47 protein-coding genes, 1 pseudogene and 1 riboswitch (2 of these 49 cut by a window edge) are annotated in these 57671 nt (G+C 49.7%); of the genes and pseudogenes, 1 reads left to right on the plus strand and 47 read right to left on the minus strand.

What is annotated here, in order from left to right; translation table 11 throughout:
* The 39 genes and pseudogenes from DCMF_RS13075 to DCMF_RS13260 all read right to left on the minus strand — a co-directional run.
* Positions 1-221: the 5' end (the start) of a 5-formyltetrahydrofolate cyclo-ligase gene (locus DCMF_RS13075; protein WP_148134820.1), read on the minus strand. The gene continues 352 nt to the left of window position 1, outside the view; 221 of the gene's 573 nt are visible here — the first part of the coding sequence; its start codon is at positions 219-221; its stop codon lies beyond the left edge, outside the window.
* A 119-nt stretch (positions 222-340) separates the two neighbouring features.
* A complete protein-coding gene (locus tag DCMF_RS13080; RefSeq protein ID WP_214659319.1) occupies positions 341-1531 on the minus strand; it encodes a DUF512 domain-containing protein in 1191 nt (396 codons plus the stop codon).
* Positions 1516-1683, minus strand: a complete 168-nt coding sequence (locus tag DCMF_RS29245) for a hypothetical protein (protein WP_214659320.1) — start codon at positions 1681-1683, stop codon at positions 1516-1518. The genes DCMF_RS13080 and DCMF_RS29245 overlap by 16 nt, the downstream gene beginning before the upstream one ends.
* A 144-nt stretch (positions 1684-1827) precedes the next feature.
* Positions 1828-2064: pseudogene (locus DCMF_RS13085) on the minus strand (TlpA family protein disulfide reductase); the annotation flags it as partial.
* 551 nt (positions 2065-2615) lie between these two features.
* Positions 2616-3638 carry a tRNA (adenosine(37)-N6)-threonylcarbamoyltransferase complex transferase subunit TsaD gene (gene tsaD / locus DCMF_RS13090; RefSeq protein ID WP_148134823.1) on the minus strand — a complete coding sequence of 341 codons (1023 nt, stop codon included), beginning with the start codon at positions 3636-3638 and terminating at the stop codon, positions 2616-2618.
* 41 nt (positions 3639-3679) lie between these two features.
* On the minus strand, positions 3680-4156 hold the full coding sequence (gene rimI, locus DCMF_RS13095) for a ribosomal protein S18-alanine N-acetyltransferase (RefSeq protein WP_148134824.1): 477 nt from the start codon (positions 4154-4156) through the stop codon (positions 3680-3682).
* Positions 4153-4866: a tRNA (adenosine(37)-N6)-threonylcarbamoyltransferase complex dimerization subunit type 1 TsaB gene (gene tsaB, locus DCMF_RS13100; protein WP_148134825.1), complete on the minus strand. Its 714-nt coding sequence runs from the start codon at positions 4864-4866 to the stop codon at positions 4153-4155. Before tsaB ends, rimI begins: the two co-directional genes overlap by 4 nt.
* Positions 4847-5323 (minus strand): tRNA (adenosine(37)-N6)-threonylcarbamoyltransferase complex ATPase subunit type 1 TsaE, encoded by a 477-nt coding sequence (gene tsaE, locus DCMF_RS13105; RefSeq protein ID WP_236860330.1) that lies wholly within the window; start codon positions 5321-5323, stop codon positions 4847-4849. The genes tsaB and tsaE overlap by 20 nt, the downstream gene beginning before the upstream one ends.
* 76 nt (positions 5324-5399) lie before the next feature.
* Entirely contained in the window at positions 5400-5957 is a 558-nt protein-coding gene (locus DCMF_RS13110) for a uracil-DNA glycosylase (RefSeq protein WP_148137897.1), read from the minus strand.
* Between the two features lie 280 nt (positions 5958-6237).
* Positions 6238-7380: an amidohydrolase gene (locus tag DCMF_RS13115; protein WP_418219635.1), complete on the minus strand. Its 1143-nt coding sequence runs from the start codon at positions 7378-7380 to the stop codon at positions 6238-6240.
* 233 nt (positions 7381-7613) lie between these two features.
* Positions 7614-8327 carry a gamma-glutamyl-gamma-aminobutyrate hydrolase family protein gene (locus DCMF_RS13120; RefSeq protein WP_148134827.1) on the minus strand — a complete coding sequence of 238 codons (714 nt, stop codon included), beginning with the start codon at positions 8325-8327 and terminating at the stop codon, positions 7614-7616.
* 59 nt (positions 8328-8386) lie between these two features.
* Entirely contained in the window at positions 8387-8737 is a 351-nt protein-coding gene (locus tag DCMF_RS13125; protein ID WP_148134828.1) for a type II toxin-antitoxin system PemK/MazF family toxin, read from the minus strand.
* Entirely contained in the window at positions 8734-8991 is a 258-nt protein-coding gene (locus DCMF_RS13130) for a CopG family ribbon-helix-helix protein (RefSeq protein WP_418219652.1), read from the minus strand. The genes DCMF_RS13125 and DCMF_RS13130 overlap by 4 nt, the downstream gene beginning before the upstream one ends.
* Before the next feature lie 102 nt (positions 8992-9093).
* The gene (gene alr / locus DCMF_RS13135) at positions 9094-10260 is read right to left on the minus strand and encodes an alanine racemase (RefSeq protein WP_148134830.1); all 1167 of its coding nucleotides are present in this window, start codon (positions 10258-10260) and stop codon (positions 9094-9096) included.
* Entirely contained in the window at positions 10257-11813 is a 1557-nt protein-coding gene (locus DCMF_RS13140; RefSeq protein ID WP_148134831.1) for an NAD(P)H-hydrate dehydratase, read from the minus strand. Before DCMF_RS13140 ends, alr begins: the two co-directional genes overlap by 4 nt.
* On the minus strand, positions 11761-12195 hold the full coding sequence (acpS, locus tag DCMF_RS13145) for a holo-ACP synthase (RefSeq protein ID WP_148134832.1): 435 nt from the start codon (positions 12193-12195) through the stop codon (positions 11761-11763). The genes DCMF_RS13140 and acpS overlap by 53 nt, the downstream gene beginning before the upstream one ends.
* A 229-nt stretch (positions 12196-12424) precedes the next feature.
* Positions 12425-12748, minus strand: a complete 324-nt coding sequence (locus tag DCMF_RS13150) for a hypothetical protein (RefSeq protein WP_148134833.1) — start codon at positions 12746-12748, stop codon at positions 12425-12427.
* 23 nt (positions 12749-12771) lie between these two features.
* Positions 12772-12897, minus strand: a complete 126-nt coding sequence (locus tag DCMF_RS30095; protein ID WP_257790960.1) for a hypothetical protein — start codon at positions 12895-12897, stop codon at positions 12772-12774.
* 168 nt (positions 12898-13065) lie between these two features.
* Positions 13066-14499 (minus strand): sensor histidine kinase, encoded by a 1434-nt coding sequence (locus tag DCMF_RS13155; RefSeq protein ID WP_148134834.1) that lies wholly within the window; start codon positions 14497-14499, stop codon positions 13066-13068.
* Positions 14496-15179 carry a response regulator transcription factor gene (locus DCMF_RS13160; protein ID WP_148137899.1) on the minus strand — a complete coding sequence of 228 codons (684 nt, stop codon included), beginning with the start codon at positions 15177-15179 and terminating at the stop codon, positions 14496-14498. The genes DCMF_RS13155 and DCMF_RS13160 overlap by 4 nt, the downstream gene beginning before the upstream one ends.
* 200 nt (positions 15180-15379) lie before the next feature.
* Positions 15380-15967, minus strand: coding sequence for a hypothetical protein (locus tag DCMF_RS13165; RefSeq protein ID WP_148134835.1), 588 nt, complete (start codon positions 15965-15967; stop codon positions 15380-15382).
* A 408-nt stretch (positions 15968-16375) separates the two neighbouring features.
* Positions 16376-17188 carry a group II intron maturase-specific domain-containing protein gene (locus DCMF_RS13170; RefSeq protein ID WP_148134836.1) on the minus strand — a complete coding sequence of 271 codons (813 nt, stop codon included), beginning with the start codon at positions 17186-17188 and terminating at the stop codon, positions 16376-16378.
* Between the two features lie 132 nt (positions 17189-17320).
* Positions 17321-18610, minus strand: coding sequence for a group II intron reverse transcriptase/maturase (gene ltrA, locus DCMF_RS13175; protein ID WP_148134837.1), 1290 nt, complete (start codon positions 18608-18610; stop codon positions 17321-17323).
* A gap of 483 nt (positions 18611-19093) precedes the next feature.
* Positions 19094-19693: a reverse transcriptase domain-containing protein gene (locus tag DCMF_RS13180; protein ID WP_148134838.1), complete on the minus strand. Its 600-nt coding sequence runs from the start codon at positions 19691-19693 to the stop codon at positions 19094-19096.
* 517 nt (positions 19694-20210) lie between these two features.
* Entirely contained in the window at positions 20211-21059 is an 849-nt protein-coding gene (gene modD / locus DCMF_RS13190; protein ID WP_148134839.1) for a ModD protein, read from the minus strand.
* A 16-nt stretch (positions 21060-21075) separates the two neighbouring features.
* Positions 21076-21303, minus strand: coding sequence for a heavy-metal-associated domain-containing protein (locus tag DCMF_RS13195; RefSeq protein WP_214659322.1), 228 nt, complete (start codon positions 21301-21303; stop codon positions 21076-21078).
* Between the two features lie 31 nt (positions 21304-21334).
* Positions 21335-22984 (minus strand): S-layer homology domain-containing protein, encoded by a 1650-nt coding sequence (locus tag DCMF_RS13200; protein WP_148134841.1) that lies wholly within the window; start codon positions 22982-22984, stop codon positions 21335-21337.
* Between the two features lie 69 nt (positions 22985-23053).
* The gene (locus DCMF_RS13205; protein ID WP_148134842.1) at positions 23054-25411 is read right to left on the minus strand and encodes a hypothetical protein; all 2358 of its coding nucleotides are present in this window, start codon (positions 25409-25411) and stop codon (positions 23054-23056) included.
* A complete protein-coding gene (locus DCMF_RS13210; protein WP_148134843.1) occupies positions 25389-26285 on the minus strand; it encodes an ABC transporter ATP-binding protein in 897 nt (298 codons plus the stop codon). The genes DCMF_RS13205 and DCMF_RS13210 overlap by 23 nt, the downstream gene beginning before the upstream one ends.
* A 43-nt stretch (positions 26286-26328) precedes the next feature.
* Positions 26329-27663 carry an Ig-like domain-containing protein gene (locus tag DCMF_RS13215; RefSeq protein WP_148134844.1) on the minus strand — a complete coding sequence of 445 codons (1335 nt, stop codon included), beginning with the start codon at positions 27661-27663 and terminating at the stop codon, positions 26329-26331.
* Positions 27660-29684 carry an S-layer homology domain-containing protein gene (locus tag DCMF_RS13220; RefSeq protein ID WP_148134845.1) on the minus strand — a complete coding sequence of 675 codons (2025 nt, stop codon included), beginning with the start codon at positions 29682-29684 and terminating at the stop codon, positions 27660-27662. The genes DCMF_RS13215 and DCMF_RS13220 overlap by 4 nt, the downstream gene beginning before the upstream one ends.
* Positions 29685-29780: 96 nt before the next feature.
* Positions 29781-33110: an S-layer homology domain-containing protein gene (locus tag DCMF_RS13225; RefSeq protein WP_148134846.1), complete on the minus strand. Its 3330-nt coding sequence runs from the start codon at positions 33108-33110 to the stop codon at positions 29781-29783.
* A 313-nt stretch (positions 33111-33423) separates the two neighbouring features.
* Entirely contained in the window at positions 33424-34215 is a 792-nt protein-coding gene (locus DCMF_RS13230; RefSeq protein ID WP_335582412.1) for an ABC transporter ATP-binding protein, read from the minus strand.
* Between the two features lie 17 nt (positions 34216-34232).
* Positions 34233-35300, minus strand: coding sequence for an ABC transporter substrate-binding protein (locus tag DCMF_RS13235; protein WP_214659323.1), 1068 nt, complete (start codon positions 35298-35300; stop codon positions 34233-34235).
* A gap of 17 nt (positions 35301-35317) precedes the next feature.
* The gene (locus DCMF_RS13240) at positions 35318-35743 is read right to left on the minus strand and encodes a hypothetical protein (protein WP_148134848.1); all 426 of its coding nucleotides are present in this window, start codon (positions 35741-35743) and stop codon (positions 35318-35320) included.
* A gap of 96 nt (positions 35744-35839) precedes the next feature.
* Positions 35840-36724 (minus strand): sulfite exporter TauE/SafE family protein, encoded by an 885-nt coding sequence (locus DCMF_RS13245; RefSeq protein ID WP_148134849.1) that lies wholly within the window; start codon positions 36722-36724, stop codon positions 35840-35842.
* 52 nt (positions 36725-36776) lie between these two features.
* The gene (locus tag DCMF_RS13250) at positions 36777-39050 is read right to left on the minus strand and encodes a heavy metal translocating P-type ATPase (RefSeq protein WP_148134850.1); all 2274 of its coding nucleotides are present in this window, start codon (positions 39048-39050) and stop codon (positions 36777-36779) included.
* Between the two features lie 12 nt (positions 39051-39062).
* Positions 39063-39386, minus strand: coding sequence for a hypothetical protein (locus DCMF_RS13255; protein WP_148134851.1), 324 nt, complete (start codon positions 39384-39386; stop codon positions 39063-39065).
* Positions 39387-39917: 531 nt separating this feature from the next.
* Positions 39918-46556 carry a fibronectin type III domain-containing protein gene (locus DCMF_RS13260; RefSeq protein ID WP_214659324.1) on the minus strand — a complete coding sequence of 2213 codons (6639 nt, stop codon included), beginning with the start codon at positions 46554-46556 and terminating at the stop codon, positions 39918-39920.
* 495 nt (positions 46557-47051) lie between these two features.
* Positions 47052-47189: riboswitch (molybdenum cofactor riboswitch) on the plus strand.
* 221 nt (positions 47190-47410) lie between these two features.
* Between DCMF_RS13260 and DCMF_RS13265 the strand changes: the two genes are divergently transcribed.
* The gene (locus tag DCMF_RS13265) at positions 47411-48382 is read left to right on the plus strand and encodes a hypothetical protein (protein WP_148134853.1); all 972 of its coding nucleotides are present in this window, start codon (positions 47411-47413) and stop codon (positions 48380-48382) included.
* Between the two features lie 302 nt (positions 48383-48684).
* Here DCMF_RS13265 and DCMF_RS13270 read toward each other — a convergent pair whose 3' ends face one another.
* The 8 genes from DCMF_RS13270 to DCMF_RS13305 form a co-directional block, all read right to left on the minus strand.
* Positions 48685-49728: a FecCD family ABC transporter permease gene (locus DCMF_RS13270; protein ID WP_148134854.1), complete on the minus strand. Its 1044-nt coding sequence runs from the start codon at positions 49726-49728 to the stop codon at positions 48685-48687.
* Positions 49729-49755: 27 nt separating this feature from the next.
* Positions 49756-50568 (minus strand): hypothetical protein, encoded by an 813-nt coding sequence (locus DCMF_RS13275; protein WP_148134855.1) that lies wholly within the window; start codon positions 50566-50568, stop codon positions 49756-49758.
* A gap of 20 nt (positions 50569-50588) precedes the next feature.
* On the minus strand, positions 50589-51560 hold the full coding sequence (locus tag DCMF_RS13280; RefSeq protein WP_148134856.1) for a substrate-binding domain-containing protein: 972 nt from the start codon (positions 51558-51560) through the stop codon (positions 50589-50591).
* A gap of 260 nt (positions 51561-51820) precedes the next feature.
* Positions 51821-52789 (minus strand): sugar-binding transcriptional regulator, encoded by a 969-nt coding sequence (locus tag DCMF_RS13285; RefSeq protein WP_148134857.1) that lies wholly within the window; start codon positions 52787-52789, stop codon positions 51821-51823.
* A gap of 19 nt (positions 52790-52808) precedes the next feature.
* Positions 52809-54212 (minus strand): sodium:solute symporter family protein, encoded by a 1404-nt coding sequence (locus DCMF_RS13290; RefSeq protein WP_214659325.1) that lies wholly within the window; start codon positions 54210-54212, stop codon positions 52809-52811.
* Positions 54213-54548: 336 nt separating this feature from the next.
* A complete protein-coding gene (locus tag DCMF_RS13295; RefSeq protein WP_148134859.1) occupies positions 54549-56102 on the minus strand; it encodes an ABC transporter substrate-binding protein in 1554 nt (517 codons plus the stop codon).
* A 42-nt stretch (positions 56103-56144) separates the two neighbouring features.
* On the minus strand, positions 56145-57098 hold the full coding sequence (locus DCMF_RS13300; protein WP_148134860.1) for an ABC transporter ATP-binding protein: 954 nt from the start codon (positions 57096-57098) through the stop codon (positions 56145-56147).
* A 3-nt stretch (positions 57099-57101) separates the two neighbouring features.
* A protein-coding gene (locus DCMF_RS13305; protein WP_148134861.1) for an ABC transporter ATP-binding protein crosses the window boundary here: on the minus strand, positions 57102-57671 show its 3' portion. 408 nt of this gene lie beyond the right edge of the window; 570 of the gene's 978 nt are visible here — the last part of the coding sequence; the start codon falls outside the window, past its right edge; its stop codon occupies positions 57102-57104.

The raw sequence follows: 57671 nt of genomic DNA on the forward strand, positions 1-57671 counted from the left end.
ACAGGAATGATTACTCTTTTCCCCTCTGCCCAGAAAGCACCGAACAGAGATACCATACTTACCTCTTTACGAAAAGGAAGATACGCCATCACCGTCCGGGCCTTGGCGATGTCCGGAAGTCCAAGAATTTTCTCACAAACGATTTTGCTTTTTTTCTCGACCTCTTCATTGCTTAAGGCTAGTCTGGCCTGCAGAATCTTCCTCCGAATTTCTTTTTTCATGTTCTCTCCCCACTTTATTTAAGTTCCTTTTAAATTCGACCTTTTCATCCCAAATCCTCTCGGGCAGGATGAATCCCTCTTCTGTCCCGATCCCCTGGGCTAGGGAAGGTCCTGACGCTTTACCCCACGGTCACCTGAATGCCGGTCCTTTCTTCCAGTTCCCAAAAAGGCCGGCCCATCAGGTCATATCCCTGGTAATCAAAAGCTTCCCGGGGGACCATAATCAAGTGCGGCCTGCCCTGCCCGGCATGATACTCTTGATAGGCAGCGAACAAATCCTCCACCGTAAGCAGTCCCGCCGCGCCGATGGATCCCCCGAATAAACGATTTTTTACGGGCTGGATCCTTATTTGGCGATCCGGGAAATTCATAAACTGTAAAACGGCGCGCACAATATCGATGCCTAATTCGGAAGATAATAACAGTACAGTCCCCGAACCTGAGCCGATGATCCGGTACATCGCTTCCATGCGGTCCATATCAAAGTCATATTCCATGACCACGCCGGATTTTTCCCCCCGCTCATTCTGCCAGTGTACAGGCATCAGCGATCCCTGCCTATTGATCAGGGCATGGATTGGCCCCGGTTGTTGCAAACAGTGCCACGCCTCCACCCGGGACCGGGGCACCAGATCATTTGCTTTACACACCAAATCCCCGCGCCTGATCCCTGCCCCGGCCGCCTTGGATCCTTTGATGACACCGGCCACAACCGGTGTTAAATCACTTATTCCCGGAGGCTCCAGCAGGAGGGGACAGGATATTTTCCCTGCCATCTCTGCTCTGAAACTTGCTAATTGGCGGTACATCCCTGAGGGATCAAAGCGAAGTTCCGGGCTGGCCTTTTGGGAATAGCCCGCCATAAAGGCCCTGATCGTCAAGGCCCCGTTTTCCGCCAAATAACGGATCGTCCCGGCCATGTCCTCCCATCCTACAAGATGGGGCATGGCTACGATACTGCCATGGAAAGGGATCTGGTAAGAGTGGAGTAGTTTTACGCCGTGGATGGTCTGCTCCGCCGTACAGCGGTCATCTCCCATTAGGGCCGCCCTCCCCTCCATGCTCGCGCTGTTTAAGGACAAATTGATTTCTAGCGGCGCCATCTCTTTCAGGAAACCCGCCATCCGGTAATCAAGTCTATGCCCATTGGTGGTCACAGAAATGAGGGTACGGGGAAATTTCTGCCGTACCAGACGGATAATTTCCCCAAATTCCGGATGGGACAAGGGTTCTCCTTCAATAATTTTCGTTGCGGATTCTCCTACAGTAATTTTTTTCCGACCGTCCAAAAAACTTAAGGTACGCGCCACCTCGACCAGGGTCCGGGGGGGATGGATACCACGCCGATGCCGGAAGGATTATGATGATGGCTGCAAAAAACACAGGCGGCATCACAACAGGAAGTAAGGGGTAATATGTTGAATTCCTGGGCGGAATGTAAAATCAATTGTTCTTTTTCCAACGGCAGAACTCCCTTCCTTTTCGCTTTTGAACATATTTTTAGGGTCCCTGGTCTGTGCAGGCCGGTTGCAGGCGGCGGGTGAGCGGTTTCAGGTTAAAGTCGTCGGGGGGACGGTTGAACCGTCCCCCCGACAACTCCACGCCCTTATTTTGTCAGATCCTTAATTTCTTTTTCTAAGACCTCTTGTTTTACTAGCCCCACGTGCTGTTTGACAATCTGACCCTGTTTGTCGATCAAATAAATAACGGGAATATATGTCACATCAAAGATCTGGAACAATTCCTCCAGGGTGGGATCATTTTGGTTTTCCACATCTACGATGATAAAACGGACTTCTTCCTGATACTTTTGTGAGAGAGCCGAAATCACGGGCTCCATAGTGCGGCAGTCCGGTCAGTACCGTCCAAAAAACTCCAGAAAAACCGGAACCCGGTCCTCTTTGGCCTCCTGATAGGCCGTGAGATAATTTATTGCCCCTGGTTCAGGTGACCGCAACTTCCCCGAAGGTCTAAACAGAATACCCGCTACTAATATTAATATGCATAAAACCAAGATATATTTTGCATATTTATGCATTTCGTTCTCCTTATATTTTCCACCTTTTATCGAGAAAATGTAAAAACCAGCTTTTTTTTGTTAATAATAATCTTAATCTACATTTTGTCAATATAAAATTAAAAATTAACACAATCTTAATTTATCCACAAGACCGTCTCTTATTACCGCCAGTATTTAGCTGGCCTTTTATCTTCTTATGCACAAAAAAAGTTTTTTGTATCTTTTTTCGACAAAAATTTTTTCCACATGTCTTTTCCACACCGCTCTAAGTTATTAACAAACTTATCCACATTATCCACAGATTATTCATCCACAAAACGTATGTTCCATCACTACTACTTTTTATAGTTGATTAATAAAAAACTTAATGTTTTTTAATTTTTTTGCATGAATAAAGATAAATTTGGCACGGCATTTAATGTTAAAGGGGCAAAATCTCCTTGCATATATTTATAGTAGGCTGCACATCCGATCATCGCCCCATTGTCCGTACATAACAAGGGAGACGGCCAGACCACATGGATACCTTCTTGCTCAGCCCGGGCCTTGAGTACTTCTCTCAGCCTCAGGTTGGCGGCAACCCCACCGGCTAAGAGGATGGTAGAGCACTGTTTCAATTTGGCGGCCCTAACCGCTTTTTCCGACAATACCTCTACAATTGCTTCCTGCAGGCCGGCGGCAATATCAGGAACATGATAAGCTTCCCCTTTCATTTTGCACCTGTTCAGATAGCTTAAAACAGACGATTTTAATCCGCTGAAACTGAAGTCCAAACTCCCCTCTTCCAGCCATGCTTTGGGGAAATCCAAATGATCCTTGTTTCCTTGAAGGGCCGCCTTTTGAATTTGCGGTCCCCCGGGATATCCCAGGCCTAAATGACGGGCCACTTTATCAAAGGCCTCTCCTGCAGCATCATCCCTGGTTTGCCCCAACAAAACATATTCCCCCCGCCGGGGCAAGTACACCAAACTGGTATGCCCCCCGGATACCACCAAAGCCACAAGAGGAAAGGCCAAGTCGGGGTGCTCTAAAAAACCGGCATGAATATGCCCTTCCAAATGATGTACGCCGATTAAAGGCTTGTTGAGAGCAAATGCGGCGGCTTTGGCGTAAGATAGTCCTACCAAAAGAGCACCTACCAAACCGGGTCCGTATGTGACCGCCACGGCATCCAGGTCCTTAAAAGCGGTGCCGGCTTCATCGAGTGCTTCCTGAACCACCAAAGAGATTGCTTCCAGATGCTTCCGGGAAGCAATCTCCGGTACCACCCCGCCGAATTTTTTATGTACATCAATTTGGGAAGAGATAATATTCGATTTGATTTCCCGTCCATCGGCGACAATTGCCGCGGAAGATTCATCACAACTGGTCTCAATGGCCAAAATATTTACCGCCATAATGATCTCCTTTTGCTTCGTTGATTATCCTTTGTTCATGGTCAATAGGACTCCGATTGTCCCTGATCAATCAGGTCCTTCCACATGATGATGGCGTCCTCTTTTGTGTCAGTATAATAACCCTTGCGCCGGCCCACGGCATTAAATCCCAACCTGAGGTAGAGCTTTTGCGCCGAGATGTTGGAGGGTCTTACTTCCAGGGTCATTTTATAGGCCCCTTTGGCCATGGCCTGAGCCATTAAATGAAAGATTACTGCCTCTCCCACCCTTTTTCCCCGATAATACGGGTGTACGGCAATATTCGTAATATGGGCCTCATCAATAATGACCCACATTCCCCCATAACCGATCAGCTTGCCGTCCAGAAAGCAGCCACAGTAATAGGCCAGGGCGTTCTCCAGCAGCTCACTGGTAAAAGACTGCTTACTCCACGGTGTCGGAAAGGACACCTGCTCAATTTCTAAAACCTGATCTAAATGTTCACTTTTCAGGGGATAAAATACTATCTCATCTATCATATACAGCACCCTCCGTGATTTTGGGCCCATTTCACTTCAGCTTCAGAGGGCCTTAGGTAAAAGGGCTTCACATCATGAATATTTGTCTTTTCCCCTTGCTGCAACTTGTTCAGGCCCAGAAAAGCAACCTCTGACGCCCTGAGCAAATTTCTGGTGGGGGGAGCAAAAAAAGCCTTATTCGGTAAAGATTTTTCAATTAAATCCCGGTATACGGCAACAGCATCTCCCAGAAAGGTTACCCGTTCATTGAGGCGGGACAATTCTTCCAGCAAAAGATGGGGAGCTACCGCCCGGTAGGGCGACAAACGGAGGATACTGCCGGCATCATCCCGGTACAGGGCGGTATAAACTTCATTTTTCCGGGCATCAAGCATGGGACAGATCAGACCCGGGACCATCGTTATATTGTGGGCCAAAGCATCTAAAGAAACAATGCCGACAAAAGGTTTGTCCAGTACCTGGGCCAACCCTTTTACCGTAGCCAGGCCAATGCGTAAACCGGTAAAGGAGCCCGGACCCACCGTAACAGCAAAACCGTGTATCTCCTCCCAGGATATGTCGGCATTGCTCAGCATCCCCTCCAACATGGGGAGAAGCCGTTGGGAATGGGTTTTTCCGGTATTTAACCAGCTTTCGGCCAGAACCCCATTTTCATCTACAATGGCTATTCCTGCCACTTTCGTTGCGGTATCAATCGCTAATATTTTCATTTTTCTCGAACTCTCCAATCACCCGATCCAATCCGTTACCGATGGAAGAAAATTTAATCAACCGATATTCATGACCGTCCTCTTCCCACCCTTTATCCAGGTTGATTTGAATAAAGGATTCAGGCAGACAGTCTTGGATGCGTTCGGGCCATTCAATCAAGGTAATCCCTGAGGAGTAAAAATATTCTTCCAGTCCTAACTCGCTGATCTCACTGTCATCTTCTAAACGGTATGCATCCATGTGATAGAAAGGGCACCGGCCTTGATATTCATTGATGATGGTGAAAGTAGGGCTGGTAACATGGTCTTCTACCTTCAGCCCCTTGGCAAGTCCTTTCGCAAACAGTGTTTTTCCCGCGCCCAGTTCTCCGGTCAACCCAATCACGGTCCCCGGAGGCAGGTAAGAAGCAAAGCGCTCCCCCAAGGCCCTTGTCTCTTCCGGCTCATTTGTTCTCACGATATACAAGGCAAATCCTCCAAAACATCTGATAAATTAAATTATAACCAAATAATTGAATAATAGGCATTTCTCTCTAATTTTCCCTCATGCGGTGAAATTCGTCCCGGACTTTTTTCATGTCTTCCCAAACCAGCCGCTTTTTGGCTGGGTCTCTTAAAAGAGCAGCCGGGTGAAAGGTGGGCATGATCTTGAAATTACCCTTTTGCACCCAAGCCCCCCTGTCCCTGGTAATCCTCACGTCCGGATTGATCAAAGTCTGAGCCGCTAAAGCCCCTAAGCAGACAATGATCCTGGGCCGGATCGATCTTATCTGTTCCCGCAGAAATGGTTTACAGGCTTCTACTTCCACAGGATTGGGCAGCCTGTTGCCGGGAGGACGACATTTCACAACATTGCAGATGTATACTTGATTTTCCGAAAAGCCGGCGGCAGCAATAATTTTATCAAGCAGTTGCCCTGCTTTTCCTACAAAAGGTTGACCCTGGATATCCTCTTGTTCTCCCGGGCCTTCACCAATAAACATCACCGGGGCCGTAAGGCTGCCTTTCCCAAAAACCAGCTTGATCCGTCTCCTGCCCAGATCGCACCGATGACATTTTTGCAGTTGCTGTTCCAAAACAAGCAAATCCATAAAAACGCTCCTATTCATTTTACCCATAGAAAAGGCGCTGAAAGCGCCTGAGCTTGTTGATAAACCCCCATCTACGTTGTTGCAGCTGCGCATTTTTGCATCGACGTACGCCCGGTACGCCTTCGCTGCAAATACTTGCTGCACCTAGAATTAGTTGGGGACATTCCCCGCACAATTATTTCTCATGCATTGGGGTGTGTCCCCTGACCTTAGCCGGTTTCTGAACAAGCTCTCTCAACAACCTGAGGCGCCGAAAGCGCCTTGACTGGCAAAAAAATGGCTAGGCCGGTTCTCCCTGATGCTGGTAAACCACCCTTCCATTGATGATGACTGTTTCCACGGTTGACTCCATGGAAAGAATGCTGCCGCTGCTGATGATCATATCGGCATCTTTCCCTTCGGAAAGACTTCCTACCCGATGAGAAATCCCCATCATTTCCGCCGGATTGATCGTAATGGACCTTAAGGCATTTTCTTCCGACATGCCGGCCCGGTGGGCCAAAAAGGCACAAAGGGAAAGATACTGAATGGGGATCACCGGATGGTCTGTCATCAATGCTACCTTCACCCCAGCCTGGGCTAATAAAGCCGGGGTTTTCCAGGTTTTATCCTTCATCTCCACCTTCGCCCGATTGACCAGGTGGGGCCCGGAAACCACCGGTATGCTCCGGGCGGCAAGTTCTTCTGCTACTTTATGGCCTTCCGTCCCGTGAATGATTATTAAAGGCATATCAAATTCCTGAGAAATTCTCAGGGCAGTCATAATATCATCGGCGCGATGGGCATGAGCATGGAGAGGCATTTCCTTTTTCAACACCTGAACGATCGGTTCCAGCACTAAATCTCTTTCTTTTGGGGTGGAAGCATAGTTTTGAGCTTTGACAAAAAATTCCCGGAGTAGACCGGCAGTAGCCATCCGGGTGGAGGGCATTTTCTTTTGGTCTCCGTAACTCCGTTTGGGATTTTCTCCCAAAGCAATTTTCAACCCGGCCGGCTCTTTTAAGATCATGCGGTCCACAACATGGCCCTGGGTCTTTAATATCACGACTTGTCCACCGATCACATTGGCGCTTCCCGGAGCAATGGCCACTGTCGTGACCCCGCCCTGGACTGCATCATCAAAAGCAAGATCTTCCGGATTAATACCGTCCAAAGCGCGCAGGTGGGGAGTAACCGGATTTGTGGTCTCATTCAGGTCATCTCCTTCCACCTGATAAATCTCTTCCGCAATTCCTAGATGGCAGTGGGCGTCAATCAAACCGGGCATGACCACTTTTCCGCAGGCATTAATGACATCCACCCCTTTGGGAATCAGGACATGATCCCCTACAGCCACAATTTTCCCCTGATCTATCAAGATAGAACCTTTTTGATAGGTTCTTCCCTCCATGGTAAGAATTCTTCCATTTGCAACGGCCAGCACCGAAACGTCCACCTTTCCTAAACACTTCAGAACTAAAATTCGCTAAAAAATCCCAAAAACCTGCAAGATATTAGAAAACTTGGCTTGCGCCAAGCCTCTGGCGACGGCGGAAGCCTTAGTCGCACTTATACTTTCAACCTTTTAAAATTTATAAATTCTGAAAGTACAAAAAAGCCCGGCGGGCTTTTTTTCGGGATCAGCATAGGGGAGGGGGAAAATATCCAGCTCCTGGACTAAAAATGCCGCCCCGCTCTGCAGGCGGAAATAAATGTCTCAAACAGGCGAAAACTGCCTGCATCCTGTTGCCAGTTGCATTCGGGATGCCATTGAACGCCAAGGGCAAAAGGATGCTTCTGCCCTTCAATAGCTTCAATAATTCCATCCGGGGCTAGAGCAGAAACAACCAATCCGGGAGCAAGACCATTTACGGCTTGATGATGAAAACTGTTCACCCGCCATTGCTCTTCCGGCAGGATGGCGCTTAGTTTCGTGTCCGGGACAACATTTACGGAATGGGTGGGATGCGGTCTGGGCGCCCGTTGAAAGTGCTTGAGGATGTTAGGAACCTGGGCATCAATGTCCTGGAAAATAGTCCCTCCTAGAGAAACATTCAATACCTGAACTCCCCGGCACACTGCTAGAATCGGTCTATTCAGGGGGAAAAATTCTTTGACAAAAAAAATCTCAAACTGGTCCCGGAAAGGAGTGATTTCTCCCATTCCTTTTACAGGTTCTTCTCCGAAAAAAAACGGATCCACATCCACGCCACCGGAAAGAATGAGCCCATCCAACACTTCTAAAAATTTTCCCCAGGATGACCTTCTCTGTACAGAGGGCAGAAACACAGGTGCCCCGCCCAGTGCTTCTACTGCTTGGGCATAAAACCTCCTGACAAAAAAATTGAGATCATCTTCCCCGCAGGTAATACCGATCAAAGGATAAAACATGTCTCCTCCCCCCAAAATAAAGTAGTCAGGCTGATTTTCGCCTGACCTACTCGTTTTATTTATATTTCCACTAATCCTAAACTGATCTCCAATGCCCGGTCTACCCGATTCATAATCTCTTCCCCCAGCATGGCAACCTTATGCTGAAGGCGGCTTTTGTCAATGGTGCGTACCTGTTCGGCTAAAATTACCGAATCTTTATCAAGCCCTGTTTTTTCTTTAGGCAGTTCTACATGCGTAGGCAATTTTGCTTTGTTAATCTGAGAGGTAATGGCAACAACAATAGTAGTTGGGCTGTATTGGTTGCCGACATCATTTTGTACTACCAAAACAGGCCTGGTGCCTCCCTGCTCTGAACCTTGGACAGGATTTAGCTCGGCAAAAAACACTTCCCCGCGCCGTACAATCATTTGCGACACTCCGCTATTTTTTCTCCGGGGTCTTCAAAGGCCTCATGTTCCATACTGAAACATTCCCGGGCAATAGATAAATTAATATTTGCCATCTCCTGATATCCCTTTTTCATCTGTTCATGCAGGATGCGCCGGCGACGTTCGGCAATATAAAACTTCATCGCTTCCCGGATAAACTCGCTCCTGTTCTTATTTTCATGATTCACCAATCCATCAAACTCTTGCAGCAGCTGATCCGGGATACTAATCATAATTCGCTTTAAATTCGGCACAGGGCACACCTCCAACGACATATATACCTCGAGCTATAACTATTATATCCTTGATGCTATATCATTTGCAACTAAAGCTCCCTAGTTTTTTCCAGGAAAATGTTGGTAAGAAGATTCGTTGATGTAGACCCGGGGAACCCTTTCACTTAACATACACACTATTTCGTAATTAATTGTATTTAACCTTTCGGCAATTTCTTCCACCGGAATATTTTCCGCCCCTTGGGCACCGATGAGAACAGCCTCATCCCCAATTTTTACTCCGGGAACCTGTGAAGCGTCAACCATAAACTGGTCCATACAAATGGTTCCCACTATAGGAACCCTTTTCCCCCCTAGCAATAGTTCTCCTTTGTTTGACAGCATCCGGCTATACCCGTCCGCATATCCCAGGGGCAGGGAGGCAATGACCGTCTCCTTGGGTGCAATAAATTTCCGCCCATAACTGATACTGGTCCCTGGTGACACCTTTTTGACAAATGATACTTCCGCTTTCAACTCCAAGGCAGGCCTTAAATGGATCCTGCTTTTGTCCACCTGATCTGATGGATAAAGACCGTAGATGATAATACCCGCCCGCACCATATCAAGATGCGTCTCGGGCAGATCGATGATAGCTGCGCTGTTTGCCGCATGCTTGACGGGAATCTCAATGTTTTCTTTTTGCAACTCCCCTAAAAACTCGGTAAACTGGTGAAACTGGTATTGGCTAAAGCTTTTGTCGGTTTCATCCGCCACGGCAAAGTGGGTAAATATTCCTTCCACAAATAAACCATCCAGACGGACAATGCTTTTAATTGTTTGCACTGTATCCTGATTCGGTAAAAAGCCGATTCTGCCCATCCCGGTATCAATTTTGAGGTGGATCACAGACAGGCGGTTTTTTTCCTGCGCCTTTCGGGAAAGAGCCTCTGCCATTTCCCGGGTAAATACCGTTTGGGTAATCCGGTAATCTATAATATCTCCCGCCTGGTCCGCCGGGGTATATCCCAGCACCAGTATGGGACCGCTGATTCCTGCCTCTCTTAGCTGTTTAGCCTCACCAAAAGTTGCTACCGCAAGCATCTCCGCCCCACAGTCCAGTACCGTCCGGGCGATCTTTTCCGCCCCATGGCCATATCCGTCTGCCTTCACCACAGCCATGATCTTGGTCTGGGGTGGAACAATCCTTCTGATCTCCTTAATATTATGGGCAACCGCTTCTAAATTGATTTCTGCCCAAACCGGTCGAAAAACTCCCTTTTTCATAGTCGCTCCTCAAGTCTTTGGAAAATTAGAGGTAAATAATCGATGATGTCCCCTGCAGTCAGGCTGGCCTGACTGCCCCGGCGGGCCCCTTCATCCCCTGCTGCTCCGTGAAGATATACTGCCACTGCCGCAGCATGCTCTGCTTTCATGCCTTGAGCCAGCAATGCTCCGATCATCCCGGCCAGCACATCTCCGCTGCCACCTGTTGCCATGCCTGGATTTCCCGTAGGATTTACATATAGATTTCCCTCCGGCGTGGCCACTACGGTCTTTGCCCCTTTTAAGACCAAAACCGCCTGCCACTCCCGGGCTGCTTTCTCCACGATTTCTCTCCTGTTTGCCTGAATCTCCCCGCTGGATACCCCCAAAAGGCGGGCCATTTCTCCCGGATGAGGAGTCAATACCACCGGGTAAGAGCTGTTTTTGATAAAATCTTGGCAGCCGGACAAGGCAAATAACCCATCTGCATCCAGGACCACGGGGCACGGTATATTGGCCAGAAAGGATCTTACCAGGTCCTGGGTTTCCTGCTGCCGAGACAATCCCGGCCCCAATACGATTACTTTGTTTCCGGCAGCTTTTTCTATCACACCTAAGGCGGATAAGGAAAGGGTACCTGACCCTGTTTCCGGCAAAGACAAGGACATCGCTTCCGTCAGCTTCATGGCCATCACGGAACTGAGACCGGCAGGTACTGCTGCAGTAACCAGGCCGGCCCCTGATCTTACCGCGGCAGTAGCTGCCAAGGTTACTGCTCCCGTCATACCGGGAGCCCCTCCAATGACCAGCACATGCCCGAAGCTTCCTTTATGGCTGTCGATGGCCCGGACAGGCAATAATTGGCGGCAAAAGTCCTGATCCAGTAAAAAGCGGCGCAAGGGCTGTTTCACCACCAATTCCTGGGGCAGGGAAATATCCGCGACCAGCATTTTCCCGACAAAGCTTGCCCCAGGCTCCAATACCAAACCGATCTTGGGCAGGCCAAAGGTCACCGTACACCGGGCTTTGATGCATGCTCCGTTCACGCGGCCCGTATCGGCTTCCATGCCGGAGGGAAGATCTATGGAAATCACCGGTTTTCCCGCCTCATTCACCAGCTCAATTAATTTGGCAATGGTACCCTGGGCAGCTCCTTGAAAACCGGTGCCAAAGATGCCGTCCACCACCAGTTCGGTATACATAAGAGCGACTTTTACCACATTCAAATCCCGCTCTGTTAAAATCAACTGATACCGGATATTCATTTTTCTTGCTATTTTCCAGTTTAGTGCAGCGTCCCCGTGCAGTTCCTCCGGTTTGCACAACAAAAATAGTTTCACATCACATCCGGCATTGGCCAGGTGCCTGGCCACCACAAAACCGTCCCCACCGTTATTTCCTTTGCCGGCAATAACCATCACTCTTTTCCGGGCAAGAGGCCCGGAAAAATAATCCTTGATGGCATGTACCACCGCCAATCCGGCATTTTCCATCAAGAGCACACCCGGAATGCCATATTCGTTAATTGCTGTCTGGTCCAGCAAGCGCATTTCTTCCGCTGTTGCAAGCTTCATCCGTTTCCTCTCCTCCTTCCGCTACGCAGAATGCTACCGCATTTTCTCGGCTGTGTGACATCGATACCAAAATGCTCGTGATGCCACGACCCGCTGCAATATCTTTCGCCCCCCCATAAAGCAGCACAAAGGGCTGGCCGGTAGAAGAGGACAGCACCTCAATATCTTGCCATGTGCACCCTCTAAGACCAGTCCCTAAAGCTTTCACCACTGCTTCTTTGGCGGCAAACCTGATCGCCAAGGCTGCATAAAAATCAGGCTTTTGCCGGCAGAGAGAGATCTCTTTTTCCGTAAATACTTTTGAAACAAATGATGCCCGGCCCGCTGCCTTTTTTATTCTCTCTATTTCAATAATGTCCGTACCAACACCCACGATCGCCATACAAAATCTCCCTCGTCAAGAAGGGTCCTTCCTCTTAAATATTACCTAAAATGCCAAAAGTTTTGCTTACTTAAAGTCTAAACTCTTTTATCTTAAAAATCAAATATTACTGTCCGGCTTCAACTGATACTTTCCACTTTTGAAACTGATAGATTCTGAAAGCAGCACAAAAAAACACCTTCCGTCTAATTGATTGAGAAAGGTGTTCTCTCTTTATTTATGAAACTCATTATTCAAGAGGGAAAATCCCTAACAGAGTATTAATAAAATCTTCTATGGAAGGGGGTTCGGCCTGCGTGGTCCGGCTCTTTAAGGACCCGACCAAAACAATTTGAACCAATTGTTCTGTGTCCACTAAAATTGAAGAAACCTCCAAAACACCTCCTAAAATGCCCGCTACAACTAAAATTCCACTCGGAGAGGGCCTTGGTCCGCCGGATTCCTGGGTTGTACCTCCGTCGGTACCCTCACTCTGGGTTTTCCCATTACGTCCTAGATTCAATTGTTCCAGGGTATCCCTGAGCAAATCGTTTAGATCATTAGAAAAGACCATGGGGATTCCCCCTAAATTTTTTATTAAGAAACAATTACCGTTGGTGCACGAAATTCAGGCTGTACTGCTATCCCTGTACTCAAACGGAAAAAAATGATATACGTGATCACATAAAGCAGAAGCTGGTCACAATCTTCCGACTTTGCCATTTTCTTCACCCCTCTCTATTAGATATCATATTCAAAAGCACCTCAATCGGAAACATGGCATGGGAAAAAAGCAAGAATTCCATGGGAAAGCTCCGGCCGGCAAAAAAATATTTTATCTATTTTTATTTCATATTTAGTATATGCAAGGGAAAATAGGAGAGGTGACGACTATGCCGGAAGCCATACCTCAAAAATGCTTCCTTTTCCCTCTTCACTGGCAACATGAATGGTTCCGCCATGCGCCTCAATGATGGATTTGGTGATGGACAATCCCAGGCCCGCCCCCCCATATTTACGTGTCCTTGCGGAATCGCTGCGATAAAATCGATCAAATATGTAGGGTAAATGGGCCTTACTGATCCCCGGTCCGTTATCTTGAATGGCTAACAGCACCCCATTGTTCTTTCCGGTTAAGGAAATCTTGATCTGGCCCCGCTCAGGGTCTGTATGCTGTACCGCATTATGGAAAAGGTTTAAGATGACCTGTTTTATTTTATCAATATCATATTTACATGCCATATTGGGTTCCATGGACAGGCTCAGTTTTCTCTTCCCGGATAAAATCATCAGCTGGGGCTCCATCTCCCGGATAACGGCATCCAGCATCCCCTGGGCCAGCTCTATATGGGGTGTCCGTTCCAGCCGGGCCAGGATAATCAGGTCCTGTACCAGTTTGTTGAGCCGTTCCGATTCGCTCTGCATGCTTTTTAGCGATTTATTGAGCTGATCCGGTTGGTGAGCGGCCCCCCGCAGCAGGACGTCCAAGAATCCCCGGATGGAAGTGAGGGGTGTTCGAAGTTCATGAGAGGCGTCGGCGATAAAACGCCGCATCTGTTCCTTTGTTTCTCTTTCCGTTTCAAAGGAGCCTTCCAAACGCTCCAGCATGCTGTTGAAAGACTCCGATAAACGGTCGATTTCCAGTTGCCCCTGACGGGCCGGGAACCGCTTGTCCAGATTTCCCGCATCAATTTGTTCCGCCGTTTTAATCATATTAAATAAGGGGACCAGCGTCCTTTTCAGTACGGGTAAAAAGGCAAGCAGGCCAAAGAGCAGGGCACTTAAGGAGAGCAGCAAAAATGTGAGCAACTGGCGAAAAAGCAGTTCCTTTAGCTGGATGGTAGGAGTGCCTACTTGGACAATGCCCAGAAATTGACCCGGACCGGAAGAGATCGGCTGTAGGACCAATAATTGTTGCACACCCCCGTCGGTAACAACTTTATAGTTCAGCCCGGGTTTTTTCAGGAATAGGGCTAAATAGTCCCGGGTATTCAACCTGGGCGGGTTTAGGCCGTCAGGACCACTAGACAATACTGAATAATTTCCCTTCACGTCGACAAAGGCCAGATTTGAGCCGGGAATAAAAAAAACCGGTTGACCGCCCGTGCCAAGCTCAAACCAGGTCCCGGAGGAAATAGAAAGGATCTGGCTCTGAATGCTGGCCGCTTTATTTTTATAAACAACATCCCGCATAAAAACATATTGCAGCAAACCCACCAGCATTAACAATAGGGCAAGAATAAGCAGTGACCGGTATAACAGCTGACTCCTAAGCGAGTTGGGAAAAAACAAAGACCTGAATCCCCTGTTTTCATGCCGGCTCATAGCAGATCAACCCGGTATCCGGAGCCACGGATGGTTCTGATTAATTGATGCTCTTTGTCGTGTAATTTATCCCGCAGCATGCGAACATACACCTCTACAATGTTTTCATCTCCTACGAAATCGTATCCCCAAACCTGATCCAAAATCATGGTTTTACTTAAAACCAAGCCTTGATTCAGAACCAGGTATTTCAGAAGCTCATACTCGGTACGGGACAACTCTAAAACCCTCTCTTTAAATCTGATCTCTTTCCGGCGGTCATCAATATAGAATGACCCCAGCACCACTTCCCCAAATAGGTTGGGAAACTGGTTTCGGATTCTGGCATAGATTCTGGCCAGCAATTCCTCAAAACTAAAGGGCTTTGCCATATAATCGTCGGCACCAAGCATGAGGCCCTTGACCCTGTCGTCCACCTCTTCTCGTGCAGTAAGCATGATTACCGCCACATGATCAATCTTTTTAAGCATGCGGCACACTTCAAATCCGTCCATTCCGGGCATCATAACGTCCAGGATCGCCACATGGGGCTTAAATTCTTTGGCCAGTCTAATTGCAGCGGGACCGTCCTGAGCCGTCTGCACTTCAAATCCTTCATTTTCTAGCCCTAGTTCCAAGAATTCCAGAATATTCGGTTCGTCGTCAACGACCAATATTTTAATCCCTTTCAAGTGATCCATATGATCCATATCTCATCTACCGCCTTCTTCCCTCTTGGCCAACCATATTTTTTATAGTATCCCCCTTAGCTTAATTTGTACTGAAGGAAAACCAGAAATTTGTTGAAATCCCCCGGCAGCCATCCCTCATGATTGGTTTAAAAAGCCCCGCTCCAAAAGGAGCAGGGCGGGACTTATTAGCTAGGTGGGCGCAGTTTAATTTATTTGCAGTTTTTTCCTAAAACAGGTTTTCTGTTCTGATCATTGTTGGCATTTGTATCCGCAAGGATTTTTTGAATCTTATTTGCTTGATCCTGGGTAATGATCCGTGCTTTTACCAGATCATTTAAGAGATTCTTTTCCACTTTGACCGGTGTAGAAATTTTGTGTTGTTTTACAAATTCATTGATCTGATTGACTTGTTTTTGGGAGAGAATTCCCTTGCTGACAAAAATGTCGAAGGGATTTTGGGACTGATTCAATTTTCCCTTATCGCAGGAGAAAGAAGGACTCTTTTTCTCATCGTAATAGGAAGTCTTTTTCTTATCAACTGTGTTTTTAGTTTTGTTATCTTGGTATTCTTTCCCATCCGTCTGTCTTTTATCTTTGCCGTCAAATTGACCGGCATTGTTTTGAGGAGTAACCTCTCTACTGTTTTGCCAGTTCCCCGTGTTTCCCCCGGTTCCATAAGAGGCTGTTCCCGGTGTTGAGCAGTTTTGCGGTGCTGTAGCGGCAAAAGCTGCCCCGCCGAAGGATGAAATCAACCCGCCGATGAGTATGGTACTTAAAATCATTTTTGCTTTTTTCATTTTGCATCTCCTTTTTTGTCCGCCTAACTAGCTAATAAATTTTTTTGTTTGGAAAAGCCGCATGCAATATGTGATACAACATGGATGACAGATCAGATCAAAACACCGCCGGTCCCGTAGCCTCATCCCACCTCCGTTCCTATCTCATCTAGGTGCCTTTGATTTGATCCTTTTCATGTCATCATCATAACCCCTTCAACTGAATTGCCCCTTAACTGGAACTGTGTATTTGCTGATTAATCGCTGAATATTTGCTGAATACCGTCCCAAAGGCCTAAAGGAAATACCAAAAAAGAACCTTCCTCTGCCAAAAACTTTTCCATAATCGAGTAGGAGGCTACCCATTATTTGAGTAGCCGACCTCTCACACCACCACTCAAGCGGTTCCGCAAGTGGCGGTTCCCAAGTTTACACCTGGACAGATTTTAAGTAATCCGAGAAAAATACGTAACCTGCCTGTCTGAGGCGGGCATCGGTTACGGTGACATTTAGAATGTGGCTATTGGCGATCCGCCAGTAGCCTTTTCTTGTGCACGCAAACTTAATGGCATTGTCATGGTTGAGTCCGAGTTTCTTCAGCATTGCATATCTGGTGCGGATTTTCTTCCACTGTTTCCAGATATACATGCGAATTCTCCTTCTCAGCCATTTATCGGTTGCCCCAAGCATCTTCTTCATATCCGCGAGTTTGAAATAATTTACCCACCCCGTTATGAATTGTTTTAATTTAAGTTTCAGTAGTTCGTATCCGAGTCCGTTACTTCTAGACGTGATCTCTTTTACTTTTGCTTTCATCTTACTGATGCTCTTAGCATGGACACGAAGTTTGATTCCATCTTTTGATGGATAGAATCCGTATCCTAGGAATTTAACTTTGCCGATATAGGCAACCACCGTTTTCTCTCTGTTCACCCTTAGAAGCAGTTTGTCCTCAATGAAAGGTAGGATGTGCTCCAGCATCCTTTGCGCTGACCTTTTCGTCTTTGCAAAGAGTTGCACATCATCCGCATATCTGACAAATCTGATTCCTCTACGTTCCAGTTCATGGTCAAGTCCATTCAGCATGATGTTACTACATAAGGGACTGACGTTTCCGCCCTGAACGAGACCAAGTTCTGTCTCCTCGAATCTCCCTCTGTTTACTGCTCCTGCCGTGAGATACTTATGTATTAGGGATATGACTCTACCATCTCTGATTGTCCTTGACAGTATCTCAATCATTTTCGATTGGTTTACCGTATGGTTGGTAGAAGGCAGCCTTGGTTTTATCCTTGTACTGCCAGCCCCAATCAGAACCCGGCGTGCAGTTTTCCCGCACCGGGCTCCCCAAAATGATTCACAGTTATTCTCGTGTTAGACATCTGCATGTATCAACCCAGGGTAAGGAAGCTTGAACCACTCCCGGTTTGTTAAGTATGACCAGTATAATTTATGTCTTTGGCTCCTCCTCCTGAGTGACCTAATCCATTGCTTGACAACTTCTTCTCGGATATACATTAGTTTGTTCCTGCAATGATACAAAGAAAAGTATTGATAGAAACCTTTTAGCATACTTGTTAGTTGCTTCTGCTGATCTCTTCTTTTCCAATGGCTGTGCCCTTTTAACCATTTGTGTACTTTGTCCAGGAATTTCCTGCAACTTTTGACTGTGGGCTTTCGTATTAATGCAAATTGCCCATTTATACCAAACCCACTTATATGCCTAAATCCCAGAAAATCAAAGGATTCCGGCTTCTCTCTGTGTCCTTCTATCCTTTCCCATACATATCGGCCAAAAGGTATTAACCTCGTCTTTTCCTCCGCAAGCTCCAAACCAAATTTGTTCATCCGATATTCCGAGTATCTTGCAAACTTTTCCGCATCTCTCTTGTATTGAAAGCATGCCACATAATCGTCGGCAAACCTTATCAGGTAAGCTTCTCCTTGGGTATAGGTTTTGAACTTCTTTTCAAACCATAAATCCAGAGCATAATGAAGGTATATGTTCGCAAGTATTGGACTAATCGGTCCCCCTTGAGGTGTTCCTTCTTCATTACGGGTAATTACTCCGTTAGTCATTACTCCCGCTCTTAACCATTTACCTATCATTCCTACTATTATTGGATCTGCAATCTTCAGTTTTATCATTCTGATTAGCCATCTGTGGTTTATGTTGTTGAAGTACCCACGAATATCTGCTTCGAATATGTGTCTTACCTTCTGCTTCACAATGCAGTTTCTGAGCGCTTTTAATGCCTGATGTGGATTTCTCTTAGGCCTAAATCCATATGAGAAGTCCAGAAATTCCGGCTCGTATATGACTTCCAGAATTCTAGCAATAGCACGTTGAACTAGTCTATCTTCAACTGTTGGTATCCCCAAAGGCCTCGTTTTACCGTTGCCTTTTGGTATCTCAACACGTCTGACTGGCGGTGCTTTATATCGTTTTGCTTTCATCCTTTCCCATATATCCTTCACTCGCTCGTCAAGATTTGCTTCAAACTCTTTAGTTGTCTCTCCATCTACACCGCTAGCTCCTTTCTTATTCATCATCTTCCAGGTTTCTTTCAGAAAATCTGGTGTTATGATGTGCGCCAGTGATGTAAATATGACTTTCTTGTCTTTACGTGCCTTAACTGCTATCTCGTCCAATTTCGTTAACATAAATACCTACCTCTGTTTGTGTAGTTTATGTTTCTTTGTCGAGAGCTCACTTTGCCCTGTCGCTTCCCCCTGTACATGGCTTTCCCATGCTCCGAGTACTACCAACAGGTCCGACTCCCGTCACAGCTTCCGCTTGCTTGTGGATGGTCCTTTCGGCTTGCGTACTCTGCTTTCACAAAGACCGTGACGGGTCTCCCGGGTTCCGTTACACTTCCTTTTCCATCATGCCATGCTCTTAGACCCCGCCGGAGTCTCTGATTTTCTTGCCATTATCGAAAATCTACTATAGCCTTCCAAGTTTTCGACCTTGTCGGCCTCCGGACGTACTCACGAGGCTCAATCGCTTCACTTACGTTACGGCCTGATTTCGCTCTGTCTACGCTTAGTATGTGTCGTTACCTTCACACACCCAAGACTCGATTTCAGGTGGAGCGGCTCCACTCCTTTCCTAAGTTGGAATTTCACCAACTGAAAGTGTCCGGCTTAGCCCGGCGCACCGAAAAACTTCTCTAGGTCCATATCTACAACGTAGGTATACCCTTCGTTCGCGTATTCCTTACACTTCCTCAGCGCGTCATGAGCACTTCTCTTCGGCCTGAAGCCGTAGCTAGTTTCTGCAAATTGGGGTTCGAAGATGGGTAACAGTACTTGTGCGATTGCCTGCTGCAGCACTCTGTCTACTGCTGTTGGTATCCCCAACGTCCGCATTTTTCCCTTGTCCTTGGGTATTTCTACTCTTCGGACTGGATTAGGACGATATTTTCCGTCCAGAACCAACTTTACGAGTTCCTCTCCATTGTCTTTGAGATATTGCGAAATATGCTCCACTTCCATCCCATCGACTCCGTGTGCGCCTTTGTTTCTCTTAACCTGCTTGTATGCTTTGTTGAGGTTGTCTCGGTTTAAAATTCTCTCTAAAAGTCCGTTCTCTTCACTGTCGGCATTGGTGTTGTTGTTTTCAGTTATCCTCCTGTCGGTGAGCGCTCCCGCATACCCTTCGTGTTCCGCACTATCTCTTTGCGAGCAGCCCTTGCCACAGCAAGGTATTCTGCTTTCTTTTATCCCGACCTTGGTAACATTCATTGACTAACACCTCCTTAGGTTCAACCCTTCATAACGCCGTCGACTGCGTTACTACTATGGTATCTGCTGACTTCTCACGGTAAATCTTGTTTCAACCGCATTTCGCTAACTCGTTCCATGCGTCCGTGAGACCTCCCACGGTAAGACACGTAACTTTCATCCCATGTACCCGCCGTATTTACATCCCCGTGTCCGTGCAGTTTATTGGATTTGTCTTGTCATGCAGACTCATCCCACTTCGGATGCCTGATACGATTCGTGTTCCTCGGGTCGGAACTTTGCCGTAGGCTTCCTTCAGATTCCTCCTCGCGAAGGACACCCTTGCCATTGGCTAATGGTTGGCAACTGCCAGCCCCCATAGCGGACTTTCACCGCCTAGTTACGCGTCATGCGTGGCGCACATGAAAAAAAGACCCAATATTTTAAAAAAATATCAGGTCTTTTTTGGTCTCATCTGCTTTTCTTCCAGCACTGGTTATGATGTTTTGTCACTCCATCTCCCGGGCAATGGGGCAGCCTATTCCAAAGCTGTGATCTTGACGCCGATATCAATGGGCTTGGCACTGTATAGGCTTGTTGTCACCAACCCATCCACACCGGTTTGGGCATATTCTGCCAAATTTTTTTCTGTGATCCCGCCCGCCGCCAAAAGGACCAGCTGGGGATTGATAGCCTTTAACTGGGGTACGGCAGCACACAATACCTCGGGAGAAAGCTTGTCGAATTGCAGGCCGTCCACGCCTGCCCGGCAAAGCTTGATGCCATCTTCTACAGAATTGGCCTCAACAATTAGCTTTTTCTCACAGACATGATGCTTGATTTTCGGCAGCGCTGCAATAAAGCCCTCCAGGCCTCCCATAAAATTCAGATGCTGCTGGAATACCAAAACAGTTTCGGACAACCCCAGACGGTGCGGGAAAGCCCCGCCCACCATCACCGCTTTGATGGATAAAGCCTTTGTGCCCGGAAAGCCTTTCCGCGTCGTCACAATGGCGATGCGGGGATTGACCTCTTGGGCCAGTTGGATCATTTGCCTGGTTTTCGTAGCGATCCCGGAGCAATGGTCGAAAATATTCTGGCACACCTTCCAGGCCATGTGCAGGTCTTCCGCCCGGCCCCGGGCCCGCAAAAAGACTTCGCCGGCCTTGATATCGCTGCCGGAAGGCAAGGACAGGCCGACATCCAGATGAAGACGCGCCATGATGCGCAGCACCTCCTCGGTTCCGCACAGCACCGCGTCCTCCCGCGTGAAATAGGCAATTTCACCCCTGCATAGGCCAATCCCCAGCACCCAGGTAGTCAAATCGATATAGGGCACGTCCTCCGCCAGGAGCTTGTCGATGACCTCATCCGGAATATACATCATATTGAATCACCCTTTTCTAATCGGCTTTCAGGACAACAAATTCTTTGCCCGGTATAGTCTCAATGATCTGCTTCACCGCGTCCAGGCTGAGCACATCGGTATCGTATTTAATTTTCACGGTCTTCAGATCCTCTTCCACATCGGCATCACAAATTCCTTGCACACCGCTGGCCGTTTCTTTCAGCTTTTTCACACAGTTGGGGCAATGAATCCCTTCTACCTGCATTGTCGTCAAGGTTATCATCCTCATACCTCCTAGTTTATGCGTACCGTTTTTACCCCAAAAGCCCCATCAATACAGAAATCATCTTGGCAACCTCCGCTCTCGTAGCAGGATGAGCGGGCAAAAAGGCTCCCGTTTCATTGCCGCCGATGATACCGGCCTTCTGCATCATGCCTACGGCATCTTTGGCATAAGCGCCGATCGCCGCGTCATCGGTGAAGGTCACGGCAGCATTCTTTTCGGGCAATGTCTTCTGGGCCACATCCTGGATATAACGGGCCAGCATGGTGGCCAGATCCTGGCGGCTGATCCGGGCATTGGGATCGAATTTACCCTCCGCACCCTTGGCGATGCCGGCTTCCCCCGCCCAGGCCACATAAGGCGCATACCAGGCATCAGGAACCACATCGCTGAAGGTGGATACCGTTACCGCCGGCACATCGGTTCCGGACACACCGGCTACACCGGCCAGGATTTTGACGAATTCCGCCCGGGTGATGGTATCATTGGGGGCAAAGGTGGTGGCAGTCTTACCGCCTACGATCCCCTTATTGGCCAGATCCAGGATATAGCTTGCCGCCCAATGGGTATCGGGCACATCCGTAAAGCTGACCGGCACCTTGTACCCGATCGCGTAACGGGACAAGTGATTCGTGGTAAATACCACTGCTTTTGCCGCAGCGTCGTAATGAGCGCTGCTTACTTCCGTTGCCTTGCCATCGGCATCGATATAGTAAAGAATAATCTGTTCCGCCTTTTCTTCTGCTCCTAAAGTATAAGGAATAGAAATCTGCACCTTGCCCGGACTCAGTTCGGTAACGGCTTGGCCGCCGGAGGTAATATTAATGTCAATAACAGGGCGGTTGCCGATTTCTTGCTGTAAATCCGCAGAGAGGGTCTTGTTGTCAACTCTGAGGGCGGAAACCACCAGCTCTTTTTCCACACCAATGGCTTTTACGGCGTCGGCATCCAAAACCAGTTCCACCGTACCGGTAACTTTTATTTCAGTAGCTTTCTTTAGGGAAGCTGTGCTAATGGTGACGCTCCCGCTTTCATTATAGGAAACCGTTAAGGCCTCTTTCTCGGTATCAGAGCTGCCGCCACCACCACCACCGCCGTGGTTGGAGTCGTGATCGTCTTCGGAACCGGGATCGTCACCTGAACCGGAATCATCGCCGGAACCGTCATCGCCGTCATCCCCCTCTGACGCTACCGTGACAGCGATCTGTGCTCTATCTTTCTTCCACTCCCGCAGGGTGCCCGTCACCGTAATGGTCGCCGTTCCTTCCCCAACGCCTTTAATTTCTACCTCCTGATCGTTGTAGCTAGCCGTGGCAACACCGGGGTCGGAAGAAGAAACAGTGATCTCCGTTTCATAGGTTTCCCAGTCCATACCGGCACACTTACAGTTGAGGCCGTCTTCCGTCAGACAATCTTTTTCACCACAGGTCTCGGGGCACTCCGCCATCTCACACCCGGGCAACTGCTCATCTTCCCATGGCTCGGCGTCTATTGCAACAGTAACGCTTTCATCCACTCCCACCGTAACATCGGTCTCATCTGCCGTGAGTTCCAAATCCCCCCGGTCAATATTGGACCCTACGCCCGGCTCATAATCTCCCCAGGCTGTTATGGCGCAAACAGTCAATAGCAACAGGACAAAGGCAGCCAGGCAGAATCCTTTCCTCCAATTTTTTCTCATAAACTACTCTCCCTTCTTTTAATTAATTATCTATTTTCAACCGCTTTCCCGCGGTAATAAAGCCCCTTGCTAATCCATCTGCTTACCGCCCACATAGGGAGGCGCCAGGACCGCAGGCAGATATTTATAAACATAGACATCTTTACCCGCCAGTTTCACCGCGGTCAAGTACCCGCCGTCATTCATAAAATAGTTGCTTTGCAGGAGGGGCATCAACTCCTTGATCTTATCCGGATCGGTAATGGGCCGCTTTTTACCGAAATCCTCTTCCACCAGATAACTGTCGGGAGAGCCTGTACGGTAAGCCATAAAATAGCTGGACAAGGGTATTTTCCGTTTATTGATGCCGTCGTAAGGGTTGTATTTTTGAAAGGTGATGCTCTCAATGTCACCCTGAAAATCCAGCAACTCCCGCAGCCCGTTCTCCTCTAAAAAAGCCAGGGTATGGGTGAAAGAGGCCGTCACATAAACCAGGGTGTTTTCCAGATTGTAGGCAAAGCTGCGGCTGTCGTTTTCTCCGTCCTGAGAAAACATCAGCACACCCAGCGGGGCTTCTTCAGGGAAATAACGCTGCTGCCAAGTTTGTCCGGCTACATCCGCCGCGATGGCGGCCAACAGCTCCTGTCGTTTTCCCGGGGACAGCGTCACGCTATAAGGCGCACTGTACCAGCTGTCGCTCAAAAAAATCTGCCCGTTCAGGTAAGCGGAAGCCGCACTAATCTGCGCCAAGGAAGCGCCGGGCTGCCCGTCCTCACCCCGTCCCATGATGGAGGCGGTTGCCCCATCCCGGACCTGCTTAGTATCATCCAGGGCCAGCATAGCCGTAAGCTGATCCAGAGAAGCCCGGTCATAATAACGCACCAGCCGGCGGCCATCCTGTAATTCATAGGCCACCTGGATATCATAAGGCAGCACCGTCCCGGCAAAACGGGCCGGATCCACTTCCAGCACCTGCTGCCCCGACTTGGTGAAATTTTCATGCAACGCCAGCACTGCCTGAATATCCTGAGGCTCATCATAGGTATAAAGGCTCATCACATAGTATCCTTTGCCGCTGCTGCTGCCAGTGACGGCGCCGTTAAAATAGTTGGGTGATCCGGCGTAAGAAAAGGAAACAGAGCGCACCTCCGTCACATCTGGAATACGCCGGCTGTAGCCCAAACCGCCCGTAACCAGAATCACGATGAGGGCACCTGTGACCAGCAACTGGCCCGACAGGCAGAGGATATGGGCCTGCCAGCCCTGCCGGCTGGGAAACAAGGTGAGGCGCAGCAACACATAGCAAGCGATCAAAACAACAGCTACTGCCCCATAGGCCAGATGCAGGCTAAAAACCGCCACAAAACGCAGGGTCAAAGCGGAGCAAGTAAAACAGCAAAGGAAGATGGTCAGGGTCTGGAAAACAGGATTCAAACCGCTGATGTCCGCCTGCTCCGCCTTACGCCGCTTCAGCACCCACCATGCCCCCAAGAGCAGCAGCCCCGCCGCCGCCGCCCAGATCAAAGGCAAGCACCAGGAAAGTCCAGAGGGCTGTGCCTGGGTCAGGCTGCGGTAAAACATGGCATGGGTCTGGGACGGTTGCCAAAAGAACAGGACGGGATTGGCCGGGGCGAATAAGCTGACCAGATCCGGGTAAACCTCCCTCGTCCCGGAATAGGTCACAGCGCCGAAAGCATTGCCCCACAGAAGCTGCTTCATAAAAATATTCACGCTGTAACACAACAAGGCGGGTGCCAGCAACAGGATGGAAGAAAAAACCGTGGCCTCAAACAGCGTGCCTGCCAGACAGCAGCCGATGATGCATAAGGTAAAAGCCACCAGGCCCAGCAGGAAAAGACCGGCTGAGAGATAGAAAAAATAGCCAAACAGGCCCGGGGAAATCCCTAAAGCCGCCACATTGAGGCACAGAGAAATTACCATAGGGATGACCAAACCGGCCAAAAGCAGGAACATGCCCACGCCGTAACGGACAAAAAACAGCTTGCCCCGGGTCATGCCCAGGGAGAAAAAGGCTGTGGCCTGCTTCTTATCTAGCATAAAACGGTACAGAGCCAACCCCAGCCCGCCGCCGTACAGCACGGTGGCGGCATTAAGGGCAGGAGCAAAATCCCCGGGAAAAAAACGGAATTTCATCTGCTGGTGGGTATGGACCACATTGAAAATAGAACTGCCGGGAAATCCTGCGGTAGAAACGGGAATCAGTACGCAAAATACCAGCAAGCCCGCAATGAGCAAGCCATAATTCTGTAAAAAGACCTGCATCACATCATGCCATACGGGATGGAATTTGAAACAAGTTCTTAATTCAGAGGGAGGTTCTACTTCCTTTGGATTTTCAAAGCTGTAAATGTATGGCGCACCTGGCGTCGAGTTACCAGTGAGAGACTTACGCCAAGTAACCAGGTTAAAAGAGGTCTTCCAGATCATAGGTTTCCGGCTCCTTTTCATTGAGAAAGAAATCTTCCAGCGTCATGGGGAGCACCTGAATATTTTCCCCGCCCAGGGATGTAATACAGGCCTGCACCACCGCACCATCTCCTTCTGCGATGCAGGTATAAAAGCCGTCCTCCTGATGCAATATTCTCAACCCTGCCCCCTGCAAATCCCCCTCCGTCAAATCAAGGGCGCAGGAAAAACGGCATTTGACACGGGAGCGCTTCAGCTCCGCCACGGAGGAATGGAAAAATAAGCGACGATCCTTGATCATGCCCACGTTATGGATCATCCCTTCCATCTCCCGCAGGTTATGGGAGGAAATGATCACAATGGCATTCTTTTCCTTCACGTAGCGCTCCAAAAGCTTTTTCATCAGGTTCCGCTTGGCCAGATCCAGACCGTCGAAGGCCTCATCCAGCAAAAGATACCGGGGGCGGGTGGACAGGGCCAACAGGATGCCGGCTTGCCGCTGCATGCCCTTGGAAAAGCCGCTGATTTTCATCGCCGGATCCAGGTTGAAAATGGCCAAAAGCCTTTCAAAGGTACGGTCGTTCCAATTGGGATAATAGCCCTTGTAAAACCGGCCCATGGTGTGCAGCGTTGCCTGAGGCAGAAAGTACAGCTCCTCCGTCATGATGAAGAGGCGTTGCTTCAGTTCTTCATTCTCATAAACAGGCCGGCCGTCGATGATCACGCGCCCCTCCTCCGGCCGGTAGATGCCGGCGATGGTTTTCAACAAGGTGGTCTTGCCAGCGCCGTTATAACCGATCAGCCCGTAAATGGACCCGGCGGCGATGGTGCAAGTGACATCCTCGATGGCCGGCGTCTTGCCATATTTTTTTGTCACATGTTCAATGGCAATCATACAGTATGCTCCTTTTGACCCGATTACGAAAAGAAGATCCCCGTTATGCAGCCTTATGTCTGCCTTTTGTTTTGATCACCAGCAGGACAATGACCAACAAAATCACCACTACAGCGATGATTCCCCAGATCCATGCCGTGCTGCCGGCAGCGGCCAAACTGCCCTCCGTCAGGATATACTGAGAACAATGCTCTAAGGGGATGCCAACACAGCCGTTTTCCACCAAGAGATTTTCCGCTTGCAACCGGGCCGCACCGCTTTGGGAGTCATAATAATAGAAGCTAAGCCGAGTACCGTTGGCAAAAACATCCTGGACGCGAAGGTAAACGGTAGCCGTGCCGGGCAGAGGCCCCTCATGGGAAAAGGCAAGATACAACGCCTTTTCGCCCTTGGTCGCTTTTTGCAATTCCGCTGTACCCTGTGAAGACGTACGGATAGTCAGATCGATATCCGCCGGGGCCGTCACATGCTGCCCGTCAAAGGACCAGGAATACAGCACATTGTCCGCCTCGTCCTTCTTTTCGAAGGTAACGCTGGACTGCCGGCCCATGACTTGTTCCAGCTCAGCCTTGCCCATCAGGGTATCTTCCCGGATTGGTACAAACAAAATGGGCCCATGGTCGCTCATCACGGTGCGGGTGTCCTCGTCTTCACTTTGCGGGGCCGAATCGGTGGACGGGTGCGTATCCTCAGACCCGGTACCGGCCAGCTGCCCATCAAGAGATGGTTCCTCTGCAGCCGGCACATCCTCCGCCGGTTTTTGCCCCTCGCCGGACGCCGGCTTTACAGGTTTTACCACCGGCTTGCTGTCCGGCTCCTTTTTCCCACCAGAGGATTGCTGCTCTGTCACCGGTTTGGAATCCTCTACAGGCTTTGGCTCTACTACAGGTGCAGTCACCTCTGCTTTTGCCACCACCGTGACCTGAATCGTTTTCGCATCCTCCCGGTATTGCCGCAGCATACCGGTGACAGTAATCGTGGCCTCACCGGGCGCAACGCCTTTGATGCTGACGACACCGCCATTATGGCTTACGGTGGCGACCCCGGCGTCACTGGTGGCCGTTTTCACATCGGCATAATAAGTCTGGTACTCCAAACCGTTGCACATGCACTCACCGTCGTCATTGAGACAGTTTTTCTCACCGCAGGTCTGGGGGCATTCCGCCATGCCGCAGCCGGGCAACTGGCTGTCGGAATCCGGCGTCACCTTGACAGTCACCGTGACGCTCTCCCCCTCTTTCAGCGTTACCGCCGACTGGCCCACCTCCACGTTGATGGGCCCCCGGTCGAAATAAGCCAAAGCAACCGGGGAGAGCATGCCCAACAGCAGCACCGCCGTGGGTAACACTAGAGCTTTTCGCCAAGTTCTTGGTTTCATTGATCTCTCCCTCCTGCCTTTTCTAATGAGACCAGACGCATCAAAACGGCAGCGACCTCCGCCCGGCTGGCATTGTGCAAGGGGCAGAAACGGTTTTCCCCATCGCCGCCCATAATGCCGCAGGCATTGATGGATTGTACGCTGCTTTTCGCCCAGGAAGCGATGGCCTGTTCATCGGCAAAGGCGGTTCCGCCAGCTGCAGTACAGGAAATACCCCGCCCCCGGACAAAATTGGTCAGGATCACGGCCAGTTCTTGCCGGGTGACAGGCTGATCGGGAGCAAAGCGCCCTTCGCTTACCCCATTGACCAGGCCCAGATCCGCTGCCCAGGCCACATAAGGCGCATAATAGGCAGTTGCAGGCACATCGGCAAAATCCGTCCTGGCGGCAGCATCCGCGCCTGCCAGGCGGCCCAGCACCGTTACCAGCATGCCCCGGGTCATGGGACTGTCGGCGTCAAAGGTATGGTCCGACGCCCCTTGAAAAAGGTCCTGAGACAACACAAAGGAAATAGCATCCTGGGCCCAGTGTCCCTGCACATCGGCAAATTTCTGGGGCAGGTCCAGGTAAAGGTCTATACGAACGCAATCCCCGGCAGTTTCCACCTGGTAACCGCCGTAAAAATTATCAACATTGCCCAGGCAAGCGGCAAAGGGGCCTTTAGAATTCTTAACTGCGCCTACCTCAGATGGAACCCCTGCCGCCATCAGTGCCTGATTCAACTGGTTGTAATCATAATAGCCGGGACCTTCGTGAACATGTTCCGGCAACAGGGGAAAACCGTTTTTAGAAAAAGCGATCATCGGCACGGCATTGGGAATATCCACCGTTTCTTGGGTGGTGATGGTATACTTGCTGTAACTACCGCTGCGGTTATTCAGATAACGGAGATCGTCGACGGTGGTATATGCTAAACCTTCCCGGTCGTAAAAGACCGCCCGGCCCTGCACCGAGGGCAATCCCACCTGGTCTTCCAACAGCCACCACAGGTCAATCCCTTCGTAATAATCCAGCCAGGCTCCCAGCCCCATGCTGTTCATGCTGTGCCGGTCACCGATCAAGCCGTAGTAATTACCTACAGCATGCTCGGGATGATCCAAGGTCAGCTGCTCCAGCTGAGCGGTGGTGAAACTTTGGGTTTTCAACGGCCCAGTGTTTTCCCCCGCCCCACTGTCATAGATATTTACGGTAAAGGTTTTATCCAGGCTGTCGCTGAAAGGAGCCCGGTTATGCAGATCGTAGCGGGGATCGGCAGCACCCGCCGTCTTGCCGACCAAAATCTTTCCTACATCGTCAATACAAAGAGTTCCTTCGCCCAGCCGGGGAATAACCACGCGTAAGGGACCGCCCGTATTGCCGCAGCAGTCGGAATAGCCAGGGGAAGCAGCATCTTTCACCAAAGGTTTGTTATTATACAGACCAAAAGCCAGCAACGCAGGGGTACCCGCCTCAGCCTTGCTGTATGCCTGCAATTCCCGCCAGGTCAAAGTTGCGTCAGGCCGTGAGACGTCAGCCCCACCGTAGAATTGCACATAAATCTCATCCTGGGTGTCCAGAGGCACCCCGCACAAGGAGAGGAATTTCACCAGATCTAATCCGGCAAAATTGCGCTCCACCGTGTTTTCGCTCTTTCCCTCCGCTACGGTATAGATGCCGGAAGCAGGCAGCATCAAAGCGTGCATGGCCTGGTTCTTCATGGAAAGGGAGGCCAGTTCCTCGATCTCCCGCACGGCGTAGACCTGCCGCTCACCGATGGCTTCCCCCGTTACCGTAAGAGTATGGTACAGATCGGCCCCGCTGCCATAAGTGCTGGCGGCATCGCCCATATAAGTCATATGCATGGCCTTGCGGAATTGGGCATCAGCTTCCGTTTCCCCCCGGTCCACCGGGGCAATTTTCGTTTTCACCGCCGCTTCATGTTCACTTTCCGCTAAGACAACAGCGGGAAGCAGCAGCATTAATGAAAAACAAAGGAGCACTATCCCCAAGGATTTTTTCAGGTTGATAAGGTTAATCTCCATTTTTTCCTCCTTATCCGTTACAAGGCAAAATAGTGGCCGGATAAAATGATGTCCAGCCACTATTTTCCCGCTTATAAAAGGCTAATGAAACTCCTCTTACTTCTCCAAAATCTTCATCAAAGATGCCAGCATCTTCGCTGCTTCCGCCCGGGTGGCGTTATCGAGAGGAGCAAATTGGTTGCTGCCCTTGCCGTTGATGATGCCTGCTTTTTGCATCATGGCTACGGCATCCGCAGCATACCCGGCAATCCGGCCGTTGTCCGCAAAGGTGACAGCTTCATTGACTGAGGGCAGAGTGGCCCCTGCCACATCTTCGACGAAGCGGGCAATCATCGCCGCCATTTCCTGACGGGTGATGGGTGCATTGGGATTGAACTTGCCGTCGGCGCCCTGAGACACGCCTGCCTCACCCGCCCAGGCCACATAAGAAGCGAACCAGGCATTCGCCGCCACGTCGCCGAAAGAGGAGGTGCTATATTTGGTCGTATCAATGCCCGCGATACCTGCGAGAATTTTTACGAATTCAGCCCTGGTAATATTATCGTCGGGGGCAAAAGTAGTTGCCGTTTTGCCATTGATAATCCCTTTTTCCACCAGGTAATCGATGGATTCCGCCGCCCAGTGACCGGCAGGCACATCCGTGAAATGACTGTTGCCGGCAGGCTGATCAGGTTCGGGTTCGAGTCCGGGCTCCGCTTCCGTCCATTTGGCATAGAGGGTGAAGGAGCCGGTCACCGCATCACTGAAATCATACGCTTTGGTGCAGGCTTTATCGGTATACCAGCCGTCAAAGCTGTAGTTCGCCCGGGTAGGTTTGGTGGGCCGGGAAACGGTATCATCTTTTTCCACCCTTTGGCTGGAAACGCTGCTGCCGCCCTGGGAATCAAAGCTTACGGTATAATACTGGGTGGAACTGGAACCGCCTCCGGAGCTGCCGCCGGTCCGCCGCAGGGAGTCAATGGTCGTCTGCAGCGCTTCTCTTTCCCCGTCGATCTCCGATTGCAGGTAATAGATGCTGCCGGCCATGGATCTGGCGATATAAAGTTCATTCTGTAAGGCATGATAAGTTGCTGTTGTATATCTGGAACCATTGATGGCGGATGCCTGGGCGATCAGAGCATCCAACGCAGTCTTGTCGGCCTGGGTATCCCGGTCCTGGGGATAAGCATATATCCGTAAATCCAGCACGTCTCCTTCGCCAACAGTCTTTTCGGTAATGGTTACCGTATCTCCGTCATATGTGATGGGATAATCCGCATCCTCAGGATGCTCATCATAATTAGGATTAAACGCACTATTAAACCATCCGGGCATCATTTCAGCGAAGGTTGCTGCATTTAAGGTCAGATACGCATGGTAATGGGTTGTCAGATTTGCTCCGAAGGAATTCACTGTTCCCACCGGCACGCCATTTTTCAGGAACAGCATGTGCACCATGCCCCGGGTTGAAGAAGCCGGCGCGATTATCTTTTTGGTTACCGCTGCAGGCGTACTGCCTTCGCCCACGGTCTGAGAAAGGGTCTGTAATTGTAGGCCGTTGGGAACATAAAGTGCAATATTGCTCCAGGCGACGGGTGTTGTTCCGTCCCCTCCAGTAATCTGCGTAATCTCGTCATCAGGCTGCACCGTTAGATACCCGGCATAGGGTGCAAAACCGAAATGGAGAGTAAATTCCAGGGACTTTCCGTCCCCTCCGGCCACCAGCGTTGCATATACAGGAAAATCCCCACCGTTGGTATAGGTAGGTGTTGAGGTAATATCGATGCTGCCGTTAAGCTTGATGGAAAGCTCGTCTATGGCTGCGGCGGCATCTTCTATCTGGACGGCCTCATTAAAGGAGACGGTAAGCTTGATGATCTGATCGTCCGTGCCGTTAATCGCAGTGCCGCTATGGTCGGTTGCTGCCGTATAGCTGATTACCTTCACCGGCACGGTGAACGATATTTCATTGTCTTGATAACCATCTGCCGTGATTTTTACGGTGTAATTGCCTGCTGGAGCTACGCCGTCTTCGATGACCAGGTTGCCCACATTCAGATCGTATTGCGCATCGTCAAGTTCCTCTCCGTTTACAAAAACGCCGGTGACCTTATCCGTATAGGAGGGATTAGCTTTTAAAGTACGATCATAATCCATAGCGTCCTTGTAAGTGATCTTGACACCGTTTCCGCCGGTGGCCACCGTCAGGGCGGGCGGAACCTTGCCTGCCGGCGCGTCGCCTTTGATGATATCAATTCCGAAGATATTATAGGTGATCATAAACCGGGTCGTTTCCGGGGAGACCTGCACGTTGCCGTTAGCGTCGGAGGCCAGCTGCTGGCCAAAGCAAAGACGGTAGCGGTCGTTCTGGTTCATACCCATATCGGCCAACTTTTCCAGAGAACCGGCGAAATGGGGAAACTGTTCGCTGCCGGCCATGGCACGGTCCAAAACCCGCTGGCTAAATTGGAGGGCCAGCATGGGCTCCACTTTGACTGCGCCCTCGCGGGTAAGAGGACGGGGTAAAAGTGTGGGCCAAGTATAAGACTTGCCGTAATTCGCATCATTCTCATCCTCAACCGCTCCATACAAATCTGCATACGCGGCGAACATGCCGGGGAAATAATAACGGTCCGCGAACACGGTTTCATAGGTGGGGCTTGACATGCCAAACCAGGCATTTTGAGTCAGCGCCGTTAAATCGCCCAGCGCCAGGTCAAAAGAGGATTTTTGCTCTGATTTGTTATCCTTGTCCCTTAAATAGTCGGTGACGCGCAATTTCATCGTGTCGCCGCTGTCGAAGGCGTAATTCTCACCTTCAAAGGCCTTATTCAGCAAATCGCGGAGGTAAACGCCCCTGGCCTTGCTGGCGCCCATGCCCGCCATGCCGCAATACAGGGTGAAGGACTGCTGGTGCTGGGGCAAGGCCTGTAAATCCGCCAGGGTCAGCACCTTTTGATAAGCAACCGTCCCGTCATCCGCATCATCTTGACTATCAAATACCCGCACGATCAAATTCTGGGCCGCTCTGGAAACGACCCTCAGATTGACTTCGAGATCTTCGTAGCCCGTTGCCTTGATTTTCGCCTGATAATCATGATACGCACCATTTGTCAGCTCTTCCTGGAATAACCGGTAAGAGATGGTCAGGGTCAGCTTGTTTTCGGAGAGAGACCATTCGCCGGGTGATTCCAGAAGCTCATAGTCGCCGTCATCCTGGACATCTTTCAGGTATACCGCCGTGATCACGCTGGTATAAGCGGTACCGGAGAAAGTAACCGTGCCGTCACCCTCACTAGGGATGTCCAGCGCGGTATATGCCGGAGGCGCCAAAAGTTCCTCCTCATCCGCCAACGCCTGCTGGGTAAAGCATACCGCTAAAAAACAACACGCCAGCAGCATCATGAAAAACATGAGCCTACAGTTTCTTTTCAATACATTTGTCATCCGATTTCCTCCTCCCCCAATTTAAACCTAAAACCTATTATTATATCTATGACATTCGTTATGCCGTAAATAGAATAACGATGTCTTATTTCAAATTATAGATAGGGACCCATGTTATGTCAACACAGAAAGGATACGGAAAGAAGCAAAACAGCATGATAAAACAGTATATAATCGATCGAAATAAAACATAACCATACATTCCATGACAATAAATTTTTATTCCGTAAAAGAGCCCTGCGTAAAAAATTTCTTAACAGAGCTTTATTCATCACTAATTAAGCAATATGAGATGATAGGGTTACGGATCTTATTACAAATAAGGGATCACGGATTTCACCGGCGTACCGGCGGGACTCTCCGTGGTGACGAGGGAGACGTGGATACCGTAGATCTCCTCCAGCAATTGCCGGGTAACGATCTCCTCCACACCACCGAAGACGAAATCCTGCCGCCCCTTGATCACCGCCACAGAGGAAGCACATAGAAATGCCTGATTGGGATAATGGGTGGTCAAAATCACGCCTATGCCCGATTGGGCCAGTTGGTGGATCTGGCGCAGCACACGGATCTGGTTGCCGAAATCCAGGTTGGAGGTGGGCTCGTCCATGATCAAAAGATCCGCTTGCTGGGCCAAAGCCCGGGCGATCAGGGCCAATTGCCGTTCCCCGCCGCTGATCTCGGTATAAATATCCTCCGCCAGATGGACAATGCCCAGGAGTTCCAGGGCATCCCTGCCGATTTGGTAATCCTTTTCCCCCGGATTGGCAAACAAGGACAAATGAGATGCCCGCCCCATCACCACAATCTGCAGCACGGTAAAGGGAAAAGGTGGAATATGGGATTGGGGCACATAGCCGATCTTGCGGGCTACCTCCTGCTTGGAAAGGCGGCCCATATCCTGGCCGTCCAACAAAATGCTGCCTCCCAGCAGAGGAATGGCCCCCAGAATGGATTTGAACAGGGTGGTCTTGCCGATGCCGTTGGCACCCAGGATGCACAGCACCTCGCCCCGCCGCACCTGAAAAGAAATATCCTGCAAAACCACCTTATCCGGTTGTCCCGGCATGTGATAGCCGCAAAGGGCATGGTCTACGGTAAGCACTCAGCCGCCTCCTTGATTTAGGGATCCTGCCGGTTCAGAATGCGTTCTGCTTCCTCATCCGTCAGGTCGTAATGATAAAAATCCCGGTAAAACTCCTGCACCTCCTGAGCCATATTCAAGGAAGCAAATTCTTGGGGATAAAGGATTTTGGCCATATACAGGAGCAGGAGAATTTTTTGCAGGCCCATATCCCAGTAAAAAACACCGCTGGGAGACAGGTAAACCTGCCGGTTGGCTACGGCGTGGATCGCCTGGTAGCGCTTGGTCTGGTAGGTGGCCTTCAGCACCTGTTCTACGGTATTCCTGTCATTCATGCCCCCATGGTCTACGAAAATATAGTCGGGATTCCAGGCAGCCAGCTGTTCGAAATTGATCTGGGTCCGGTTGCCTGCCGCCAACCCGCCGCTCACGGCAATGCCCCCGGCATCCTCGATCAATTCACAGATGTCGGAGTACTTGCCATAGGTAGTCAGCAGATCCACTCCCGCATAATAGACCCGGGGCCGTTCCTCCCGGGGAATGGCATCAGTGACCGCCTTGACCATGGCCCGCTTTTTATCGAAATAATCGGCATAACGTTGGGCCGCATGCACCGCATCGCCCCCCAAAGCCTGAGCATAAACCATCAACTGGGCCTTCACATCATCTAGACTCTGGGAGGTAAGGCCGGGTACTGCAGCCACTTTAGCTGTTTCCAGCTGGCGCAGCTCGTTGGGACGGGCAAAGGTAAATACCAGGTCCGGCTGATACTGGAGCAAAGACTCGGTACTCACAGAAGAATGGACATTTACCAGATAGGGCAGTTTGCCGATGCGTTTAAATATTTTTTTGGCCCAAGGAAAATTCTCAAATTGCACGTCGGCACAGACCACCACCCGGTCCTCCGCCCCCAGTACCACCATGGCTTCATAGGCAGGACCATAGACAGCCGCTATCCGCCGGGGGTCGACAGGAACCTGAATCTCCCTGCCGTCGATCTGGGTAATGGTATGGCTTTTGATGGTTGGGCCGGTGCCGCAGCCTGCTCCTAACAAGGCCAAACACAGGCAAAACAGCAAGATAAGCTTCTTTCTCCTCTTTTTCATTCTCATCTATCTCCTGATCAATGGGCAGCGGTGAATGTGCCCCGGATGGTCAAACCAGGGGGCGCCTCCGGCGGAGCCGGTTCTTTGGCCGTGCCGATGTTTTTCTCTTCCAATAATAATGTGGTGCCCTTGAGCGATTTCACAACCCAGATATCGTCGGCCCGTTTAACGGCCTCCGCCAACGCCCCGGCCACCTCTTCCGCCCCAGCCCCCGCATAGACGCTGACAGGCTGATCGGGACAATCGCCGCAGGGATTGGACTGGGCATCCCGGTAAACATTCATCTCCAGACCCAGATAATCGATGACGCCGGCCTGCACCGTGCCGGACAAATCCAATTGATAAGTGGCTTTCTCTGTTGGCTGCCCCTGACAGGCGACCAGCAAAAAGCAACTCCCCAGCAATAACAGTCCATATAAAAAGGAAATCATTTTTTTTCGCACACAGAAAACTCCTCCGTCCCGAAACAATCACAGCTCATTACTCATTCCTAGATGATACGTGCATTTTAAGGCTTTTCAACTTCCTAGATACCCATGCTATTGATTTGCACCCTGCATGCCATTTGCTGATGAATGGTCCATCTCCCCGGGCATAGAGGAGGATGAGGGCATGCTCATTCCCGGGCTGAGAGGATTAGGGATGCCGTTCATGGCCAGTCCTTTCCCCACCATGGAAACGCCCAGGACAATAATGACTAGGGCGCTGCACTGTAGCACGGCCTTGGCAAACCTTTTGGTCATAAAAGAACCGAAACAGCCCAGAATCAGCAGGCAAGGGACCGTGCCGAGAGAAAATACCAGCATGGATAGGGCTCCCCAGAGTACGCTCCCTGTGGTCAAAGCATACATTTCCGCCATCTGAAGAGGTCCGCAGGGCATTATCCCCATCAACAGGCCCAGAATAAAAGGACCTGTATCCCCCCGGCGGATTTTTTTCACGACCCCCTTGGGCGCGCCAAATTGCAGCCGGCGCAAAAACGGGAAAACGCCTAAAATATTCAGCGCCATCAGGATCATAAAAACTCCTCCGGCAATGGGGATGAGCCCCTTAACAAATCCCGAGAGGCTTAACACATGCCCGATACCGCCCACAATTCCTCCTATTGCAGTATAGGAAATGATTCTGCCCAGATTATAGAGAAGAGGCGGCCATACAATTTCCCTCCGGCTCTTTTTCTCTCCATTTTCCTCCTTTTTTACAGACATGGTCAGAACAAGTCCTCCGCACATACCTACACAGTGCAAAGAAGTAATAAGTCCGAAGATAAAAACAAGTCCCAAACCGGCCCCACCGGATAAAGCGGGAAGGTTGTTCTTGAATCCTGTAGTTTGCTTCAACAAGTAAGCGATACCTAAGGCGACAGCTACAATCATGACGATTTCAAATACCTGGTGCAGCCCTTTTTCTGTAAAAACTTTCATGTTTCTTCCTCCTTTTCAAGAATCAGAATTTTTTCGCTGCCTTGCTCTTCTCTCAGGCAGCCTTCAAAACCCGGAATTTTTCCCGGCCGCTTTTCTTCAAGCTTAGCGAGTTGAACAGCACCGAGACGGAACTGAGGGCCATAGAAAGGGCGCCGACTTCAGGCCCCAGGTGTCCGGTGACGGCAAAGGCCATAGCCGTTGTATTGTAAATGAGTGCCCAGAACAGATTCTGCACAATTTTCCTCATGGTCATGTGGGCTAAATGGAATGCACCCGGCAATTCAGACAAATCATTGGACAAGAGCACCACACCGCCCGCTTCAATCGCTACGTCGGTGCCGCTTCCCATAGCAATCCCCACATCCGCCGCGGCCAGAGCCGGGGCGTCATTAATCCCGTCGCCCACCATGGCTACTTTCAGTCCTTGCTCCTGCAGTTTTCGGATTTCATCCGCCTTCTGTTCCGGCAGAACCTGGGCCAAAATGCTGGTAATACCTATTTGAGCGGCCACAGCCCGGGCCACGTTTTCACTGTCCCCTGTGATCAGATACACCGCAATCTCCATTCTGCCAAATTTTTCAATGGTGGCTCTTGCTTCCGGCCGCAGTTTGTCCATAAATCCAAATAGCGCCACCGCTTCGCCTTCCACCGCCATCACCACCGCTGTCTTACCCTGACTTTCCATCTCTTTCAGGATATTTTGCCCATTGGCCGTTTCCATGCCCTGATCTTTCAGGCAAGCCCCATTGCCGATCAGGATGCGCCGGCCCTCCACTATGGCCCGGATCCCCATACCGGGCAGGGCTTCAAAGCTTTCCACCTCCAGGCCATTTTGCCCGAACTCCTTTTCGACCTTCTCCCAAAGGGCCTTTCCCAAGGGATGTTCGGACTGCCCTTCGGCTGCTCCCGCCATGAGAAGCAATTCTTTTTCCGTAAAAGACATCCTGTTATTAAGCAATACAACATCGGTAAGCACCGGTTTTCCCTCTGTCAAAGTGCCCGTCTTGTCAAAAACAACTGCGTTTACTTTATTCAGGGTCTCCAAGGCTTCCCCATTTTTAAACAGGATGCCGCGCCGGGCGCCCAGGCCGATGCCGACAACAATGGCGGTAGGTGTCGCCAGTCCCAGGGCACAGGGGCAGGCCGCAACCAAAACGGAAATGGCATAAAGCATAGATGCTTCCAGCATCCGGCCATGAAAAATAATCAGAAACCAAACGAGAAAAGTGCCCACCGCCACCGTCAGCACCAGGGGGATAAAATACCCCGCCGCCTTGTCTGCCATACGCTGGATAGGGGATTTGCTGTTTTGGGCATTCTCTACATATTTTAGAATTCCGGCATAAGCGGTTTGATCGCCGACCTTTTCCGCCCGGAACCTGAAGCTGCCGCTTTTGTTCAAGGAAGCGGCAAAAACCCCGGAACCCGCCGCCTTTTCCACAGGGATGCTTTCCCCCGTCAACATCGATTCATCCACGGTGGAAAATCCTTCCGTAACAACACCGTCCGCAGGGAGTTTTTCGCCCGGATACACAAGGACAATATCGCCTTCCCGGACCTGATCGATGAGAATGTATTGTTCCGCTCCCTCTCTGAAAACCCTGGCCGTCTTGGGTTTAAAATCCATCAGCCTGCGGATGGATTCCGACATGCGGCCTTTGGCCACCGCTTCCAAAAGCTTTCCCAGCAGGACAAAGGTAATAATGGTGCATGAAGCGTCCAAATAGATATCTTTCGTGCAGGAGGCATAGTCCAGATAATAACGGGCCACGATATAGACACTGTAAAAATAGGCGGCACTGGAACCTAAGGCTACTAAAACATCCATGGTCGGCCGGCGCGCCCGCAGAGAATAAAAGGCGCTGCGGTAAAACCCCGCCCCAATCAGAAATTGCACCGGGGTGGCAAAGGCAAACTGAATTTTCCAGTCATGCAGATAATACATAAAATAATTGAAAGCACCCGGGTTGGCCGCGGGATTCAACACCTGGTCACAAATATCCAGGGCGCAGGATACCATACACATCAGGGTGGGCAGAGTGAGGATCGCGGAGACAAGGAATAATGCGGTCCTTTTTTTAATTTCTTTATTTTCCGCATACTCATCCTGGTCGTTTTCCCCAATGGTAAACCCCAGCTGTTTAATGGTTTTTTCTATTTCCTCCGGTTTTAGCAGTTCATCGTCATATTCGACCGACGCTTTTTCCGTAGCGTAACCGACATTGACGCTTTCCACCCCCGTAAGCTGCTCCAGGGAAGCCTCTATCGAAGCTGAGCACAGCGCACAGGTCATGCCATTTATTTTGTAATTGACAGATTGTTTCAAGTTCAGCTCTCCCTAGCACTTCTTTTTCCCTTTCCCGGCCGTTTTGCCGGCAGGAGGATGGGATTTGCCACGCATCCGGCGGGTAATAAGGGATGCTCCTATTCCTGTAATCACCAAAATCACAGCGATCACCAAAATCCAGATCCCTGTTCCCGTTGATGTGGAACAGGCGGCTTCCGTAACACAGCCGCATACGCAGCTGTTGCTGCTGGCGGCATAATCATCACAGCAGGCGTCTTCCGAACCGGTTGATTCCGCCGCCTGAACGATAGCCAAATTATGATGTGCCGATACGTTTAAGTCTTCCGTAGAAAAAAGAATCGTATTTGCTCCCAATTTTTCTCCTCCATTTAATATTGCAGTAAGAGCAGGGGAAACACCCCCTGCGGTTTCCCCTGCCCTTCACCGGGCCAATCAACTTTTCTTTAATAACACGTTTTTACACACCGCTTTTATTTTCAAAAGCCCCATCCATACCTGCTTAAATCTTTACAAATTCAGTTCAAGTAAGGGGATCGTTGCCGCCTTGCCGTTGGCAATCCTTTTCCGCAAGTTCTGATACCATACTTATTCGTTATGTTCAAATCAGAATAGCGATTTCTTATCTCAAATTATAGATTCAGAACCATGTTGTGTCAATGCTGGAAAGGACACAAAAAAGAGCAAAACATCATAGTAAAAACATCACAAATCCAATTAAAAATGACGTAACAGTACATTTCATAAGAAATAATTTTTTTATTTCACTAAAAATAAAGCTCTATCAAGCAATTCCTTGACAGAGCTTTATGAAATGGTCCCTTCCGAAAGTGGTATTAAACCGCCCGGGCAGCCCAGCGGTATAGGCCTGCGCAGTTCAGAACCTTCTTACTTCTCCATGATCTGCATTAAAGTCGCCAGCATCTTTGCTGCCTCCGCCCGGGTCGCCTTGTCCTGAGGAGCAAATTGGTTGTTGGCCTTTCCGTTGATGATCCCTGCTTTTTGCATCATGGCTACGGCATCAGCCGCATAATCAGCAATCCGGCCGTTGTCCGCAAAGACAACGGATTCATTGACTGCGGGCAGAGTAGCACCTTTGACATCCTTTACGAAGCGGGCGATCATGGCCGCCATTTCCTGACGGTTGATAGGGGCGTTGGGATTAAATTTACCGTCTGTTCCCTGGGACACACCTGCCTCACCCGCCCAGGCCACATAAGGCGCGAACCAGGCATTGGCCGCCACGTCACTGAAGAATGTGGTGCCATATTCTGTCGGATCAACGCCTGCTATACCCGCTAAAATCTTCACGAATTCAGCCCGTGTGATGGGATCGTTGGGGGCAAAGGCGGTTGCCGTCTTGCCGTTGATGATCCCTTTTGCCACCAGGTAATTAATGGAACCCGCCGCCCAGTGTCCTGCAGGTACATCCTTAAACCCTGCCCCAGGCTCTTCCACAGACTCTTTGTATCCGATGGCGTACCGGGACAGGTGATTGGTGGTGAAGACCACTGCTTTTGCCCCGGCATCGTAATAGGCGCCGCTCATTTCCTGTATCTGGCCGCTGGTGTCGATATAGTATACGACGATCTGTTCTGCATTTTCTCCCGCCCCCAAGGTATAGGGTATGGTAATCTGCACTTTGCCCTGGCCCAGATCGGTGACGGCTTTGCCCCCGGCAGTGATATCAATGTCAAAGACAGGGCGGTTGCCAATTTTCTCCTGCACCTCGGCAGAAAGAGTCTCGTTATCGACTTTGTTAACGGAAACAGTCAAGTCTTTGTCCACACCAATCGCCTTTACGGCATTGGCATCTAAAACCAGGTCCACATCACCGCTGACTTTTACTGAAGAAGCTGTTTTTAGGGAAGCCGCACTTATGGTGGCGCTGCCATTTTGATCGGAGGAAACTGTTACGCTACTTTTGGCGGGGGTACTGGAGCCGCCGCCGCCACCTGAGCTGTGGGAAGCCGCCTTCGGTGTGGCGCCGGCCTCATTTGATTTTTCACTTTCGCCGGCCGTGTTTACGGCCGTGACCGCAAAGTAGTAGGTGGTCCCGTTAGTCAGATTTGTTGCCGTATAGCTTGTACCGGTTATCCCGGTGCCCAGCGGCGTGGTATCATACTCTCCTGCACTGGTTCCCTTATACACGTTGTAACTGGCCGCTCCTTCTGCTGCGCTCCAGGACAGGGTAGCTTGCCCGTCTCCCGCTGTCGCACTTAAGCTCGCCGGCGCCGCCGGTGCGGAGCTGCTCTCTTGCAGGGAGTCAAGGGCTGTCTGTAAAGCATCCGTTTCTCCGTCGATCTCCGATTGCAGGTAGTAGATGCTGTTGGCCATGGATCCGGCGATGCAGAGTTCGTTTTGCAAAGCCTGATAGGTTTCCGCCGTGTATCCGGTCCCGTCGATGGAAGACGCTTCGTCGATCAAAGCATTTAACAGGCTCTTGTCCGTCCGGGTGTCCCGGTCCTGGGGATAAGCGTAAATCCGTAAATCCAGCACATCCCCTTCTCCAACATTTTTTTCGCTAATGGTTACCGTGTCTCCGTTATAGGTGATGGGATAATCCGCATCCTCAGAATTAGGATTAAAAGCCGTATTAAACCAGCCCGGAATCATTCTGGCGAAGCCTGCCGCATCTAAGGTCAGATATGAATGGTAGTGGGTCGTCAGGTTTGCTCCGTAATCATCCAGTTCCCCTACCGGCACCCCGTTTTTCAGGAACAGCATGTGGATCATGGCCCGCGTCGTCGATGCCGGCGCAATTACCTTTTTGGTCACTGCGGCCGGAGTGTTGGTTGCCGAATTGCCTGCGCTTTGCGCTACGGTCTGCAGCTTCACACCGTTAGGAACGTAAAGGGCGATATTGCTCCACGCAACGGGCGTTGTTCCGTCTGCGCCGGTGATCTGGGTGATGGTATTTTGGGGTTTGACCGTCAAATACCCGGCGTAGGGCGCGAAGCCGACGTGAAGGGTAAATTGCAGCGATTTGCCCTCCCCTCCCAGGGCCAACTGAGCATATACGGGATAACTTGTTTCGCTGTTACCGTTGGAGTAGGTCGGTGTGGCAGTGATCTCAATAGGGGTATTACCCGGAAGGTCATTGAGCTTGATGCTTAATTCGTTCAGGGCCCCTTGGGCATCTTTAATGGTGATTTCTTTATCAAAATTTACAGTAAGGTTGATCCACTGGTCGTCCGTGCCATTTTTTATGGGCACAGTGTCACTGTTGGTATGGTTGGTGGATACCGTATAGCCGGTCATGCGGGCAATTTCTTCTTCGTTCTGCTTCTGGCAGGTAGCGCTGGCTTCCTCTGATTTTTCACTCGCCCCCATGCTGTTCACGGCTGTCACCGCAAAGTAGTAGGTTTGACCGTTGTCCAGGCCGGTGGCCGTATATCTTGTACCGCTTATCTCTTCAGCCAGCGGCGTGCTATCGTATGCCCCGGAAACAGTCCCCATATATACGCTGTAGCTTACGGATCCTTCTGACGGGTTCCAGGTCAGGTCGACTTGCCTGTCTCCCCCAATTGCACTCAGATTGGTCGGCACCGCGGGTACTGCGACCGCTGCCTCAGGTGTCCCGCTGGCTTCCTCTGATTTTTCACTTTCTCCCGCTGTGTTCACAGCTGTCACCGCAAAGTAATAGGTAGTTCCGTTGGTTAAATCCGTCGCCGTATAGCTTGTATCGCTTATCTCTTTAGCCAGCGGCGCGCTATCGTATTCCTCTGAAGCGGTTCCCATATATACATTGTAGCTGTCGGCCCCGTCTACCTCACTCCAGGTCAAGGTGACTTGCCCTTCTTCCGCTTTCGCACTTAAGCTCGCCGGCGCCTCCGGTTCTGTCACCGTTATGTTCGGTGTCGCGCTGATCGTGGCCGCTTCACTCTCTCCGGCCGTGTTCACCGCCGTTACCTCAAAGTCATACTCCTGACCGTTGCCCAGGCCGGTGACCGTATAGCTGGTTCCGGTTATGCCCGTTTGGGACTCATGAACATTCATATCGTTATTGGCCCAAGAAACGGTATAGCTGGCCGCTCCTGCTACTGCGTCCCAGGTCAGCGTAACCTGACCGTTGCCCGGTTCCGCTCTCAGGTCTGCCGGGGCCGCAAGTACGGTTACTCTCGGCTGAACCTCTACTTCATTGCTATATTCGCTCGTCCCAGCCGAATTCTTGGCGAATACTGAAATATAATAGGTGTTTCCGTTAGTAAGACCTGTATACGTATATGTAACTTTTCCTGTAGCCGTATCGGTATACTCACTGGCCGATATTTCCTTCAATCCTTCGTTCATAGAAATATCCCACCAATAGATACTGTAGCTTATCGCTCCTGCCACCGCATCCCAGGTCAGCGTAACCTGCTGGTCTCCTTCAACCGCCGTCAGGTTCGCCGGTTTGGCCGGTACGGTTACTCTCGGCTGAACTTCTACCTCATTGCTATATTCGCTTGTCCCAGCCGAATTCTTGGCGAATACTGAAATATAATAGGTGTTTCCGTTAGTAAGACCTGTATACGTATATGTAACTTTTCCTGTAGCCGTATCGGTATACTCACTGGCCAATATTTCCTTCAATCCTTCGTTCATGGAAATATCCCACCAATAGATACTGTAGCTTGTCGCTCCTGCCACCGCATCCCAGGTCAGCGTAACCTGCTGGTCTCCTTCAACCGCCGTCAGGTTCGCCGGTTTGGCCGGTACGGTTATTGCACCTACCGGTGTTGCACTTGCCGTTATCGGCTCGCTTTCCACCCCGTCGTTTACTGCTTTGACCATAAAGGAATATGCTGTTCCATTAGTCAGGTTTGTGACGGTATAAGTGGTATCTGTTACCCCTGGTGCTATTGGCGCGTAATCACTTTCCGTGGAAGCTTTGCTATAGACATTGTAGCTTGCCGCTCCTGCTTTCTCACCCCAGTTCAGGGTGACCTGGCCATCTCCAGCTGTGGCTGTCAGCTGCCATGGGGCCGAGTCCAGAGCGTATTTCATCACGGTCATTTTCCCCGAATTTCCGCCGTCGCTATAGGAAATATAGATGCCGTCGTCATTGACAACCATTCGTGTGTAGCCAGCCGTGCCAGCAGAAAAGGTGGCGTCTCCCACGGTCTCCCAGCCTGTTCCGTTAAACTTCATTACCCGTGCTTCCCGGTTGCATTGATCATCACAGAATGCAATATAAGGCGTACCGTCATACAGATAAAGCGAGGCGCTGGACATTTCTCCAATAGAAAAGCCGGGAGTACCCACGATTCCCCAACCGGAAGGATTTGTTTCTGATACCCCGGTGTATTGCATGACGGTTGCCTGCGAGGATTTTGCCGTATTATTGGCGGTATTCAAATCAAAATAGCCTTTACCGTCGGAAAATGCTATATACGGTGTCCCATTGCCGTCTATGGCAAGAGAAGGACTATCCACTCCTGCCGGTGAGAAACCGGCGCTGCCCACCGTTTCCCAATCCGTGCCGTTGTATTTTCTGACCGTCGCTTTATTGCTTACACTGCCGTCCTGATACGCTACATAAGGTGTATTGTTATAGAATTTTAAAGAAATTTGGCTTCCCGAGCCTGCTGAAACAGGAACACCGCTGAGTATTCCCCAAAGCCCGTTTTCCCCGTTCAGCTTGTATACTTCCACTTTCCCGCCGTTGTTTCCATTCCGGCAGGCCACATAGGGAATACCTCCGGACACATAAAGGTCCGGATAAGTAATGTTGTTTTCGACAATTACGCCGTTGCCGACCAGTTCCCAGCCAGTAGGGTTCGCCTCGCTGGTTCCGGTGTATCTAAACGCTTTCAGTTTTTGTTTGCCAGCATCATTATCATAATAGATGTAGGCCACATAAGGTATTGCCTGATCCACGAATAACGATACAGCGCTGCCGCCACTTTCAGAAAACTCCGGGGTACCTACAGGTTCCCAACCTGAAGGATTCATTTCACTTACCCCGCTATATTTCATAACCGTCACTTTCCGGCTGGAATTGCTAATGTAAGCAACATAAGGCGTGCCGTTATCCATATAAAACGAAGGCTGATTTAGCGCTTTATCCATAGAAAATCCGGGGCTGCCCAGGGTTGCCCAGCCGGTGGCGTCATAACAGACCGCCGATACTGCTGTGGACATTCTGCTCTCCAGGCCTGTGAAAGGATCAACCGCCGTAACCTGGAAATAATAAGTGCCGGGAGTTAACCTGGAGGTCGTATAGTATGAATATCCTGTAGGCGTCTCAGTTAGTTTTGAATAAGTTGAACCTGTTCCCATATACACGTTGTAGTTAGGATAGAGACCTCCTGACGAATCGAACCACCAGTTCAGATAAATACGACTTCCCATGGACACCGCGACAATCCTTGCCGGAGGGTCGGGAGGCGCATTTTCCGGCGTGGCGCTGACCTCGTTGGAATAGTTTGTGCTGTCACCGGACTCGTTGGTGGATTTAACCACAAAATAGTAGGTGGTCCCGGTAGTCAGTCCCGTAACTTCATAGGTGGTTTTGGTTATCCCGGCTGCAACCGGGGTTGAATCATACGTACCCGCGACTGTGCCCTTATAGATCTTGTAGCTTGTCGTGTCGTCGGATGCGGTCCAGCTCAGTTTAACCGAATTGGCTTCCACAGTGGTACTTAAATTTTGCGGCGCCAAAGGAAGGTGCACTGCAGGTGTCCCACTCGCTTCAACCGACTTGGCGCTTTCCCCCCTGGCGTTCACGGCCGTGACCGCAAAATAATAGGTGGTCCCGTTGGTCAGGCCTTCCGCTTTATAAGAATTAGTTACCACTCCTGTTTTTATCCGGGTATACTCAGCATCCGTCTCGGACCTCAGATAAATGTTGTAGCTTGTGGCCCGCTCCGCTCCCCCCCAGGTCAGAATAACATTGGTATCACCCCGGGCCGTGCTCAGGCCGGCAGGCACATCCGGCAGTGCGGCATCAGCTGCCACCGTGGTTATCGTTAATGTTTTAACCTGGGTATAACGGTATTTATAATAAGACTGATCTTCACCCTTTGTGCCAGCATGAGACGGATGATACAACACCCCCTGTATGCCGATGGTGGTCGTCCCCTGCGTTAGGCCGGTAATCTCCAGTTTTCCTCCGTCAATTTCAGTGGAAACTACCCCGTCCACATAGCTGTCCGGCCGCACCACCTGCACAGTCGGAGTTAAGACATGCCCAGTTGTTCCGCTGCATACGCAATACCCGAATTCGCTCGGGCAGGCCGAATAGCAGCCACCACCATTATCAAATCCTCCCAGGCAGCCAACGCAGCACATCCCCACGTCAACCTGGGCCGGGTTTACCCCCACATCCAGGTTGATCGTTCCGCCAATCGGGACCTGCAGGATTTGTGCGTTGTCCTCGATTGTCACCGCCAGCATATCCTCTGGAACATAAACGCCGTTGCCGGTATCGACTACTTTCTCCGGATCAAAATAGTCCCATTCAATCCCCAAAGCCGGTGACACGATGGAAAACACCATCAGCAGGACACAAAAAAGCGCCAGTTCCCATCTCCATCTTTTCAACCCAATCATTCCCTTCATATCATAAATTCAAAAGAAGCAAGATGCAGCATACAACCACAGCATAAAATCTACTACAGAACCTAATCGTTATGCTAAAAACAAGATAACGATTCTTATCTCAAATTATAGATACAGAACCATGTTGTGTCAACACAGGAAATAAAACGAAAGGAATCAAAACTGTATATAAAAACATCATCTTTACAAATAAAAGATAACGTAAATGTATATTTTGTGACAATATATTTTTAACGTGTCTTCTAGTCAAAAATAATTATTTCTGGTTTTTTAGGTAATCTCTTTTTTTACCGAATCAAAAAAATGTTTTATTTTAGTATATTTTTACTAAATAACCATTTATTTGTCATATATTACCTATATCTGTAATATTTTGTTGTTTTTTTTAAATTGACTTTTCAAAAAGGAGAAGGTATGCTAAGGAAAAATTGTAATTTATTGTACCTTCTTGAAAAATAATGAAACAATAAACAGAAAATTGAAGAAAAACTCCGATCCTTGGATGCCTACGGAGAACCCCTCTATGGTGTCAAGGGCGGGACATGAATTGTCCAAAGGGTAGCGGAAGAAATTTAGCTGCCTTCCGATTTGAAAAGGAGTATCCAAACTATTTAGATTTTTGTGTTTCTACCTGGAATCTCCTTTTCGGGTAGAAATTTTATTTTTCTTTGTTTCTTCGCCTGCTCTAAAAATATCGTTAAGGCAGGAGAGGATAAAAAATCCGGCTAATTCGGAAAGGGGGCGATTCCCGTGATTTCTTAAATAAGGGATGAAGGTTTTTTGTTTTCTTTTCAAATCACATAACAAAATTAAGAAATTTAAAGGAGGCACAACCGATGTCAATATTGAAAAACGTAAAAGCGAAAATACTCACGGCTGCCCTTGCGGCGGCAATGCCGGTTACGCTGCTTTTTGCCGGACTTCCCCCCCTGCCGGCTTATGCTTCTGATCCTGATCCCGGCACACCTCATGTTGTTGATTGGACAATTACTTCTTCGTCCAGCGGTTCTAGCCAAGCCCAAAAAGAACTGTCCCAGACCGTCACCGTCACCGTCAATTTTGACGAAGCCGTCAACTTTGATGAGGCTAACCTGGCGGATGACTTCGTTGTAAAAATCTACGGCGATGAAATAGGGACAGGCCTCATGACCGCGATGGATTTAGCCGCCAACGGAACCGACGGCAATAATTATATGCAGTTTGTCATTTCATCCAATACTTCGAACAGTCCTCCGACCACTCCTTTCTTCGGTATCCGGGGCGGCAACCTCACCATTGAGCCGGCGGCCGGCACCAGCATCCCCAGCATTACGGCTGTGGTTTCGCCAAATGATGCACTGGCCTGGGACGACGAAACCTTTAAAGATCAACTCATCGATACGGGAGTTGCCCTGACCGGCTCATCGGCCACAGAAGCAGAAGGACTTACTGGCAGCACACTGACGGTGACAGTAGCCGCCGCTCCGAAGATCCGCGGGGCAAATTGGTTTAAGATCAGAATTACTCCTGAGGTTGGCGCTCCATACTACGACCCGGATGCTACTACGGCTACGAGCCCCAGCATGCTGCCAACAATCCCTGATGTCGCCGAAGAATGCTTCGCCGTACATTCCCACAGTTTTTACAGCATGACCCCGACCTCAACGGCGGCAGCCATTGCGTCGGCCATCACCGCTTCCTCTTCCGGCATCAACGGTAAATATACGGCCAGTGCCAACGGCGGCGTCCTGACTATCACCCAAACCAGCGGTTTCAGCGACGGCCAAAAAATTGAGCTGGTCCCCTACAACTATACCCTGCAGCCGTAAGAGGATAAAATCAAAATAACAAGCAAGCGCACCGTTTCTTATCAGCAAGGGAATCTGTCTGTATCTTCTACCAATGATTCTTGAAACGGTGCGCTTCGAAAAATAATATAACAGATCATTTCATGAAAAAATAAAGCCCTATCAAAAAAATTTCTTGACAGAGCTTTATCAATCTCCAATTTGCTCGAAATGATTTCATATTTTACGAATGATACCAGAGGGATTTCACCGCCTGATTGGCGAGGCTCTCTAGCGTTATGGTGAAGACAACTGGCAATATATAGAAGGAAATCATTTTTTTCTTAAAGGAAACTCCTCCGTCCCCGAAACAATAAATAGAGGAAAAAGGGTGCGCCCACTACAGCGGTCAATACACCCAGGGGCAGTTCCATGGCAAACAGGCAGCGGGCACCATCATCTACTACCAGCAAGAAGATGCCCCCCAGCACCATGGCAACAGGAAGCAGTTTCTGATAATCCGGCCCGGCGATCATCCGGGCCAGATGGGGTACGATCAAGCCGACCCAGCCGATCATGCCGCCGACGGCCACCGCGGAACTGGACAGCAAGGTGGCACAGAGAATCACCACACCGCGCATCTTTGCCGTATCCACACCTAAGGTATTGGCCTCTTCATCGCCCAAGGACAGGATGTTCAGCCGCCAGCGCAGCAGCAGCAAGGGGACACCACCCAGCAAAAAAGGGAACAGCATCACCAATAGATCATAACCGGTCACATAGCTGAGGCCCCCCATAAGCCAAAAAGTGATGGCAGGCAAGGTGTCATAAGGGTCACCTACATATTTGATGATGGAGATGAAGGCGGTAAAGAGAGCTCCCACCACCATCCCCGTAAGAACAAGAATCAGGGTGGTGCCTCCCGTCTGGCGGCCGATGGCCAGGCTCATCAGATAAGCCAGCAGCACGGCGATCATGCCGCAGCCGAAAGCCAGCAATTGGACGCCCAGGGCATTCCAGCCCAGAGAAATGGCCACAGACGCGCCGAATCCCGCCCCGGCGGAAGCACCCAGAATATCCGGGGATACCATGGGGTTTTTGAATATCCCCTGGTAGGCGGAGCCTGCCCCGGCAAGAGCGGCGCCGATCATGACCGCCGCCCCGATGCGGGACAGCCGCACCTGAAAGAGTACCATCTGGGCCTGGTCATCCATGGTTTTTGGTCCACCTCCGCCGGCCAGCAGCGACAAAAAGGAAGACCAGGAGATAGAGTAGCGCCCGATCAGGATCGAAACCAAGACCGCCAGGGCTAACAAGAGAAAAAGAAGGGGCAGCAGGGGAATACGGCTGCTTTTTTTACCGGTTTGCATCATCATGTTATGTACCATACCCTTTCCTAATCCGACCCGGCTCTTTTAGTATAGATAAACCTGTAAATCAATGGTGGTATCCGGCGTAGGTTCCTTCTTTTCCACGATCACCTGCGAGCCTTGGCTGCGGAAGGTATAATCGCCGCCAAAATAGTCCTTCAAAGTGTCCGCAATATCCATAGCAATGATATCCTCATTGGAAGAGAGGAACTCATGACCGTGGACGGCCACCGCCCCATCCAGTACTTCCGGAGAGTCCGACAACCCGCTGGGCACCACCTTACCATTTTCCAGCAGGCGTACCCAGGTAATGCTGCGGATATGCCATGTACCTGTCACCTGCTTCACCACGCAGGCAGGCTTTACTCCGTCCCCGGGCCGGGAAGACATCGTCTTCAGGGTCACTCCGGAGGGAATAAGACATTTGATGGTAAAGGGCTGTACCAGATACCGGCCGTCCTGGGATGTGATTTCCCGGTATCCGGCATTTTCCTCTGCCGGTACCATCAGCAGCTTCCCGCTGGTAATCGCCGTCGTCTGCACCGTCAAGGTGATACTCCGGGAATCATCGTTGGATTGGGTCAACCGGCCGTCGGCGCTTTTGACACGATTGCCCCCAATGGTGATGCGAAAAGAGTCGGGGCGGCCATCCTGTATGGCCACAGGGCGATCAAAGTGCAGATGGACCGCCACATATTGGCTGTCTTCGCTGCCTTCATTATAAGATGTCACAGTAAAGTCGGCCAGCTTAGGGGATTGTTCCGCGTCCGGCGCCGGGCCGCCACAACCGGTGCCAACGTACAACAGCAGGCACAGCAAACCCAGAAAACCATATTTGCTCCAGTTTCGATTTTTCACTTCTTCCCTCGCTCCTTGCTTCAGGTCTCGGCAATGATCCGTCCTGTCTCACTCAAATTATAACTGCCCAGTCCTTCCAGTTCCCTCCGAAAAGCCTCAGAAGAGACGATCTGATACAAAGCCTGATAACGGGGCTTTCCCCAATTCTCTTTTTTTACAATGAGATCATAGCATTCCTGCTGCAAGGGAATAAATTCCACTCCGGAAACCATGCGGGCGCTCACTGCGTTGCCCATGGCAAAATCAGCCTCTCCCCGGGAAACAGCGCCTGCCGCCGCTAAGTGAGAAGTACATTCATTGTGATACCCCGGCACCTGATGGGAAGCCAGCTTAGACAGGCGCAGCCGCTCGTCCAACATCACTCTGGTGCCGCTGCCTTTCTCCCGGTTGATCAGGAAGATATCATCCCTGCCCAGATCTTGCCAGCCTGTAATATTCTTAGGGTTGCCCCGGGGGACGTAAAAACCCTGCATCCGTTGGAAAAGCCGCAAAATTACCGCAGAAACCCCTGGCAGCATCCTCTCCACATAAGGGACATTATAGACATCTTCTTTACCGTCCCATAAATGGCTGGAAGCCACATGCACCTTGTCCTGATAGAGCAGGTAAAGACCATTATAGCTGCCATAATAGGAACGCAATACATAAGGAATGCCGGCTTCACTCTGCAAATAACGGACTAAAACATCCAGGGCGATATCTTGTCCGCAGACGACAAAGCCGGCATCAGCGGGAGACGCCCCCAGTGCTTCCGTCACAGTTTCATCATAACGGGTATTCGTGCCGCTGCCAGGGGCCGTGATCTGGCGAACCGCCTGTCCGTTAAGGGAGCGCTTCATATAATCATCTATTTCTTGGTTGCTGATCCGCATCTTGTTGCCGACTTTATAGGCGAGCAGTTCTCCCCGTTTGATCATTTCGTAAACGGTGTTTTTGGATATCTTTAAGATATCCGCAACCTCCTGAGCCGTATAAATCGTTTTCTCACTCATGGCCGTTCCCTCATTTCTGCTTTTCCTATTTTGTTGTGTTTTAATACGTTTCGTAATGATTATATTTTTTGAAGACATGCCTTGTCAATGTGTTTTATTTATCGCCTTATCTAAAGAGACTTGTTTTGTGATGATTTGCCTTGAGCAAAGGAACAGCAAAAGTTCAAATAAAATAAACCTCTCAACACGACAGTAAAGAGGTTTTATGCACAATTGCACTTCGAGATAAAAAAACAGGCTGAAGCTGGTTGATGACTAAATCAAATCCCCAGAACATATTTCGCCGTGTCTTCGTCAGTAATAATCGTATTAAGAATTCCGGTTTTTAGTGAACCCAGGGCCGCTTCCTTACATTCTCCTCCTACAATGCCGACCACATTTCTTACCTTAGACAATTGCTTACTGGTAATCCCAAAGAAACACTCATTTAATACGGTATCAACGAAATGACCCCTGTCATTAAAATAATTGAGACAGATTTCCCCGGCAGCATCAATATTCGTTAAATAATTGACGCCCAGATAGTGCAAATAACTGATTCCTTTTTTTTCTGTTTTTTTTGTCACAGTTTCATATATGCGATCGGCAGATTTAATTTCCACAAACGCATAATCTAAAGAGCTGTAATTCTCTAATACTGCTGAAGTCAAGAATGAATTTTTAAAATAATTGCCGATTTGAGGATCTTCAATATAAAAAGGTACCTGTAATAAATGCATGGCGGCATGAAGACGCCGGGCAATCAGACTGATAATAAATTGAGAATTGTCACTGGCCTCCGTACTCGGAATATCACCAACCAATTGTACCAGGTCAACATCAGAAATTGCCGCATCATGATAGTGGCTATTGATAAATTCCCCCATTACCTCAAGTATTTTGCCAAACCCGATGCCGATCTTCCTTTTCGGCATGATGGTTTTCAGAAAATACTCCCCGGCAGCGATCCCTAATTTTTGAATCAGCTGCTCTTGAGAGATATAATCCTTTTGGATGACGATCGCATCCTTCAATTTAAATTTATCTTCCAGCCGTGTTTCCAGCTCCACAACCTGAACGACAGGACTTTGAATTTTTATTTGGACAATTCCTTCATCTCTTGCTTTCTGAATTAACCTGGAAACGGTTTGCCGAGCCAGACCAAGTCTGTTCGCAATATCCGTTTGCACTTTGTCCTCGTAATAATACATATAACATACCTTTGTTAAAAGCTTAATTTCTTCATTCATCACAGTACTCCGTTATTTTTCAGATAGATTGATATCTTTTTATTAATGTAGGCAATGAAACAGTTATTAGAACCAGCAAAGAACACCCGGAAGCGACAAATACGGGATGGATCGCCCCGATCATTTCCCCAGACTTATGATATATAAAAAGATAAGAGATCATTGACATAACTGTCCCGGTGATTATTGAACTTATGGCCGCCGCGCCGGTGATCCATTTAAACTTAAGGCCCAATATCAAGGGAAAAAATACGCAGCCTACATATAACATCTGGCCAAAGACGACAATATTGATTAAGTTTTTCATGAAATAGGAGATTAATATCGATAAAATGACAATGGCCACGGTAGAAATTCTGGCGATCTTCAGGCTCGTTCTTTCATCCGCTTTCGGATTGATTAATCTCCGGTAGATATCAATGGTAAATATGGTGGCCCCCGCGTTCAAATGAGACGAGCTGACCGACATGGTCGCAGCCAAAACCCCTGCCATTAATAATCCTTTTACGCCCAGAGGCAGGATGCCGATGATCACTGTAATGGCCATTTGGGGATTTGACAACCCCGGGGAAACCAAATACGCACAGATGCCTAATAGGGCAACGATCATCCCATAAAGCAAGTAATTAATTCCGGTATACATAAATCCAAATTTTGCCGTTGCTTCATCTTTCGCTGCCCCGATCCGTTGAATAAAATTTTGATTCAGCGAATAGGAGAATGCCACTAAAGCCGTCCAGGCTAAAGGCTCCATCCATCCGATCTGATCCAGGCGCCAAAATGAAGAAGGTACACTGGTTACAATATTGGTCATTCCGCCAGCATGGAAAACGGATAAAATTACTGCACAAAGTAAGCTGACCATGACTATGGCATAACAAAACACATCCGTCCAAATTACAGCCAACAGCCCTCCCCTCGCCGTATAAGCAACAAACACTGCTGTGGCAACAAGAATTGTATACGCGGGGGGAATCCCCGTCATTGAACTGATCACCATGGACGCAACACTTGTCTGGGCGGTAACCATGGATGTTAAACCGGCAAGATGTAATAGAGCCGCAATGATCCTGGTCTGCACATTATATCTTCGTTCCAATAATTCTGGTATCGTTCGGATATTCAGTCTTTTAAAGTACCCCACCAAAGTAAGTCCTAAAATGATAAATGCCGGTATGGAAACAAAATCCCACCAAGCACCGGATAATCCTACTAAATAAGTTAATCCGATCGCGCCCACCAAACCGGAACCGCCGAAATCATTGGCGGCCATACTTAAGGCGGTAGGTATCCTGCCCATCTTTTTGGTACCTAAGAAAAAATCCCTCTCTCTGACAACCTTGTCGGAGGCTTTTTTCCCGATGATGATAATGGTAATAAAAAATAATAAAATTACTAAAAAATCTACCCACTTTACATCCATAGTATCCCCCATCCGCCGCGATTATAGGCCGTTCATACAGGGTAGTCATCCTCACATAATTAGTTCAACAAAAATGTTCCCTTTCCTGTCATTTTTCTACAAATTTATTTCTCTTTGCATATTCAAGCAAACCCATTCGGATATACTTTTGATATTATTATGGGACGCCGGAAAACCGCAGGTAACGATTTCTCTTTTCTCCTGACTTCATTCAGGTAAGGAAAGCATCCCCGCCTGTTTGCCAAAATATACTGTAAACAAACTTGGCTGCCCGCATGAAACCAAGCGGGCAGCCTGAAAAAAGCAATTTACAAGGTTTGGCTGATGATCGTTAGATTATTGCGCCCAACTATACGAAAATAACCTGTCGTATTCCGCATTCCCCGGATCAATGACCAGATCTTTGGAATAAGCCCGGCTGCCGTTGGGATAATACAGGGGAACGATCGGCACATCCCGGTCAAAGAGTTTAATCGCTTCCGTATAGATCTTCTTTCTGGCCTCGGGATCATTTTGCGCCCGCGCCTCCTCCAGCAGCTGATCCATTTCAGGATTGGAATATAGGCTCCAGTTGCCGGCCGGGCCGATACTGTCGGTATGAAAACTGCCATACCAGAGTTCGTCCATATCCTTGGTGCCCGCCGCCCAGCGGCAAATAGCGATATCATAAATACCCTTGGCAGTTACCTCGTCAAGAAAGGCGGTTCTCTCCATCTGCTGCACTTCTGCTTTCAGGCCGATTTGGATCAGCTCGTCCTGGAGAATGGTGGCTAATTTAGGATAGGGGTCAGAGGCATAGGTCTTAATGGTGACCGCTTTGCCTTCCATACCTGCCTCTTTTACCAGTTGCTTGGCTTTCTCTATGTCCACGGGATACCAGGTATCTTTTAAGACAGGGTCTCCTTCGGTATAACCCTGACGATTGCCCGGATAATCAGTTATTGCTCCTTTCCCTTCCACACCGACGGTGAGCATCTTTTCCCGGTCAATGGCATAAGCTACGGCCAGGCGCATCCGGATATCCGCGAATGGTCCGGTCTTCGTGTTCATCATGGTTTGAAATAATATGGTCGAAGGATAGGTGACCATATTCAGATTGTCCATCTTGGACACCGCATCATAATTGATCCCGGGAATATCATTAAAATAGGCCTGGATATCTCCCGTTTGCAGCGCAATTACCGCCGCATTCACATCGCTGATGGTTTTCATCCGGACCTTTTTGATGGCCGGTGCGCCGAGAAAATAGTCGGGATTCGCTGCAAAAACACACTCTTCCCCCGGCTTCCATTCCTTAAGGATATAAGGGCCTGTCCCAATTGAGGACTCAACCGACGTCCCGTATTCCTTGCCGAATTTTTCTACCGTTTCTTTGCTCACCATGGCACTATAATAACAGTTGGCCAAATATTCGATGAAACCCACATTCGGTGCTTTCAGGTTCAGCTTGATGGTGTAATCATCTACGATATCACAGCTTTCCACATCCACATAGCACCATGAAGTATATACCGATTGCCGTGCCTGGTCGATGGAAAATTTGGCATCCGCCGCCGTAAACTCCAGTCCGTTTGAAAACTTAACGCCCTTACGCAATGTGAAGGTATAGGTCTTTCCGTCCGGGGAAATCTTATACGTTTCCGCAAGGGAAGGAGCTGTTTTTCCATTTTGGTCTTTGATCACCAAGGTATCGTAAATCTGCAGCATACTAATGCCTTCATTACCGCTGGTTGCGTTATAAAAATCAAAACTAGTCGCGATTTTAGGAATACCTACAACCATCTCTCTGTCTGCAGCAGGAGCTGCCGTTTCACCGGTTTGTTTGCCGCATCCGCTCAATAAGGCAGCAATGAAAACCACACAAATTAGGAATGCCATTTTTCTCTTCATGCTTTTTCCCCCTCGTTTTTTTATCCCACAGCCTGACGGCTGTTAAGATTCTTGGTAAAGAACACAGGCCACATGATGTCCGCCACCCTGGTCTTTCAGCGGAACATCCTTTTCCGTACAGCCATCTTTACAATAGGTGCATCTCAAGGCAAACCGGCAGCCCGGCTTGGGATTGATCGGGTCCGATACCTCGCCTTTGATAATACTTCTTTCTTGATGACTGATCAGCCTGGGCACCGGTATGGCCGAAAGCAATGCTCTGGTATAGGGGTGCAGCGGGTTTTGGAAAAGCTCCTTTGATTCCGCCCGTTCTACGCACTGTCCCAGGTACATCACGGCGATTTCATTGGAAATATGCTTGACCACAGAGAGGTCATGGGTAATAAACATATAGGTCAGCTTCATCTCTTCCTGCAGGTCCATTAAGAGATTTAAGATCTGGGCCTGAATCGATACATCCAGGGCGGATACCGGCTCATCACAGACAATGAATTTAGGGCTTAAGGCCAGGGCCCGGGCCACGCCTACCCGCTGCCGGCGTCCCCCGTCCATCTCATGGGGATAGGTATTGACAAAACGTTCCGCCAGCCCCACCGTATCCATCAGGCTCAGTATTTTTTCCGTCAGCTCCCGGTTGCTTTTATACACGTGATTCATCACCAGCGGTTCTGCAATCAGTTCAAATACCGACATGCGGGGATTCAAGCTAGAAAAAGGGTCCTGGAAAATGATCTGCATCTGCCGTCTAATTTTGTGCAGTTCCTGGCGGTCATATTTCAAGATGTTTTTGCCTTCAAAAAGGACCTGGCCGGAGGTTGCCTCCAGAAGCCGTAGCACCACCCGGCCCAGGGTGGATTTGCCGCAGCCCGACTCGCCGACCACGCCCAGGGTGCGCCCTTCTTTGATCTCAATATCCACCCCGTCCACGGCATGAAGAAATCCGCCCTTCACTTTGAAATATTTCTTGAGGTCTATGGTTTTGAGTAATGGCTCCACTGCTTATACCTCCTTGGCATAGAGATGGCAGGCGATCATGTGCGCACCAAAAAAATGGGGCTCAGGTTGCTTCTGTGTGCAGATCTTCCTGCATGATTTACAGCGGGGATGGAATTTGCACCCGTCCGGCAGATTGGTCGGGTCGGGCATCAATCCGTCTATGGGGCTTAACCTGGGCGTCTCGATCTCAAGATCAGGGATGGAGCCAAAAAGGCCCAGGGTGTAGGGGTGATGCTGCTTCCCTTCAAATATATCTTGTACCGTCCCTTTTTCCACAATCTCTCCCGCATACATGATCGCTACTTTGTCGCAGGTCTCCGCCACTACGCCCAGGTCGTGGGTAATCATAATCATGGAAGTATTCAGTTTTTCTTTTAACTCAGCCATTAAAGCCAGCACCTGGGCCTGAATGGTCACGTCCAGGGCGGTAGTGGGCTCATCGGCAATCAGTAGTTCCGGGTTGCACGCCAAGGCGATGGCGATCACCACCCGCTGTTTCATGCCCCCGGAAAACTGGTGGGGAAACTCCCCTTTTCTCCTGGGCTGGATCCCCACCAGGGTAAGCAGTTCATC

Source organism: Candidatus Formimonas warabiya (assembly GCF_002777255.1).
GTDB lineage: Bacteria > Bacillota > Dehalobacteriia > Dehalobacteriales > Dehalobacteriaceae > Formimonas > Formimonas warabiya.

Coding starts and splice junctions, on each gene's coding strand:
- DCMF_RS13235 (WP_214659323.1), bottom strand. CDS start 35,300: ATGAAAAAGAGGAGAAAGAAGCTTATCTTGCTGTTTTGCCTGTGTTTG.
- DCMF_RS13225 (WP_148134846.1), bottom strand. CDS start 33,110: ATGACAAATGTATTGAAAAGAAACTGTAGGCTCATGTTTTTCATGATG.
- DCMF_RS13110 (WP_148137897.1), bottom strand. CDS start 5,957: ATGGATTTGCTTGTTTTGGAACAGCAACTGCAAAAATGTCATCGGTGC.
- alr (WP_148134830.1), bottom strand. CDS start 10,260: ATGAAAAAGGGAGTTTTTCGACCGGTTTGGGCAGAAATCAATTTAGAA.
- DCMF_RS13245 (WP_148134849.1), bottom strand. CDS start 36,724: ATGAAAGTTTTTACAGAAAAAGGGCTGCACCAGGTATTTGAAATCGTC.
- DCMF_RS13155 (WP_148134834.1), bottom strand. CDS start 14,499: ATGAGCCGGCATGAAAACAGGGGATTCAGGTCTTTGTTTTTTCCCAAC.
- DCMF_RS13285 (WP_148134857.1), bottom strand. CDS start 52,789: ATGAATGAAGAAATTAAGCTTTTAACAAAGGTATGTTATATGTATTAT.
- rimI (WP_148134824.1), bottom strand. CDS start 4,156: ATGATAGATGAGATAGTATTTTATCCCCTGAAAAGTGAACATTTAGAT.
- DCMF_RS13270 (WP_148134854.1), bottom strand. CDS start 49,728: ATGGTACATAACATGATGATGCAAACCGGTAAAAAAAGCAGCCGTATT.
- DCMF_RS13200 (WP_148134841.1), bottom strand. CDS start 22,984: ATGAGAAAAAATTGGAGGAAAGGATTCTGCCTGGCTGCCTTTGTCCTG.
- DCMF_RS13215 (WP_148134844.1), bottom strand. CDS start 27,663: ATGAAACCAAGAACTTGGCGAAAAGCTCTAGTGTTACCCACGGCGGTG.
- tsaD (WP_148134823.1), bottom strand. CDS start 3,638: ATGGCGGTAAATATTTTGGCCATTGAGACCAGTTGTGATGAATCTTCC.
- DCMF_RS13180 (WP_148134838.1), bottom strand. CDS start 19,693: ATGAATGTTACCAAGGTCGGGATAAAAGAAAGCAGAATACCTTGCTGT.
- DCMF_RS13165 (WP_148134835.1), bottom strand. CDS start 15,967: ATGAAAAAAGCAAAAATGATTTTAAGTACCATACTCATCGGCGGGTTG.
- DCMF_RS13195 (WP_214659322.1), bottom strand. CDS start 21,303: ATGATAACCTTGACGACAATGCAGGTAGAAGGGATTCATTGCCCCAAC.
- DCMF_RS13205 (WP_148134842.1), bottom strand. CDS start 25,411: ATGATCTGGAAGACCTCTTTTAACCTGGTTACTTGGCGTAAGTCTCTC.
- DCMF_RS13220 (WP_148134845.1), bottom strand. CDS start 29,684: ATGGAGATTAACCTTATCAACCTGAAAAAATCCTTGGGGATAGTGCTC.
- DCMF_RS13265 (WP_148134853.1), top strand. CDS start 47,411: ATGTCAATATTGAAAAACGTAAAAGCGAAAATACTCACGGCTGCCCTT.
- DCMF_RS30095 (WP_257790960.1), bottom strand. CDS start 12,897: ATGGCAAAGTCGGAAGATTGTGACCAGCTTCTGCTTTATGTGATCACG.
- acpS (WP_148134832.1), bottom strand. CDS start 12,195: ATGGCGATCGTGGGTGTTGGTACGGACATTATTGAAATAGAGAGAATA.
- DCMF_RS13170 (WP_148134836.1), bottom strand. CDS start 17,188: ATGATTGAGATACTGTCAAGGACAATCAGAGATGGTAGAGTCATATCC.
- DCMF_RS13125 (WP_148134828.1), bottom strand. CDS start 8,737: ATGATTGTACGGCGCGGGGAAGTGTTTTTTGCCGAGCTAAATCCTGTC.
- modD (WP_148134839.1), bottom strand. CDS start 21,059: ATGATGTATATTCCGGATGAGGTCATCGACAAGCTCCTGGCGGAGGAC.
- DCMF_RS13295 (WP_148134859.1), bottom strand. CDS start 56,102: ATGAAGAGAAAAATGGCATTCCTAATTTGTGTGGTTTTCATTGCTGCC.
- DCMF_RS13130 (WP_418219652.1), bottom strand. CDS start 8,991: ATGATTAGTATCCCGGATCAGCTGCTGCAAGAGTTTGATGGATTGGTG.
- ltrA (WP_148134837.1), bottom strand. CDS start 18,610: ATGTTAACGAAATTGGACGAGATAGCAGTTAAGGCACGTAAAGACAAG.
- DCMF_RS13160 (WP_148137899.1), bottom strand. CDS start 15,179: ATGGATCACTTGAAAGGGATTAAAATATTGGTCGTTGACGACGAACCG.
- DCMF_RS13140 (WP_148134831.1), bottom strand. CDS start 11,813: ATGAAGCTTGCAACAGCGGAAGAAATGCGCTTGCTGGACCAGACAGCA.
- DCMF_RS13280 (WP_148134856.1), bottom strand. CDS start 51,560: ATGAGTGAGAAAACGATTTATACGGCTCAGGAGGTTGCGGATATCTTA.
- DCMF_RS13150 (WP_148134833.1), bottom strand. CDS start 12,748: ATGGTCTTTTCTAATGATCTAAACGATTTGCTCAGGGATACCCTGGAA.
- tsaB (WP_148134825.1), bottom strand. CDS start 4,866: ATGAAAATATTAGCGATTGATACCGCAACGAAAGTGGCAGGAATAGCC.
- DCMF_RS13290 (WP_214659325.1), bottom strand. CDS start 54,212: ATGGATGTAAAGTGGGTAGATTTTTTAGTAATTTTATTATTTTTTATT.
- DCMF_RS13120 (WP_148134827.1), bottom strand. CDS start 8,327: ATGTTTTATCCTTTGATCGGTATTACCTGCGGGGAAGATGATCTCAAT.
- DCMF_RS13210 (WP_148134843.1), bottom strand. CDS start 26,285: ATGATTGCCATTGAACATGTGACAAAAAAATATGGCAAGACGCCGGCC.